This is a genomic window from Psychrobacillus sp. NEAU-3TGS, from assembly GCF_029955155.1.
Lineage (GTDB): Bacteria > Bacillota > Bacilli > Bacillales_A > Planococcaceae > Psychrobacillus.
Genome location: NZ_JAPNOZ010000005.1, coordinates 143,548 through 201,218 on the forward strand (window position 1 = coordinate 143,548; position 57,671 = coordinate 201,218).

Genomic DNA, 57,671 nt, shown 5'->3' on the forward strand with positions numbered 1-57,671 from the left:
CCCCACGGAAAGCGTCCGCCTGGAGCGGAAATCATGGCGGACATCTTAGTATCTTACCGTGCAGTTTATCTATACTGCCACCTCATAGCAATATAATATCTTACTGCATAAAGCAAAAACATCCATTCACGTTTTAACGTAAATGGATGTCCTTTGTTTTATTTTAACGTACGTTTTAAGAACTCTCTCGTGCGTTCTTGAATTGGATTATTGAAAATTTGCTCTGGGCTACCTTCTTCTGCAATAACCCCTTTATCCATAAATACAACACGGTCTGAAACTTCTTTTGCAAACTCCATTTCGTGTGTAACGATTAACATCGTAAGGCCTGACTCCGCAAGCTCCTTCATGACCTTCAGAACCTCTCCAACCATCTCAGGATCTAGAGCCGATGTTGGTTCATCAAATAACATTACGTCTGGTTCCATTGAAAGCGCACGAGCGATTGCCACGCGTTGCTTTTGTCCGCCGGATAATTGTTTTGCATTTGCGTTCACATATTGATCCATCCCAACGACTTTTAAATACTTCATTGCTATTTTTTCTGCTTCTTCTTTAGAACGCTTTAACACTTTTATTTGTCCAACTACACAGTTGTTCAACACATTGTGATTATTAAATAAGTTAAACTGTTGGAAAACCATTCCTAGCTTTGTACGATAAGCATGGATATCGTGTTTATCATCTAAAATATTTTCACCGTTATAAATAATTTGACCGCCACTTGGTTTTTCTAAAAGATTAATACAACGAAGCAGCGTGGATTTACCGGATCCAGAAGAACCGATTATACTGACCACTTCACCTTTTTTAACAGAGAAATCAATGTCTTTTAGTACTTCACGTGCTCCAAAGGATTTGCTTAAATGTTGTATATCAACTACTTTTTCCATTATTGCTCCTCCTCCATCTTAGCTTTCTTTCGTATTCGTTAAAGTTACTTGCGCTGGTTGACCAATCATGCTGTAGTTTTCAGGACCATCTAGTTTTCTTTCAAAATAACGTAGGATTAGTGTTACTGTATATGTCATAACAAAGTACAACACACACGCGACGAAAAATGATTCAAAATAACGGAAGTTGTTTCCTGCAATCGATTTTGTTTGGAAAAATAACTCCGATACACTAATGACGTTTAGTACGGATGTATCTTTAATATTAATGATAAATTGGTTACCTGTTGCCGGTAATATATTACGAATTACTTGTGGTAAAACCACATGTAGCATTGTTTGAATATGATTCATCCCGATTGCTTGGGCAGCTTCAAATTGTCCTTTTTCAATAGAAATGACTCCACCCCGAACAATTTCTGCCATATAGGCTCCTGTATTGATCGATACAATGAAAACAGCTGCCACTAGAGCATTCATATCAATATTAAAAGCTAGCATAGATCCATAATAAATAACCATTGCCTGTACAATCATTGGCGTTCCACGGAAAAATTCTATATATACAGAAAGAATTATATTTACTACCTTTAGTATTATTCGTTTTGCTGCTCTTTCAGGCACCGGAATTGTCCGTATAACTCCTGCTAATAAACCGATAACCGAACCGACTACTGTACCGATAATAGAAATTAATAAAGTAATTCCTGCTCCCCGAAGGAACATCGGCCAGTTATCGGAAACGATTGATACTATCCACTCGAAACTCATCATATTCCTCCTTTTAAGCGTAAAAAACGACTGCAATAAAATTGCAGCCGATATGTTCTGTCATTATTCTGCAGCTGGTTGATTTTTTATTGCATTATCCATAATTTCTTGACGTTCTTCTTCTGATATCTTCGCTAAAATCTCATTAATTTTTTCTGTTAGTTCACTATCTTTCTTAAGACCCACTGCAACTGCCGTTTCTTCTTCTGATGCTTTGAATCCATCTGTAAATTCAACCATAACGAAGTTTTCATTGGCAGAGGAAGCACTAATTCCTTCTGGACGTTCGGATACATAACCATCGATTTTACCTGATTCTAAAGCAACCCGCATTGCTGGGAAATTATCCATAGCTGTTTGTTTTTTTACACCTTCAATTTGATCGATCACTCCGTAATGGGATGTGTTTAGCTGACCAGTCACTTTTGCCCCTTTTAAATCTTGGATGGACTTAGCACCTTCATAAGGTCCGCCTTTTTTTACGACCATTACAAAATTGGAAGTATAATAGTTGTCAGAGAAGTCAATTGTTTCTTTACGTTCTTTTGTTGGAGACATCCCCGCCATTATTGCATCAATTTTACCTGATGTTAGAGCCGGAACTAAACCATCCCATTCTGTTTTAACAATGACTAATTCTTTTCCTAAACCTTCCGCAATTTTCTTAGCCATTTCTACATCGTATCCACCTGCGTACTCTGCGTTGCCTTTAAGTTTCACTCCACCGTTGGAATCGTCCATTTGTGTCCAGTTAAATGGTGGATATCCAGCTTCTAAACCGATTGTAAATGTATCGCTTTCTTGTGTGGCCGAACCTGAACCTGTTTTTTCTGTGTTATCCGTTCCACATGCCGCTAAAAGTAACAAGATTGATGCGAACATCATTAGTAATAGAAATTTATTTTTCACTTGTATTTCTCTCCTTTTATTTTTAGTTTATGTTGGAAAACAATAAAAAAGGACAACCTATAAAAAAGAACTGAGATGAACTCAGGTCGCAATTTTTATAGTTGCCCTAAATCCTCTACTTTACCCAAATGAGATAGCACACCACTATTAACCGGGACGTTTATAGTGGACAGTCCTGCAATTATTCACTGCAGACCCAGCATGTAATACGGAGAAATATTTACAAACTTCGGCGACATTTCCTTCTCCTTAGCATCATTGCTTCTCAAACTCCGCTAAAGACTAATAAATATCGCGCCTCTACCCCACTTATCAAGTGAGGTCATATTTAATTAATTTATGTTTCATAGTCTACAACAACATCAGATATGTGTCAACCGGTCTATTCAAAACGACTTTTTAAACTTCCAGAAAAATCATTTTTCGTATGTCCTTAAAAACACGACATTTGATAAAACCTTGATTTTATTGATATAATGGAAAATGGATGAATTGGTGAACGAATTTATATATAAAAAATGGGAATTATATTTTCATAAATTTATTCAAAAGGGAGTTGATATTATGGGATCTGTCCAAGTCGCAGATCACAAAGTGTCAGAAGAAATGAAAGATGATTATTCACTAGACAGAGTGCCACGAGATAAGAGAAAAATGGGTTGGTTTAGCATTACTAACATCACATTTGGTATCGCAACGGCAATTTTTTATTTTCAAATGGGAAGCGTTATGGCACTCCAATTCGGAGCCATCAATGCCATCATATCCTCCATATATGCGATAATCGTTGCTGGTATACTCGGAACATTCATTGCTTATCTTTCAGCAAAATCCGGTATGAATGTCAATTTATTATCTAGGGGTGGAGGTTTTGGTTACATAGGTGCATCGTTAACCTCATTCATTTATGCAACAAACTTCATCATGTATTGTGCATTTGAAGGACTAATTTTAGTTTCCGCTATTCACACCTTCTTCCCCGTCCTACCAGAATGGGCGCTAATCATTTTCTTCGGATCAATCGTAATTCCACTAAATTGGTTTGGAATCAAACAGCTTGATAAATTACAAAAGTGGTCATTACCGATTTTCGGTATTTTTTTAATAGCAGCCATTGTTATGTCATTCTACAAGCCCTCCGTTTATGAAGGAGCTTTTTGGACGTATATGCCAGAAGGAGTCCAAATGGGTGGACAAGCCTTACTACTTTGTATCGGGATGCATCACGGAATAATGGGGCTTACAGCCTTACTATCATCGGACTATGCACGTTTTCTTAAACCCAAAGATATTAAAGTAGGTTCTTTCGCTATTGGATTTATTCCTCAAATTTTCTGTTTTGGTGTCATGGGCGGCCTTGGTATATGGTTTGGTGTTCGTTTAGGTGAGCCAAATCCAGGAGTTTACATTGTTCTGCTCTTAGGTATAGGCGGCGCATTATTTACAATGCTAACGCAACTGCGTATAAATGTTACAAATATATACAGTAGTTCTTTGTCACTCGCTAACTTCTTTGAGAACATTTTTAAATTTACACCAGGTAGACGCTTTTGGGTAGTTGTATCAGGAGTAGTTGCTATAGGCTTAATGCTAGGTGGTATTGTCGACCATCTAGACACTGCAATGACATTCCAAGGAGTCTTTTTACTCGCTTGGGCAGCTATATTAGTTACGGATGCAATGATTGTGAAAAAGCTATTGAAAATTGGACCTGGTTATTATGAAGCTCGACACGAGTATTTATATAAATGGAATCCTGTTGGGGTCGTTTCTCTATTAATCTCCAGTGCATTAGGAACGATAGCTGCATTAGGATATATGGGATCATTTTTGCAAAGTACTGCAGCGTTTTTCGCAGCGATCTTAGCAGCTATACTTACAATAATTTTAGCTATTTCTACTAAAGGAAAGTATTATAGCAAAGGAACTCCTACCGACATTCCTAAAGATGATTACATTGCTTAATAGATAGAAATTAATTGCCTCTTTAATAGCATTTAACCAATCGATCAGCCCACCATTCATTTTATCTACTGATTTCCATGTTGCCTTTTTAAGGTATTTGATTCGTTACACACTATATGCACGCTTCTTTTTTCGAGGTTGTGTTTATAGTATGCTGATCATTTGATTGGTTTTCCATTATTTAGTTCCTCTATTAGAACAGCCCTCAAACTTGTGTATAACCTCTTTACGCTAAAAAGGTGTAGCATACGCTCTATTTCTTATCAGAGCATTTGCTACACCTTTTACCTTCTTCTCGTTTATCTTAATCCGGGTCTTTTGCCTTCAGAGATATAATTATTAATACGATCTATTAACTTAGGAAGTTCACTCATTGTTTCTATCGTAAAGTCTGCTCCATTTTCTCTAAAAGAGGTTGCTGTTTTATCAATAGCCACTTCTTTTTCAGATTCTGATAAAGCATTATATTCATCCAAGCTTAATCCCATTTCAGAGCTTCCCACAATGACACCAACAGACCAAACGCAGGCATTAACACCTTCTTTAATATCTGAAATAGTGTCGCCTACTTTAACTACCTTCCATGATGCCGATAATTTTAGTTGCTCCATGTTTCGATAGATCATGTACGGATATGGTCTTCCTATAGATTTTGTATCGTCAGGTGTGACATAAAAATCGGGATTGTAGCCTTTTTGGGAAGCACTCGATACAACGAAGTCCATCATGTTATTTGTATATCCAGTTGTTGATCCAATTTTTAATCCTTGATTCTTTAATAATTCCATGGCGGGTACTACGCCAGGAATTGGAGATGTATACTCTGACAATGAAGCCATTAATGCAGGTTCAAATTCTGCATATAAGTTTTCTACGTCTTGTTCATTAAATGATCTTCCGTATTTTTCTTCCCATAACTTAGTTACTCTAGACATAGATAACATCGCTCGAATATGATCTATTTTCAGCATTCCCATTGGTTCTCTTGCTTCTTCCATTGTCACTTCAATACCAGCATTTTTAAATATATCGATAAATACATTTACCGGTGCAAAGCATCCGAAATCTACCGCTGTTCCAGCCCAATCTAATATTACTCCTTCAATTTTGCTCATATCGCCACCTCTTTCATATATTCTTCTATAATATTACATAACTCTTGTATATCTTCATCAAAGATTACTCCGAAATTTCCGATACGGAATGTATCTACATTCCGTAATTTACCTGGATAAATGACATAGCCTCTCTCTTTTATATAAGAATAGAATTTAATTTTGAAGAACTAAATATATTCAATTTTATGCTGGCCTAAAAAACAAAAACAAGTACTTACTTTTACAAGTTAGTGCTTGTTTTTATTTTTGGGTGCTATCAGGCTGTTAGTTATGAACAAAAAAGCAATGACATATGGTTAAAAGAATGACTAATGCGGAGATGAGGGGTTTTTATATTTATTTATGTAGTTAAAACGGGCGATTCTTTATTTTCCATTGCGAACAAGTACCAAGTTTTAATGGACAGTATTCGCGCCATTAACGATTTAGCAACAGACGGTCTAGTAGTTGGCCAGGATTTACTTATTCCGACTAACATCTACATTGTGCAGCCTGGAGATTCATTGTATACAATTTCTCGGATGAGCTTCATTTCTATGGAAAAAATACGCCTTTACAATGGATTACATTCGGATGTGTTAATGATAGGAACTCAATTATATTTACCTCCGAGAACAAAGTACAGCGCAGAAAATTTAAGTTACATTACACCTTCAACGCCCGATAGAAATACGAGCCTTATAGAAAGATATGCCCCTATTAATACTTTTTTAGGCATTTTTGAATATCATGTTTTAGAAGACGGAAGCTTAAGTATATTAGACGATCAGCAAATGATACAAACTGCAAGAGAAAATAGGGTAGCCCCTCTAGCCGTTATTACGAATCTAACTTCTACTGGATTTAGCCCAGAGCTTACTAGACAAATATTAGGTTCAACGGAAATAAGAAATCGGGCTATCAATAATATATACCAGTTAGTTAAGAACAAGAACTTTGCAGGTGTAAATATCGATTTTGAACAAGTACCTGAAGAACTAAGGGATCTATATACCGGCTTTTTGCATACATTAAGGGCTAGATTAAGTCCTGAAGGATATTACACAACTGTTGCTGTTCCACCTAAGACGACTGATAATATCCCTTGGTTAAGAGGATATGATTACGGTGGGATCGGTGCATCAGTAGATTTTGTTTTTATCATGGCTTACGACTTTCACGAAGCAAGTAGCCCACCTGGTCCTGTTGCCCCAATAACTGAAGTAAGAAAAACAATTCAATTTGCCCTTCAACATATGAACAGAAATAAAATTATTCTCGGTGTTCCCCGCTATGGCTATGATTGGACAATGGACAACGGAAACGCAGTAAGTGCTAGGGCAGTTTCTGTTGCTGAAGCGGTTGAAACTGCTATGATATCGCAAGTTCCCATTTCCTATTCCACCGAGTATCAGCAACCCTTTTATCAATATTTGAATATAAATGGGCAAAGACATATCGTGTGGTACGAGGATTCCAGAGCTCGTGCTGAAAAACTAGAACTAGTAGTGGAGTATCGTTTGAAAGGGGCAGGAGCTTGGCAATTGGGATTGCAATTTGCCCAGTCTGCTGTCTTGGTTGAAGAGTTTTTTAACACGAAGAAGGTTCTATAAGAGCAGTGAGATTCCTCCATGTAAAGTGGGATCTTAAAGCGTCTATACGAGGGGGAACGTAGTGAAAAAAACATGGCTACTAGGGGTTGGGTTTTTTAGTATTAGCTTAGGATGGGCATTATACAATGGATTTGTCCCATATTTTCTAAATGATTATCTTTCAAGTACTGCCCTTATTGGCTTTCTAATGACAATTGATAATTATTTCGCTCTTTTTTTACAACCTTATATCGGAAACCGAAGTGATCGGACGAATACCCGATTTGGACGCCGCATGCCTTATTTACTCATCGGCATTCCTTTTGCCGCAATCTTTTACGGTCTTATCCCTTTTCATACAAGTTTGCTTACGTTAATCCTATTCATGGTTTGCATGAATGTATCCATGGCTATTTTTCGGTCACCAACTATTGCATTAATGCCGGATATAACGCCTGAAGAGAAACGTACAAAAGCAAATGGTATCATTAACTTCATGGGTGGTTGCGGTGGTATTTTAGCGTTCAGTATAGGCTCATATCTTTTTGGTATCGAAGAGTCTTTACCGTTTTTAGCAGTATCCGCTACCTTAATCATAGCGCTGGTTGTCGTTTTTAAAAATATCCAAGAAAAAGAAGACTCTATCCCTTTCATTGCACCAGTGAAGCCAAAAATAAACTACAAAGCAGAATTAAATAATCCAACTGTTTTTCTTTTAGCTGCGATCTTTTTTTGGTTTATGGCCATACAAGGAATGGAAGCATTATTTACACTATACGGAGTAAATGAGCTCGGATTATCCAAAAGTGCCTCTGCCTTTTCTTTAGCCTTTTTTTCGTTAAGTTTTGTCCTTTCAGCTATTCCAAGTGGCATCTTAGGTGCAAAGTTTGGAAAGAAGAGGATTATCCTTTTTGGCATAGTCGGATTATTTTTCGTGTTCTTATTATTAAACTGGGTCCAATCAGTCTTCTCTTTACGAAGTCTGCTTTCAGTAGGAGGTATGTTTTGGGCATGCATCAATATCAACTCTTACCCCTATATCGTTTCCCTTGGAGATGAACATAGCTTTGGAACTCGAACAGGCTTATATTACTTCGTTTCCTCTTTAGCAGCCATCATTTCTCCACCTACTTTAGGATTGCTAATTGATATATTTGGTTTTGGTATTTTATTTAATGCAACAGCAGGTAGTATGCTTTTCGCGTTAATCTGCATGTGGAGAGTCAGAAACGTTCCCAGCCCAAAGACATAACAAAAACCGACCTCCAAATGGATAGCCGGTTTTGTACACACATATTCTTACGCTAGTTCTTCCATAGAAGCAACGTATTTTTCTTCTTTTTCTTTATCAAATCTACCTTCCCATTTAGCCATAACAACTGTTGCTAATGCATTACCTACGACATTTACAACTGTACGTGCCATATCTAAAAGTCGGTCGATTCCTGCGATAAATGCTAATCCTTCTAAAGGAATTCCTACTGTTCCAAGCGTAGCTAGTAGCACAACAAATGATACACCAGGTACACCAGCGATTCCTTTTGAAGTAACCATTAACACAAGTACTAATGTGACTTGTTGCATAATACTTAGATCAATACCATACATTTGTGCAATAAAAATCGCCGCAATTGCTTGATATAATGTAGAACCATCTAGATTAAATGAATACCCAGTCGGTACAACAAACGATACAATATCTTTTGGTGAACCAAACTTCTCCATTTTCTCCATTACTTTTGGCAGAACGGTTTCCGAACTAGAAGTAGAGTAGGCAAGAAGTAACTCGTCCTTCAATACTTTAAGAAGGTGGAAAATATTCACACCAACGAGCTTGGCAATTCCACCGAGTACAACAAGGATAAAGAAAATCATTGTCGCATAGACCAAGATCATTAACTTACCAAGTGGCAGTAATGACTCTAAACCGAATTTAGAGACGGTTACCCCGATTAGAGCGAATACACCAAATGGAGCAAATTTCATAATAAAGTTTGTCACCCAGAACATTGCATCCGCAGTTCCTTGGAAAAATGCTAATACTGGCTTTCCTCTATCTCCAATAGCTGCAATCCCTAAACCAAATAACACTGAAAAGAAAATAATTGCAAGCATATCTCCGCTTGCCATAGACTGAACAATATTACTTGGAACAATTCCTACAATTACATCCATGAAACCATGGTCTTGTACTTGTTCCGTTGTTTGAACGTATTGATCGATGTTTCCTTTTGAAAGTGTAGACATGTCTATACCTTCACCTGGCTTGAAAATATTCGCCGCTAATAACCCAACGATAATGGCAATCGTCGTCACAACTTCAAAGTAAATTAATGTTTTACCACCTAATTTACCTAATTGCTTAATATCCCCAGTTCCAGCTACACCTAAAATAAGTGTAGAAACAATGATCGGAACAACAATCATTTTGATCATATTAATAAAAATTGTACCTATAGGCTGCAAGTAAGTTTCTACAGCAGGGTTACCAAAAAAGATAGCACCCACGATAATACCTAAGACAAGCCCGACTAAAATTTGATATGCCAATGTAAATTTAAATTTTTTCTTCAACCGTAAGTCCCCCCTTAATAAAAATGAAAACGCTTTCCTACCTTAAGAGTAAGCTTAAGGATAATTTTAAAGGAAACTTACGAAATCCGACGAAATCCGACAAAAAATTATAGAGTTATCTTTTTGTTTGAATCTCATTGTATTTTTCTTGCACTTCCATATAAAGAACTTGGAGAAATTTTTTAATGTTTACTTTCATTTTTGCAAAGTTTTTTCTTCCTTCTTGCATGTGAATCATTTGACTTCTAATTTCTTGAAAATCGAAATAGCGAGGAGCGTAGTATTCGAAGTCAGGATTCGTGTAATCGATGGCGCCTAAAGAAGCTATATTATTCATCGCATTTAATATTGTTCGACGTAAGCGTTGTTCTATTGCCTTACTTTCCTTTTGTAAATGGGTGAAAGGAATACCTGATTTTGTAGCAACAGCTTCGTATAATTCTTTTAATGGAGGCAGTTGAATCATTGAATCCTTTTGGTCGAAGAGAAACTCTACCATCGCAACAATATCGTCACTTCCTACCTCTCCAAGAATACCCATATCACTTAATATAGAATGAACAATTTCTTTTACACTTTGTTTTTTATAGATTGGTTTAATGGACGTAATATTAGCCAAAGACTCTTTAATCGCAAGAAGGGAATCCTTCAGTCGAATTTGTTCTGCCGTTTTCCGTAAAATAGTTAGAACTTCAATTCGATTTATCGGCTTATGTATAAAGAATTCAACCCCTTTTTCATAAGCTTCACCGACCATTTCTTTATTAATAATTTGAGAAATCATGATAAACTGCCCTTGGTATCCCTTTTTTCTTAACTGTTCAATTGTTTCAATGCCGTCCAATTCCGGCATTAAAAAATCGATTAAAACAACGTCTGGCTGCATTGTAGCGATTGGAGATAAGGAACTGATACCACTATTAGCTTCACCAATTACTAGTCCAATATCCCCTTCTGTTATTATCTTTTTTAGCATATTTCTACTTGCTGGATCATCATCAACTATAAAATAGCGCAGGTTGGTTCACTCACTTTCTTAAATTGTTCGTCGGGATTTGGATTTGAAAAGCAGTTCCTTCTTTCCTCGTTTCCACTCGAATGTCGCCAGTCATTGTTTGGATAATTTCTTTCACATGTGAAAGACCAATCCCCGTTGCGGCAACTCCTTTATCGTTATACTTCGTTGTATATCCAGGCTCAAAAATGATCGGTATATCTTCTTTTGGGATTCCTTTTCCTGTGTCCTTTATCAAAAAATATGTATAGCTAGATTTCTCAAAAAGGCTTATATGTATTTCTCCTTTATCCCCTATTGCTTCTACGGCATTGGCTACAATATTGTTTAGCAAAGCAAGTAAAGGGATTTGTTGGTCTGTTTCAAAATCTAATTCTGTCAAAACGGAAAAATGAACCTGTTTCCTTAACAACTCACTATATTTTTCATTTGCATGGATAACTAGCTGAATTACTTCAGACAAATAGATAGGGTCATCTTTTTTCCCTTCTGTTACGTTCTTTAATCCTGCTAAAATTCGTTGGGAGTCTTTTTTCACTTCATGGATTTCCTGCGCAATATGTAATGCTTGTACACTTAATGCTTGCATATTATGGTGCTTTAATTTTCGGTACAGGTCATGACTAGAAACAGTGATTTGTTCAATATGATTCATCGATTTTTGCAAATAAAGTGTTTCTGCATACAGCCCTGAATTTACGTTGAGCATTTCTTCCATCCGTTTCTTTTGCTCCGACATCGCGATGGAACTAAACAACCCAACGACAAAATAGCTACGAAGAACCGCCACTCCTAATAGTAATGCCCATTCTTCAAAACCTAAATTCTCCTCATGCATAAACCAGTTTCGCACCAGATGCTCTGTGCCATTGGCGATAAATTCAAAACCAACTCCGAGAGCTCCTAAAAGGAATGGATTAGTCTTATATTTTTCCATATTTATCATTCGTAATCCTAATGCGAACAAAAAATAATATAAAAAAGCAGGTGCATGTTCAACAAAACTTAAAAAGAAGGAATCTCCATGGAATAATGCATCTCTTACCGTTCGAGCAATCACAACAGAAAGTCCTGTTATGGATCCCGTTAAAAGGAGAGAAGCTGGAGGTCGGATAAGGATAAGTAGAAAAAATGTAATGCTCCCTAAACCAAAACGAAAGGCTTCTCCGCTAAATGGAATTACCTTAAACTCACTTGCCAACACTGTCAACAATACAGTCAGAATGATTGCATACTTACTATCTCGTAAAACCATAAAACTCTCCTAGTAAAGCTTATTTAATAATTCGAGTATAACATTGAACACTATAGAAGAAAAAAAAGACGAAACATAAAGTTACATGCTTCGCCTTTTCACTATTTTATGCTTTTTTTACAAATTCGGATTTTAACTTCATCGCACCAAAACCATCAATCTTACAATCAATATTATGATCGCCCTCGACTAAACGAATACTTTTAACTTTAGTACCTATTTTTAAAGTAGAGGAGCTGCCTTTTACTTTTAGGTCTTTAATGACAGTTACAGAATCACCGTCACTTAAAATATTCCCGTTCGCATCTCGCACTATTTGCGTATCTTCGTTTTCCTCTGCTCCTCCTATAGTCCACTCATGCGCACATTCTGGGCAAACGAAAAGATTTCCATCTTCATATGTATATGCTGAATTACACTTTGGGCAATTAGGTAAATTAACCATACTTTCATATCCTCCATTCTAAAACAGTTCCTATTATGCCTCTATACTACCATGTCTAGTTATTTTGACAACTCCTTCACAGAAAAAGCATAAGTGGCGTTGCTTTGAAATTGGTGGTCTTAGCAAAGGGTTTTGGTGCCAGGAAATGGTTTAGGGCAACCAATCAGTCATTGAAAGCAATCAATTCTATCAGGAAAGCAACTTAATCTGCATAAGAGCAACCATATTACTGGGGAAAGCAACCAGTTCTAAAAATAATAAGTTTTCTTGGCTTGAGATGAAGATATTATGGGGAGTTACTCCAATAACTGCGGTCGCCAAATTGGCAACAAAGCACGAAAAAAATCGTCAGTCCATTAATGGATCGACTTTTTTTATACATGCTTTTATTAAACTTTTTCTAACTCCTGTGTCTCTTCCTCTGAAGAATGGCCTTCGTTCGGCATATCTTCATCTAAACCAAGTACCTTCGCAGTTGAAGCATGAAGTTCGCGGAAAAGCTCTGGATTTTCTACTAGAGATACACCATAGGAAGGAACCATTTCTTTAATCTTCGGTTCCCACTCTTTTGCATGTTGTGGGAAGCATTTATTGATTATTTCAAGCATAACGTGAACTGCAGTAGATGCACCTGGAGAAGCACCTAGTAATGCAGCAACAGAACCATCAGCTCCTGTGACAACTTCCGTACCAAATTGAAGCGTGCCTTTACCGCCGGCTTCGGTATCTTTAATCACCTGCACACGTTGTCCTGCTACTACGATATCCCAGTCTTCACTTTTAGCATTCGGAACAAATTCTCGTAATTCTTCAATGCGTTGTTCTTTTGATAGCATCAATTGTTGAACTAAGTATTTTGTTAATCCCATGTTTTTTGCTCCTGCCGATAACATAGTTAACACGTTATTTGGCTTTACAGAGCCTAATAAATCCATATTAGAACCGGTTTTTAAAAATTTTGGCGAGAAGCCGGCAAACGGTCCAAATAGTAATGATTTTTTATTGTCAATATATCGAGTATCAAGATGTGGTACCGACATTGGAGGTGCACCAACGGCAGCTTTACCATAAACCTTTGCGTGGTGTTGCTCTACAATCTCCGGATTTTTACATACTAAGAAGAGCCCACTTACCGGGAATCCACCAACATGCTTACTTTCCGGAATACCTGTTTTTTGCAGTAAAGGTAAGCTTCCACCTCCACCCCCGATAAAGACAAATTTCGCATTAAGATATTCGAGTTTACCGCTATCGCTTTGCACTTTTACTTCCCATAAGCCATCTGGCGTGCGTTTAAGATCATTCACTTGATGATTGTATTTAATATCAACATTTTTACTCGCTAAGTGGTCAATTAACATGCGCGTTAAAGCACCAAAGTTCACATCAGTTCCGGAATCAATTTTTGTTGCCGCTATAGGTTTATCTAAAGTTCGTTCTTTTAACATTAACGGAATCCATTCCTTCAGTTTTTCGGGATTATCGGAAAACTCCATCCCTTCAAACAACGGATTAGTTGAAAGCGCTTCAAAACGATTTTTTAAAAACTGTACATTTTTTTCTCCCTGTACGTAACTTATATGTGGCAATGGCATGATAAAGTCTTGTGGATTGCTAATTAGATTACTTTCTACAAGATAAGACCAAAACTGTCTAGAAAGTTGAAACTGCTCGTTAATTTTTATCGCTTTACTGATATCTACTGTTCCATCTGGTTTTTCAGTCGTGTAGTTTAGCTCGCATAGTGCAGAATGCCCTGTTCCCGCATTATTCCACTCATTAGAGCTTTCTTCTCCTGGTTTATCCAGTTTTTCGAATACTGTAATTTTCCAGTCTGGTGCTAATTCTTTCAGCAGTGTTCCCAAAGTTGCACTCATGACTCCGGCACCAATTAAGATAACATCTGTATTTGTTTGTCCGTTACTCATTTTTACCATATCCTTATATGTTAAGTTTTGCAGAAAGGATGTAAACGCTCCTTCTTTGGCGTCATAATAAGACAAGACGCAACCTGGGAACACATCTTTTCTATATCAATATCCTTTTATTAGTTTATCATAGTTATTTTAATAATAAAACATCTCTATCTCAAACTATGTCGCATATTGTAGTTTTAAGTCATGGAAGCTAAGAGAAATCATGGGAAAATTCCAGGAGAGATATGTTAGAGCCTTTCCTTTATAAATGGTTGTTTTCATCAACTATTAAGGAAATAATGACAGAAATTTTCTTATTGCAAAGGAATGATATGCATCTTTTTTCGTTACAATGCCTATTTTCCAGAGAAGTGCTGGATCATCCAATGGTATTGTTTTAATTACTGGATTGTTTTGTTTTATAAAAATGGTTTTCGGTAATATGGTAACCCCTAATTTGGAAGCCACTAACTCTACTATTAAATCCCACTGCGAGCTCTCGTATGAAATAGATGGAGTAAAACCTGCTTCTTTACATGTTTGAATGACAAATTCATGCAAAGCAAAGTCTTTGGTGAAAACAATAAATTGTTCATCTTTTAAATCCGTTAATGCGACAGATGTATATTGGGCTAGTCGATGTTCTTCGTGAATAAACAGTACAAATTCATCCTCAATAAAGGGATGAACATTAAATACCGATTCATCAGCCGGCAGAACTATTAACCCCACATCGATATTCTCTTCTTCTACAAGCTGCTCTATCAATTTAGCACCTAGTTCGACGAGTACAAGCTTCACATTTGGAAATTGACCGTTAAATATACGAGCAATATAAGGGAAAAACAGAGTGCCGATAAGAGGCGGAATTCCTATCTTAATTTCTCCTATTTTCGCATCCGTTAATTCTTTCAGCAAATTAGGTAGCTCATTCAACATATTAAACGCCTGTTGTCCTTGTCTATAAACAATTTTTCCAGCATCAGTCAAGTAGAGATGTCTCGTGGAACGGTCGAAAAGACTAACGTGGAATTCTTCTTCCAACTTTTTTACTGCCTTGCTTAACGACGGCTGAGATAGGTATGAGTGCTCTGCTGCTTTTGTAAAGCTCCCGTGTTCAGCCACTTCCATAAACGATTTTAAATCACGTAATTCCATTTTTAGACAACCTCGTTTTATTCCATTTTTGAATAAATACTATTCTATTTATGAATTTTACATATATTCTGACAGCTTGTAAACTCTTTCTTATGAGGAAGAAAAAGGGGGAATTATTATTAAGAGAATAGTAAATTTAAGAAACTTTAGATTTCAGAAATTTTAGATCAATAAATATTATCGCAGGAGGATAAAACCTTGAAAGTAATGATTTCATTATCAAACAGATTAATGCAACGATACATGCCTGACCCATATGTACTTGTAGTTATTCTTACTTTTCTTGTGGGCGGACTTGCTCTATTACTAACCCCTAGTACACCTGTTCAATTATTGAGTTTTTGGGGAGATGGTTTTTGGAGCCTATTAACATTTTCTATGCAAATGGTTTTTATTGTAGTTACAGGACATGTTATGGCGAGTAGTCCATTTTTTAAGAAGCTATTAGGAAACTTAGCAAGTGTACCAAAATCACCTGGACATGCGATCATCCTTGTTACCCTTGTAGCATTAGTCGCTTGCTGGATTAACTGGGGATTTGGTTTAATCATCGGGGCATTACTAGCAAGAGAAATTGCTAAAAAAGTAGACGGGGTTGACTATCGACTGTTAGTTGCAAGCGCATATAGTGGGTTTATCATATGGAGTGGTGGTCTTTCGTCATCTGTGGCGTTAACTATTGCCACACCTGGTCATTTTACCGAAAACCTTATAGGCGTAGTGCCAACTAGTCAAACTCTTTTTTCACCACTTAATTTAATCATTGTTGTTGGACTAATCATTCTAGTACCCATTATTAATAGAATAATGACACCAACGAAAGATCAAGCATTTATCATCGATCGTAGTCTCCTAGAGGATTCAAATGCTATGCCTGCAGCTACAGTGGACAATGTGGAGATGACACCAGCTGATCGTTTAGAAAATAGTAAAATACTTTCATTATTAATTGGTTTAACTGGTCTTGCTTTTTTAGGATATTATATTGCTACTAACGGTTTTGCTATCAATCTAAATATCATTAATTTTCTATTTCTTATTGTAGGGATACTATTACACAAAACACCAAAGCTATTTTTAGAAGCTGTTACAAACTCGGTTAAAAGTGCAACCGGTATTATTATTCAATTTCCATTTTATGCAGGATTAATGGGTATTGTAACTGCTTCAGGACTTGCAAGTGTATTATCAGATGCATTTATATCTATTTCCAATGAGCATACATTCCATATGCTTACACTATGGAGTGCAGGTCTTGTAAACTTCTTCGTCCCTTCCGGCGGGGGACAGTGGGCTGTACAAGCTCCTGTGATGCTAGAAGCTGCACAAAGTCTAGGCGTTTCTTTACCTAAAACAGCAATGGCTGTTGCTTGGGGAGACGCATGGACAAATATGATTCAACCATTCTACGCATTACCTGCTTTGGCAATTGCAGGGTTAAAAGCAAAGGATATTATGGGTTATGGATTAATAATCATGCTTATTACAGGAATCTTTATTTCGGCTGCTTTTTTGTTTATATGATGAATTTAGACCTCACCAGTAATGTTGAGGTCTTTTTTAATTAACTTTTTCTATATACTATTATATATTTAAACTAGGTGATGAGATGAATACAAAAATATACGTAAACAACGAAAAATTCATAGCAGGTATGAGCTTGAAAGATAGTCGGGAATCCGAACAAAACAATATGGCATTGCATGTATGTGAAAATGTTAGTAATGTATTAGAAAATCGTAAGAAACTTGCTGCATCTTTAAATTGCGGATTGGAGACTTTTGTTTGTGCCAATCAAACACATAGCGCTAATTTCCACCGAGTAACGCTCGACGACAAAGGCCGCGGCGCTGATACAACAGAGAACGCTATATTGGATACAGACGCCTTGTATACATATGAGCCGGATTTGTTATTATGTAGCTTCACCGCTGATTGTGTTCCCGTTATTTTCTTCAATGAGCACACTGGCCTCATTGGTGTCATTCATTCTGGATGGCAAGGTACTGTCAAAGAAATTACTTGGAAGCTTTTTGAACATTTAAAGCAAGTAGAGCAATGTAATATGCATGATATACACGTCCAACTTGGTCCAGCCCTTAGTCAGGAGAAATTTGAAGTAGACGAAGATGTATATGTTCAATTTAAAGAGCTTGGTTATACAGATGATTTTATTTATTACAAGGACGAAACACGCAAGTATCATATTGATAACCAGTTAACCGTGAAAAGGCAGTGTGAGTTAGCAGGAATCCCTTATCAGCAAATTACGATAGACCGTACTTGTACGTTTTTGAGTCCAGATGGATTCTCTTACCGACAAGACAAAAAAAGTGGAAGACATATGAGTTTTATTATGAAAAAGGGCAGTTTCGATAGAGCTTAACATTTAAAAGAGTTAATTACACTTGAATGCTAATTTCTATGTGGATAAAGATTAAAAAGGACCTACGGTATAGGTCCTTTTTAATCTTTAACAGCTCTTATTTTTGTATAAACATTTGTGTCCAGTAATTACCGTCTTTCACATATCCTACTCCAATATGCGTGAAGTTTTTATTGAGAATGTTTGCTCTATGCCCTTCGCTATTCATCCATGCTTTTACTACATCAGATGCAGACTGTTGACCTTTTGCAATGTTTTCTCCGGCTGCTTTATATGTAACACCATAGGCTTTCATCATATCAAACGGTGAACCATAGGTTGGGCTTGTATGATCGAAATAATTCTTATCATGCATATCTTGAGACTTCGCTTCTGCTACTCTTGCAAGCTCCCAATCGTCTTTCAGTGCTGGAAGCCCAGCATTTGCTCGTTCTATATTTATAAGCTTAATCACTTCTTGCTCTACACTAGCTTGTTCTTTTGTTGGAACATTTATCTTTTGACCAGCGTAGATAAGATTTGGATTCGCAAGCTGTGGATTTGCCTCAATTAGTTCCTGAACTCCTGTTTGAGTCTTCAACGCAATTTTCCAAAGGGTGTCTCCCCCTTCAACTGAATATGAACTATCCGCCGCCATTGCGCTCATCGGTACTAATAAAGATATAGATAAAACAGAAGCAATCGTAGCTTTCCCAAATTTTTTAAGCATTCTATCAATCCTTCCAATTCGTTATATATTCATAGTAAGTAGTTTCATAGAGTTATTCACTACTTAATATTTGGAAGGATTTTTACAATTTCATTACATATGTAATAAACAATTTGTTCTTTATGGTGAAGTAACGTTTTTTACTAAAGAGGTTGGTAATATAATTGAAACATATCCTGAATAGGAAAAAGTTACCTCTAAGTAATGTCGCTATTTAAATTAGTTATCCCATACTTCTTTTAATGTTTCTCTAAACAAAACATCTAGTTTTTCTGTAGGATCTTCTATTTTAACTGTTAATGTTTGAATATAAGCTTCCAGTCGTGCCATTTCACTTTCTAAAAATTCATTGATCACTTCAATTCGCGGCTCCATGTCTAATTCATCGCCTTTTATCTTTCTTTCTAGAAGATGATCGATCTCGTTTTTTAATCTGTCATTTAAAACCATTGCTTGTAGTAATTCATGAAAGTCAATTGGTGGTACCGTTTTATACTCTTCAATCCATTTGCAGGCCAAGACAGGTCGAAGCACATAAAAGTACTTCTTTATTTTTACTTCAGAGCCTTGTAGATATTCTCGATAATTGTTTTTCGCCATGTTTAAGTAGTGGTACAAGCTTGCATTTGGGTAAAAAACTTCCGATTCTAACCCGCGTAATTTATCGATAAATGAGTACTTTTGAAAATAAATAATATTACTTCGCATCCACTCCAAAAGAGGTGGATTACTCTTTCTAAACAAACGCAAAGCTTTTGTAATATCCCAACCGCTTATATCTAATAAATCATTGATCGGTACTTCAATTACATCTCTCTTCGTACCAATTCCTTGCGGATCAATCGATAGATACCAATCTGGTTGATGCACATAAATAAATCGTACGTCGTAATCACTATCTTTAGAAGGAAATCCCCAAGCGCGGCTACCAGATTCGACAGCAAAGAGAACCTTTACTTGATATTTTTCTTCAATTTCTAGCAATTTTTTTAGAATAATTTCATTCATTAAAAAACCTCCCTAAACTTATATTTGCGTTTTATTGACATTAACTTTGTTCTTTATGTTTTTTAGTAACTAGGAATGCTTTCCATGTGTGCTGATCTTCCACTTATCTATGATATAATAACCTGGTTGTTTTGAGTACCAAGGAGGTATTATATTGAAACTAAATAAAGGTATTCTGTTTATATTATTGGGAGCTTCATTTTTTGGTTTTACACCAATATTTGCGAAGCTTGGATTTGGTTACGGCTACTCCCTCGGCCAAATCAATATCGTTCAAATGTCAATTTCCTTTATACTTTTATGGTCTTTTACTTTAATGAAACGCTCCAGTTTCAAGGGGCTTACTAAGAAGAACGTTCTTCAAGTCATGGTGACCGGTTGTTTTATAGGTTTAACAAGTATCTTCTATTACGGTTCAATGCAATATTTACCCGCTTCATTGGCTATCATTTTAATGTTCCAATTTGTTTGGATAGGGATTATTTTAGAATGGGTTTTCAGCAAAATTAAACCTGCTCCTACGACAATAATCTCCATTATTTTAATCCTAATTGGAGTCTTTTTTGCCTCAAATGTTTTAGATGGAGACATACAAGGTCTGCCAATTAAAGGTTTCATTTTTGGAATTTTATCCGCCTTTACGTATGCGGGATTTATATTTTTCAGCGGAAAGGTTGCTGTAGAAGTGGATGCGTGGACACGGAGCTCTTTAATGGTAACAGGATCAACCATTTTGGTATTTATCCTGTTCATCCGGGATATTCCATCTGTACTGCCGTTAGAGCAAAATTTACTAACTACCGCGGTCGGAGTTTCATTGTTTGGAGCTGTACTTCCTCCATTATTTTTTGCAGTAGGTGCACCATTAGTTTCTGGAGGATTTGCCAATATATTAACCTCCATTGAGTTACCTATTGCCATACTATCTGCTAGCATTATTTTATCCGAAACAGTAACGCCTCTTCAGTGGTTAGGTACAGTTATTATTTTATTAGCTATTGCATTTAATGAAGTTGGAAGTAATATTTTTAAAGTTAAGAAGCATAAAAAGCAGGGACTCCATTCATGATTCCCTGCTTTTTTATGATTTTATTTCATTCTTTAAGAGAAACATTACATCGTTGCTGCCGAGGAAGCTGCTGCTTGATCAGCCTTGACGCAATCGATAGCGACAACGATTGCTATGATGACGCCCTCCATCTCTTCATCCAGAATTTGAACTTGGTAGCTATCGCCCCATGTAAACCATTCCTTGCTCACTTTACCGACGACTTTTCCATGCTGTAACACTTGGAAATCCATATCCCACCAGTTACCATGTACTTCCACACCTGCTGCATCAATCGTATAGCGGGCCTTAAAAAAGGAAAACTCTTTCTTTATCGTTAATACTTCTCGACCATTTACTTCCACAAAAAACTGAGGTAAAAAACTGAATACCTTTTTTGTGATGAGTGCTATTTCCTCTCTTGTTGTATCCATAATGGAGAAAGTCTTTGGAATTTGCATAAAACTGCCCTCCACAAAGTAAACATCTCTCTCCTGCTGATCCTTTACCGTAAATTTGCCACCTAGACTGAATACCTTTTGTTTTATATAAAGTTGCTTCATACGACGGCCTCCCCCTGTAATATACTACTAAAAGTATAACATTGAACGGATTTTGATACTAAAAACCCTACCTATTTGAAAACCAGTCTTTGGTTGGAACTAAAAGTGTATATATCTTTGTTAAATTCATCTGTATATGTTACTCCGAAGACAAGCATAAATAGGATTAGGTCTACATTATAATTCAAGCGAAAAATACTAAAGTAGTCCTTATTACATTCTTCTAAAAATTATAATATACTCAAAATGAGGATAAATTAGAGAATGGAGTTACTCAGATGGAGCGTATAAAGCAACAAACACTATTATCAAATGCACAAACATCCTTTGATGAATTACTTGCTTTAATTGAGAGTATTCCCTTACGAAATAGGAAAAATCACTACAACTGGGCAATTAAAAAATGTGAAATAATAGCGGAAGAAATTAAAAGTAACAAAACCACCTAAGACGTTATAGAATCAAGGTTTTAGGTGGTATTTTTGATTGTATTTACTAGTGTTATTCCGCATTAATCGAAAATTGAACTACTAAAGCATTTTACCTGTATAGAAAGAACTAGCTAATTGATCAAAATCATAATCTTTCAATTCCTCTAGAGTTATATTTGCATGCGAACCTTCATGTACCATTAAATTACTGTTTGGACCAAGATGGATTAAAATAACAGGCTTGTCAGTGGCATAAGCATAACCAAGTTCCCACGCTGTTCCACTGTCCGAATAGTTACCATGATAGATACCTACGACGATTTCTGCCCACTTAATATGTTTTATATCATTCATAAATGTTTCAATGGACCATTGACGTGAACCCACCTCAACACGTTCATCAATTGGATTTCTAAGCGGAGAGAATACTTTCAAACCTTTTTCCGCCAAAATTGCTTCCACCTGTTCTAAGCATTCAATCTCCTTCTCGTTAAAAAATGGGCTGGCTAAATATACTCTCTTCATTGGTTTAATCTCCTTCAATTTTTGATAATTACTTACAACGGTTGAACATTTTATCATTTACCAGCCAATTGTATCTCAAACGGTCTTCCATTCAAATACCCCGAGTAAATACTAAAATTTATTATAGAAATTAGCTGCCCATCAGTAATCTGTTTGGCAATCATTTATGATAAGGTTCATTTTTTATAATCCGAAAAGCACGATAGATCTGCTCCACCAACACCAACTTCATTAACTGATGAGGCAAAGTCATTTTACTAAAAGATAACTTTTCATCCGAACGCTTCATCACATCCTCATGCAAACCAAGAGATCCGCCAATAACAAAAGCGATTTTGCTTCGTCCATATGTCATTAACGACTCTAAATCACTGGCAAGCTGCTCAGATGACTTCATCTTTCCATCAATTGCAAGCGCAATTACATAAGTGTCAGCTCCAATTTTGGAGAGAATGCGTTCACCTTCTTTTTTCTTCACGATTTCCATATCGGCTTCACTTAAATTTTCCGATGCTTTTTCGTCCGGTACTTCCACCAAATCAATTTTCGCATAGCTACTTAATCGCTTCGAGTATTCCTCTATCCCCAATTTTAAGTATTTTTCTTTTAACTTCCCTACCGAAACAATTTGTATATTCACAAGTTATCCACCTTTACATTCTGTTTACAAACAAGTTATACACATAACTTATACACATATCCACAATGCTTATCTACATATTGTGTTTTATTTTTCATTTTCTACAATATATATTGCAGCGACATTACAGTATGCGCATTTTGTGGATAACTTTTCGTTCTCATTTATTTTTTCAAGCATTGGGAAGGTTTTTTGTTCTGCAACGAACATGTCCAAAGCTTGATTTATATGAGTTTCACAACTGAATATTCTCAATTTTATACTTCCTTTCGTTTTCCGAATAATTTAATAAGTTATGCACAAAACATTCGTGCTTATCCACAATCTATTTTATCAAATGAAAAACGAGTAGGAAAGAACAGCATTTCTTTTCCTACTCGTTGTGTAAATCTTTTATTTACAATTCATAGTTATCCACATGTTTATAATGTATCTGTTTCTTTTAATACAATCGTTAGTTCCACTAATTTTCCTTGGCGATATACTTTTACTTTCAGCTCATCACCAATTTCTTTTTCATTGTATAAATGCTTTCTTAGCTCAATCGTGTTTTCTATTTTTTGACCATCCATTTCTACAATAACATCATAAGGTTTCATCCCTGCTAAAGCTGCTGGAGTATTTTCTATTACTTGATCTACTACAACTCCTGTTGTCACTTCAACTGGTAATTTTAACGTATCACGTTGATGAATCGCAGGTACATTTGTTACATCGACCAACGTAATTCCCATAGATGGACGATTTACTTTTCCGTTAGCCTCTAGGTCTTCTATAATTGGAATAGCGGAATTAACTGGTATTGCAAGTCCCATACCTTCTACGGTAGACTCTGAAATTTTCATCGAATTTATTCCTATTAATTGTCCTGCTAAATTGATCAATGCTCCACCGCTATTCCCTGGGTTAATCGCTGCGTCTGTTTGTAAAACCTCCGCTTGCCAATCTTCTACACCATCTCCGTTTATATCTGTAGGTATAGCACGATCTTTACCAGATACAACACCAGTTGTGACAGAACCGTAGAAATCAAGTCCTAGTGGGTTTCCAATCGCAATGACAGATTCTCCTTGCTTTAATGCATCTGAATCTCCAAACTCTATGACTGTATCCACGCCCTTATCGTCAATTTCTAAAACTGCTAAGTCTGTCCATACATCACTACCAACTAATTTAGCTTCCACTTTTGCACCATCTGCTAAAGTTACTTCTACCGCCTTTGCACCTTCGATTACGTGATGATTCGTAATGACATATGCTTTACCATTTTCTTTTTTATAAATTACTCCGGAACCTGTTCCAGCTTCCTGTTCTGATTGGGATTGACTCCAAAAATTCGTTACTGATTGGATATTTGAAACTCCAACAACAGCTCCCGACGCTTTTTCTACGGCGCTTGTCACGTCTGTAGTTATATCCACGGAGAGCTGTTCTGTTTTTGCATTAGTATTAGTTGTTTTAGTAGCATTGTCGGCGGGTAAATTTGTCACGACAGAAGGTACTAAAAACCATACAAGTAAAGCTCCAACTAATACACCCGCTAATCCACTAAAAAAATAACCAGCTACACCTCGTTTTTTTTCCCTCTTTACTTCTCGTTTTTTTACTACAGGTTCTTCTATTTTCGATTCTTCTTGTGGTCCGTATGGATTATTTGGTTCCATGTTTTATCTTCCTCTCTTTTTTATGTAACTGTTTGTACAGTTACTTTACCCAACTCACATTAAAATAAGATGAAAATTGGTTGAAAGATAAATAAAAAAGTTCCAAAGCCTGAACTTTGGAACTTTTACTATTTAAACGGAAACTAATTCGGTTGGAACATTCGCATCTGTATCGTGAAGATGTACATATTCTCCTGCAATAACTCCACAAGATTCTAACGTTTGTGCAACGCTCATTCGTGCAAGATCTTTCATATTATTATCTTTACTTAAATGCGATAAATAAATATGCGTGTTTTTAATATCCACCACTTCACTCATTGCAACTGCAGCATCTTCGTTGGATACATGTCCTACGTCACTTAATATCCTTCTTTTAATAGACCATGGATAGCGTCCCATTTGAAGCATACTCACATCGTGGTTGCTTTCAAAAACAAATGAATCCGCTCCTTTTATATGCCCTTTCATTCTGTCGCTAACATACCCAGTATCCGTAATTAAGACAAGTTTACGACCATTTTCATGAAAGATATAAAACATTGGGTCTGCCGCATCATGTGATACTGCAAATGACTGAATATCAATACTACCAAATGTTTTCACAGCTTCCATATCAAATTGGAATCGTTGTTCAACCGGCACATTCCCAATAAGAGAATCCATTGCTAGCCATGTTTTTTCATTTGCATAAATAGGAATCCCATGTTTTCTTGCAACGACACCTAGTCCTTTAATATGATCACTATGCTCATGAGTAATAAAAATACCCGACAATTTTTTTATATCGCGATCTATCTCGCTAAAAAGCTGCTCCATCTTCTTACCACTTAAGCCTACGTCTACTAAAAAAGAATGCTCCTCATTTTCCACATAAATAGCATTCCCACTACTCCCACTTGCTAAAACACTAAACTTCATTGTTAAAACTCCTTACTTTACTTCTGGTTGTTCGGTCTTTTTAGGAATTTCACTAATTGTTCCCTCTACAGCATTGACAAAATACTCTTCCATCTTTCCATCTGAAAGTTCAACTGGTACATACCAAGTTGGTGCAAATACAAATACCTGGGTTTCCGTTAGTGTAGCTAACGTGGAATATCCAAGTTTAAGATCTTTTACAGTCGAATCCGCTTTTAATAATGAGCTAGAGTACAAAGCTCGAAATACAAACATAGGCGACACTAATTTTTTCGATTCATCATACTCTTCTAGATTATCCAATACGGTTTGTTCGTACCGAATAAGCTCTTTCTCATCGTTCCAATATACGATTAGTTGTGCATTTTGATTGTGGTAAACTAGCCGATCATTTACTTTTTGAAAAAACGTTGCAGATTTTTTCTCTTCATCTATTTTCCATAATCCGTATGAGTTACCACGGATAATATTTTCTTTTACTAGCTTTTCTAAAGAATTTTCTGTTGTGATTGGCAGTGGCTCTTTGAATGTACCAATTAATGCATAACCGTCTTCAACTTCTAAGTTCTGGTTTTTTAATTGATTGAGCTCTTCTTCACTAAATTGATGTGCGTTCCCCGAAATATACGATGCCTCTTGGATTAATGATTCTGTTTTCGGTACTTTAATATTGTCCAGCAATAGTCGTTCCTCAATAGGAGTATCGATGCGCTCCTTTACATTCAATGCCTCATTGTATCTATTGGAATAAAGCCAAAATAAAAATACATTTAAAATAGAAAATACAATGATAAATATCGTTTTCGTTTTATTCCAATCCAAATTTGCCGCCTCCTAAAAGTTCGGGAGTGATTCTAGTCCAAGAACCATTCGACAAATAATACCATGAAGGTTCTAGGTCCACTATTCGCTGCTGACCGTTTCGTGACAAGTTATATCCTATTGCAATGTCATCTATGGAAAGCACTTTATTCTCATGAAGGGCATGGATCAAGTCGTATATATCTTGTCCAGACCGCAACTGAATATCTCTTTGTCTACGAGTATCAGCTATCGAAACATACGGTCTATTATAACGATAAACACGATTGGTCCCCCAATGTACGTTAATCTCGGTTTCTGGATCTTTGCTGAAAACTGGCATTCCATGAAAATGGAGCTGGTAACTTACTTGTTTTGTAGAACTATTTATCTTACTATATCGATAGTCATCTGTCCATCCACTATGCTCATTAATGAAGTGCAAGCTTTGCTGAATAAGCTCATCTGGTTTACCAACTTTGTCACTTTCAGAAGCCGGATGCACATAACTTAATCTTTTAAGTAAATAGTCGACATTCATAAGTGCACTATCATCAGAATACTCCCGTCCAGTTGTACCTAATGGATTACTACGAACGAGACTTGGATTCGTGAATAAGGCATTTTTAAACTTCTCCGGTGCAATTTCTTCTTCAATATACGTATAGCTAGAAATAGTTTTGGGACTAGCAGAAACATATAGCGAAAGTCGCTTTTCTCTTACTATCTCATTATACACGGGTAAATCCATCGTTTCATTTTTTAAGTGGCTAATAAAATCTTCCTGATTAGCCTGTCCGACATTAGCCATATATACTTTTTTAGTGATTGTACTAATGAAATATAAATTCAATTGACCTCTAGTATCTTTACTCCATTCAACGATTAACCGATCGAAAGAAGCATTTGGTAGATTATAATCACTAAAGGTTAAGATATTGTTATATATATTAAACGGAACTTCCGCTGGAAAAAAGAAGGTAAGAGCATTCGGCGTTTTAATGTAGTCATTAATTTGCTGATCACTTGCTTGATTATTTAAAAGCTTTACCGTTTGTATTTCCCATTTGGTCATCGAATCTAATACATCTTCGATTATTTGCGTACTATCGGAACCTTTTAATGATGCTTCCTGACTGAGCAATAAGCGATAAGGTTTCACCACATCTTCCAGTTTCTTTTTCTCGGCAATTGCAATATCTACTACTGGTGTGCCACTGAGATCATAGGAAGGTGAATACGTCCATATCGAAAAAGTAAGTGTTAAGCTAAGAAGGATGAGTAAGAGTAAAATAAATGATTTCACCTGTTCAATGTACTTCAATCCCACTCACCTTCCTCATCCATTTCAACTTTTAGAGTAAAGAATACAGTCGTACCATACCCTTCTTCACTTTCTGCCCAAATCCTGCCACCATGCGCTTCTATCATTTCCCGGGCAATAGCAAGTCCAAGACCGGTTCCACCCATCGACCTTGCTCTTGCACGATCCACTCGATAAAAACGATCAAAAATTCGATTAACATTTTCAGAAGGTATACCCATACCTTCATCAGAGATCATTACCGTTAATACATGGTCTTGCTCAGCAACTCCAAATCGGATATTTCCTCCGTCTGGTGAGTATTTCATAGCATTTGAAATGATATTATCCAATACTTGTGTCAATTTATCTGTATCAATATCCACATAATATGCCTTATCGGACAGCATCCGATGAAAAGTAACATGCTGAGATTTAGAAAGTTCAAATCGGTCTATAATTCGATTGAAAAATTGGTTGAAATTCACAATCTCACTGTTCAAATCATAATCCCTACTATCCATTTTAGATAGTTGCAGCAAATCATTCACAAGACGAATCATCCGCTGTGTTTCGGTTTGTGTTACTTGTAAAAAAGCAGGTGCAATTTCATCATCTTTCCATGCACCATCTGCAAGTGCTTCTAAATAACTGCTCATTGTTGTTAATGGAGTTCGCAATTCATGAGAAACATTTGCAACAAATTCTCTTCTTTCCATATCTATTTTTTCTTGTTCCGTGTTATCGTGTAGCACCGCAATCAATCCATTAACAAAACCTGTTTCTTTTTGAATAACGGAAAAGTTCGTACGTAATATAAATGGACGTTCCTGTGTACTTAAATCTAAATTCATCGATTCTTTTAAATGAATTAAGTCTTCAAATGAATAGGAAGAATCAATTCCAAGAACCGATATAATCGGACGATTTAAAACCATTTCTCTTGGGATACGCAATAATCTAATGGCCGGGTCATTAATAAGGATAACTCTTCCTTTACGATCCGTTGCAATAACTCCGTCCGTCATATTAGCCAGTACCGATGCAAGTTTTCTACGCTCTGCCTCTGTTGTGGATTGCGCTTCTTGTAAACGATTTGTCATATGGTTAAAAGCAATTGCTAATTGGCCGATTTCATCATTCCCGTATACACGTACTTTACGAGAGAAATTCCCTTTTGCCATAGCTTGCGCTTGCTTTCTCATATCGGATATTGGTCTAGTTATCGTTTGTGCGATTAATATACCAAGAATTATAGTAATTCCAAGTGCAAAGGCTGTACCTCCAGCAAGAATTTGATTGATCTCATTCATCTGTCCGAAAACATTTTCAATATTTGATTCGATATATAAAGAACCCTTTACTTCTCCCTGATAGATGATTGGCGTTGCAAAAACCCAAATTCGATCACGAGTGTCCCGATCGACGAATATATTATCCTCTGGAGTTGCTGCCGTTATAGATAGCTTCACTAATTCATCCATGGATCTTTGTCCAACGATGGATTGATTGTTTACGTCCGAAGTTGCAAGAATTTGATAGTTTGCATCAATGACACGCACTTCTTTAATATCATCTGAATCTATACCAGATAAAATCGAACGCAGACTTTGTTGTACTGTTGAATCTTCTTCATTTCTTATTTTTATCATTTCTTCTCTAGCACTATACTCCAGTAAACCGACACGATCTAATATAGAGGTTTGAAAATTCCCTTTTAACGTTTGCTCTAACTCTCGAACAAAATATAAACCAATAATTTGCATCGCAATAATTATTAGTAATATATAGATGAAAACAATCTTCATATGAATTGATTTAAAATAACCAACCTTTTGCATATGTTTACTCCTGTTCAGGATTTCGTAAGTAGTAACCGACGCCTCTTCTAGTTACAATCCAAGTAGGATGACTAGGGTTATCCTCAATCTTCTCACGCAGACGACGAATAGTTACGTCTACTGTTCGAACATCTCCAAAATAATCATATCCCCATACCGTTTGTAATAAATGCTCACGAGTCATCACTTGTCCAACATGCTTTGCTAAATAGTGCAATAGCTCAAATTCACGATGGGTCAGTTCGATTGTTATATCTCTTTTTAATGCTAAATATGCATCTGGCTGTATCGTAAGTGGTCCAATTACAATATCATTCGTTGTAGTTTCAGCATCGCCAGTTATTGTTTGATGTCTACGCATATTAGCTTTCACCCTTGCTATTAACTCTCTTGTGCTAAATGGTTTTGTCACATAGTCATCCGCACCTAACTCTAGACCAAGCACTTTATCGATCTCTGAATCCTTTGCAGTTAGCATAATGATAGGGAAATCATATTTTTTCCTTACTTCCCGACAAACCTCCATACCATCCCTATTTGGAAGCATGATATCTAATAACATTAAATCCGGTTGTAGCTCCTCTACCTTTTTCATCGCATCATCGCCATCGTAGGCACAAAATACTTGGTAACCCTCTTTTTTTAGATTAAATTGCAATATATCTGCAATCGGTTTCTCGTCATCTACTACTAATATTTTTTTACTCATTTATAGAACCCCTTTCGTTCTTTTCTCTGTATTTTATAGAAATGAATTATTTTTCTCTTCATATATTTACTCTATCATGCTTTTAGACTCTTCGCATCCTTAAAGGAAGTAGTTGGTAACAAGATAAGAAAAGTCAATGTTTGTCGAATTATTTCCCAGGAAATTATCAAATTCGACATCTAACAAAAAGTAATTCGCCATGATAAAGTAAAAAGATTATCCTAATAAAGATTGCATCCTTGTAGCAATGGCTTACTTGTGTGTTTAGAAAGCTTTCCTTTTGACGCAACGTTTTTAGCAAAAGTTCCTCGAGTGTTCAGCGGGATCTACAAACTCTTGTCGAATAAAGGAAAAATTAAAAAAGAGACAGCCAAACTAGTGACCGTCTCTACCTTTTTTAGTTTAACACAGATAATGGATCAATCGTTACACCATTTTTCTTCACTTCGAAATGTAAGTGCGTACCTGTTGAACGACCAGTACTTCCCATTATACCTAACTTGGAACCTTGAGGCACAACATCCCCTACACTAACGCTTATAGAAGAAAGATGAGCATAGGTCGTTTTATAACCGTTTTGGTGATTGACAATTATTCGGTTACCATATGTTCCATCCCATCCTGCTGCTTCCACGACACCATTGTCCGAAGCTTTTATGGTGAAACCATTAGGACGTGCAATGTCTATTCCCTCATGCTGGCGGCCCCAGCGATAACCCATTTTGCTGGATATATATCCACCTTCAGCTGGCCAAGCAAATTGACCAGAACCACGAGAAGGTATCACTTTAGTCCCTTTTAGGACGATATGCTCCTTAGGTTCTTCAAGGATTGTCTCTTCCATGACTGATTGGCCTACTTCAATACCATTTTCTTTACGTACTACATAAGTAGCTATTTTCTTTCCATCAGAACCTTCTTGTTTTACTTTAGTATCACCTTTATACATTTCATCTGACTCTATTACTTTTTTCGTATGTTTGATGACTTCCTCAGCTTTTTTTTCATATAAAACTTCTACATTAATAAGCGGTTTTAAGACAGTTACATTTAACTCTTGCCCTATTTGCAATAAGGTAGATTCTGTAATCCCCGAATTTAATGCAATAAGCTCAGCGGAAGTTAAATTATGCTTGTTAGCTATAGTACCTAATACGTCACCTGTAGCTACTTTATACGTTTCTTTTTCTAAAGTTCCTTCTAAAAGAAGTTTAACTGCTTCATCTGGCGAAACAACTTTTTCTGGATTAATATTTACAGTAACACCTGATACTTTTTCTTTTATGATTAAATCCATTATACGTGTTTCATTTTCTTTTAATTGGGGTAAAGTTTCATTAGAATCTTTTTGTGCTTCAATTGTTTGTAGCTCTTCTTCCGAAACAAAATGTAATTTTAATTTATGTACGGCTTCTTGGTAAGCATCTAAGTCTTTGACGTAGACCGCCATCTCGTCATTAACGGATAATGCAAAAGCCTTTGCCTCTACTTCTATTAAATCATCTAGTTTTTGAAGTGTTGCTTCGTCATTTGTAGAAGCTGTAAAAACTTGTTCTGGTACAATGGATAAGTTAGAGCCAGCTTTTAAAGAAAAATCCTTGTACTCAGAATGCAAATCTTGAACTTTTTGTTCCATCATTGCTTTCATCTCTGATTGATCAGATATAGCTCCTATGTATTGTCCATTAGAATATATATGGTAAATTTCTTTCAACAGATGACTGTCATCTTCATTAGCAAAAGCGATATTAAAGGATAGACTAGAAATGAGCAAAATTGATACGGTTGCTTTTTTCAATATACTTGACTTTCTGTTTGCCAGAACAGTTTCTTGAAATTCCTGTTCCTTCTTCTTTCTTTTCAAAAACATGGTAAAGCCCCTTCCAAACTATTTACAATCTACTCTACTTTTCACACTACTTTAATTTAACATATTTGAAATGAGGAAGTGAACAAATTACGCCAGTTGTAAAGAAACTGTAGTATTGGTTCCAATATATTCTATTAGATTCCAAAAAAGGTGAATTACTAATCTATTTTCTATTTTTTTATTCTTTTATATGCCTGATTGCTAAATAATAGTCTATTATACAAGAATTTACTCTCTTCTTTGTTATATTTGTCATATTAGAAGTTTTAAAATGCTAATTTTCCTGTAACTTTTGAACGAAACGACAAAAAGCTGTCAAGAAGTCTACACTTCTCGACAGCTTTTACTTTTTTCCTATCTCCAAACGCTCGAAATAATATTAGTTTGTGTACGATCTGGCCCCACTGAAAAGATGGATATTTGTACACCGGTAAGTTGTGCGATACGCTCTAGATAATGACGTGCATTTGCCGGTAACTCATCAAGCGTTTTACATTTCGTAATATCTTCGTTCCAACCTGGTAACTCTTCATATACAGGTTCACATTCCGCAAGCATACGAAGATTCGCTGGATATTCCGTGATTAATTCATCTTTGTATTTATAAGCAGTACAAATTTTTACCGTATCTAAACCAGTTAACACATCAATGGAGTTAACTGTTAGATCCGTTAAACCACTTACACGTACTGCGTGTCTAATCACAACGGTGTCAAACCAACCAATTCGGCGTGGTCTACCAGTAGTTGTCCCATACTCTTTTCCAACTTCTCGAATTTGACTTCCTACATCATCAAATAACTCTGTCGGAAATGGTCCATCACCTACACGAGAAGTATAGGCTTTACAAACACCTACAACATGAGAAATTTTTGTTGGTCCAACACCTGCACCAATCGTTACCCCTCCAGCTACTGGATTGGAGGAAGTTACAAATGGATACGTTCCTTGGTCAATATCCAACATGACACCTTGCGCTCCTTCAAAAAGTACTCGACGACCTTCGTCTAATGCATCGTTTAATACTTTTGAAGTATCTGTGACATACTTCTCAATTTCTTTTCCATAACCATAAAACTCTTCTAAAATTTCCTCTACTGTAAAACCTTCTGTTTCATAAAACTTCTCAAACATTCTATTTTTTTCAGCTAAATTATGTTCTAACTTTTCCTTAAATACCTCATAATCGAGAAGATCTGCAATACGTATACCAACTCGTGCTGCTTTATCCATGTAAGCTGGTCCAATCCCTTTGCCTGTAGTACCAATTTTATTTGCGCCTCTACGCGCTTCTTCTACTTCATCTTGTTTAATATGGTACGGAAGGATGACGTGTGCCCGGTTAGAAATACGTAAGTTATCCGTTTTTACGTCTCGATCATGTAGTCCTTTTATTTCTTTTACTAGTGCCCTTGGATCTACGACCATACCGTTTCCAATGACAGAGATTTTATCTTTGTAAAAAATACCGGAAGGAATGAGATGAAGCTTATACGTTTCGCCTCCGAAAATGATTGTATGTCCTGCATTATTTCCACCTTGATATCGTGCGATTACTTCTGCATTTTCCGAAAGAAAGTCTGTAATTTTTCCTTTTCCTTCGTCTCCCCATTGTGTTCCAACAACTACTACTGATGGCATTGCCGACACCTCCGTCGGACATTCATATGTCCTAAATAAAATCAGTGTTATTGTACCAATCATCTAAATCTCCGTCAACTAATTTCATTAAAAAACACGAACGATTAATGAGTGAAACATTAATACGTTCGTGTTGTTAATTAGGCTGGTGGAGCTTGATGCTGACTCCAATCAATATTAACGAATTTGTTAAATTCTTTCACAAAAGCAAGCGTTACCGTGCCAGTAGGGCCATTACGCTGTTTTGCAATAATAATTTCAATCATATTTTGGTTTTCGGTTTCTTTATCGTAGTAGTCCTCACGATATAAGAAAGATACAATATCCGCATCCTGCTCAATTGATCCAGATTCTCGTAAATCGGACATCATCGGTCGTTTATCTTGTCGTTGTTCTACCCCTCGAGATAGCTGTGAAAGTGCGATGACTGGAACTTTTAATTCACGAGCTAACCCTTTCAGAGAACGAGAAATTTCAGAAACCTCTTGTTGACGATTTGCTTGACTCCCACCGCTTCCTTGAATAAGTTGTAAGTAATCAATTAAGATCATTCCAAGACCAGATTCCTGTTTTAAACGTCGACATTTAGCACGTATTTCATTTACACGAATACCAGGCGTATCGTCGATATAAATACCAGCATTTGATAAGCTTCCCATCGCCATCGTAAGCTTACGCCAGTCTTCCGTTGTAAGTGTACCAGTACGAAGCACTTGAGCATCTATATTTCCCTCTGCACAAAGAATACGCATTACTAACTGTTCTGCCCCCATCTCCAAGCTAAAGATGGCTACGTTTTCATCGGTCTTTGTTGCTACATTTTGGGCTACATTAAGCGCAAATGCCGTTTTCCCAACAGAAGGACGTGCAGCTACGATGATTAAGTCGTTTCGTTGGAAACCTGCGGTAATACGATCTAAATCACGAAATCCTGTAGGTATACCCGTAACTTCCCCTTTTTGTGAATGAAGCTTTTCAATGTTATCATACGTTTCTACTAATACATCTTTTATATGCTTAAAGTCACCAGCGTTTTTTCGGTTGGCAACTTCCATCATTTTTCTTTCTGCTTCTGATAGCAAGGCTTCTACTTCGTCTTCTCTAGTAAATCCGTCCTCTACGATTGTAGTAGCCACACGAATAAGTCTACGTAAAATAGACTTTTCTTCTACTATCTTTGCATAGTGGCCAATATTAGCAGCAGTAGGAACACTATTTGCAATCTCACTAATGTATGAAATACCTCCGACATCTTCCAATTCTTTTTTAGCTGAAAGTTCTTCAGTTACAGTAATGACGTCTATTGCTTTTCCTTGATCACTTAACCGTAGCATCGTTTGAAATATCTTTTGATGTGCGACCCGGTAAAAGTCCTCTGGCATTACAATTTCTGCTGCAGTTATTAATGCTTGTGGTTCTAAAAATATTGCTCCAATGACAGACTGTTCAGCTTCTTGGTTATGCGGCGGTACACGGTCCAACAATGGATCGCTCATTCTTCTCTCTCCTTACGCTTCTTCTGTAACATGGACTTTTAATGTTGCTACTACCTCGTGGTGTAGTTTAACTGGAACATTTGTATATCCTAATGCACGAATAGCATCGTCTAATTCCATTTTGCGCTTATCTAATTTGATACCGTGAGATTTCTCTAATTGTGCTGCAATTTGTTTAGTTGTTACTGAACCAAATAAACGACCATCGCTACCTGATTTTGCTTTCAGTTCAACTGTAAGTTGCTCTAATACTTCTTTTAATTTTTTTGCTTCTGCTAACTCTTCGGCAGCTTCTTTTTCAGACTTTTTCTTTTGACCTTCTAATGCACTGATTGCAGCTGTATTTGCTTCAACTGCAAGTTTGTTTTTCAATAAAAAGTTATGTGCATAGCCGTCTGCTACGTTTTTGATTTCCCCTTTTTTCCCTTTTCCTTTTACGTCTTTTAAGAATACGACTTTCATTCTGTAATTCCTCCTTTAGTAGTTTCCGTAATAGCATCTTTTAATAATGCTATGGCCTCATCTATTGTTATATTTTCTAATTGGCATGCTGCATTCGTTAAATGGCCTCCGCCATTCAGGCTTTCCATTATTAACTGTACATTTACATCTCCGAGGGATCTTGCACTTATACCTATTTTAGAATCACTTTTACGCCCAACAACAAACGAAGCAGTAATATTATTCATCGTCAATAAAATATCGGCTGTTTGCGCTAGCAATACCTGACTATAAGTAATATTATCTTCACCATGTGCAACGGCAATGCCTTCACCGAAAAATTCAACCGTTTGCACGATTTTAGAACGCTCAATATACGTATCAATATCTTCTTTCAGTAAACGTTGTACAAGTACCGTATCTGCTCCATTCGTACGTAAATAGGACGCTGCTTCAAACGTTCTAGCTCCCGTACGAAGGGTAAAGCTTTTCGTGTCAACTATTATTCCTGCAAGCATCGACGTGGCTTCTAAGCTTGTTACCTTTTGGTGTTTAGGCTGATATTCGATTAATTCTGTAACAAGTTCAGAAGTAGAAGATGCGTATGGCTCCATATAAACGAGCATCGTATTAGATATAAATTCTTCTCCTCGTCGGTGATGGTCAATGACGACTATTTTTTCTGCTCTTTGAAGCAATTTCTCATCAATAACCAAGCTTGGTTTATGTGTATCTACTACAACTAGAAGCGTTTTATCTGTCATTTTACTCATTGCTTCATCCGGGCTGATAAAACGATCATAAAGCTCAGGCTTTTCTTTTATTTCATCCATTAATCGGGTCACACTGTTATCTAGTTCATTAAAGTCGATCACGACAAAGCCCTCTACTTTGTTCATTTCGGCCATTTTTCTAACTCCAACAGCAGATCCAATCGCATCCATATCGGGCATACGATGTCCCATCACAAACACTTGATCACTGTCTTGGATTAAGTCACGAAGCGCATGCGAGATAACCCTTGCCCTAACACGCGTTCTCTTCTCTACTGGATTTGTTTTACCACCGTAAAATTTCACTTTTCCACTTGGATGTTTGATGGCTACCTGATCACCACCACGACCTAATACTAAGTCCAAGCTCGATTGTGCTAATTCCCCAAGTTCTACAAGCGAAATAGATCCTGCACCAACACCAACACTTAACGTTAAAGAAAATCCAAACTTAGCTGTAGTCTCTCTAATATCGTCTAAAATCGAGAATTTATTTTTCTCAAGTTCTACTAAGATGGATTCATTAAAGACCGCTAAAAAACGATCTGATGAAATTCTTTTCACGTAAATTCCATACTTGGCACCCCAGTCATTGACACAGGAGGTAACAATACTATTTAATTGTCCTCGGGTTTGATCATCCATCCCTTGGGCAATTTCATCATAGTTATCGATATACAGAACACCAATAACTGTTCGATCTCCATAATATAAGGATTCCATTTCTACTTGTTCCGTAATATCGAAGAAGTATAATAACTTTTCTTCTGCTTTATACAACACCTTATAGTCATTGTCATCCAATGATATAACCATTTCTTTTAAATCTTCTTGCTTCAAAAGCTGTTTAAAATCTTTGGATATAGAAAATAACTCTTCACCTATAATTGTATCGAACGGTAACTTTTGCATCATATATGGATTTGCCCATTCAATGACATATTGATCATTTATCAATAAAATACCAATAGGCATCTCTAATAGTGCTTCTTCTCCTACCTTTTTCATACGATAAGAGAGTGTTTCTATATGTTTTTCTGTCTCTTCATATACACGCTGTTCTAAAATCCATGCGTAAATAGATACCCCTATTACTAATAAAGTAAATAACAATCCGACTAATAAATTGTTAGATAACAGTATATAAGCTGCCACTCCACCGAGTAACATGAACAAAACGAGTGGATATCGAATTGGCCGTTTCCTAAAAAAAGATGCCACTTGATCAGCTCCTTATTTTTTGTACCTGTCTTTTAAATACGCTCGCAAATTAAATCCTAAATCTAAAACCCCTAATATAATTGTGAACGTAAAAAGTGGTACGGCAAGAATGCTTGCTAAAACCATCGACCATTTCGGCCACCCTTGCACATAAAAATAGTAGTGAATGAGCGAAACACCTTGTAAAAACAAAAGTACTCTTAAAATGAGTGCCGCATTCACAAATAGTAAATACCCAAAAGTGCCCATTTCAAATTCCATAAATAAAGAGAAAATGGATACGATTAAATAATACCACAACACCACTCTAGGTAGTCTAAAATCCATGAACTTTGAAAACTTTGGAACATCTAGCTTTAACTTTTTCAGTAGCGATAGATTAATCACTAGGTAAAGAAAAGCAGTTATGAAAATGCCTCCAATAAAGTAGGAAGGCATAATTGCTTGAATAAGCAGTATGCTTTGTTTCACCATTTCATCATAGTCTTTTGGTAATTGTCCAACAGAGGCCATAATATTCCCTATTTGTTCATAGTATATTTCAATACCTTCTAATAGTTGTTCTAAAATATTTATATTTAATACTAAAATAGAAATTATGTATTGTACTGCTGCCATGAATAATAGAAAAATCCCTGATGCCATCAGCATATACAACTTAGATCTTTTATTTCGAATAGAGTCACCTATTATAAATCCTAATGGGCTGACTAATAATCCAAATACAAAGCCAAAAAATCCACCGATTATAAAAGATATGATAATAGCAATAAACATCACAAAAACCGCTTGCTTCCTTACGAACTTTGCACTATACCAAGCAATAGGTAATGGAACAATAAACGACGTGAAAAAACCTACAAATGGCACATATACAGACATTGCCAAGAGGATAGCAAATAGGGCAATCATCATAGATCCATACGTTAAATAGTTTGTCTCATTTTTTTGCATGAAGTACCTTCCTTTTTTTAATCATCTATTTATTGTAACAGATTTACTACGACAACTAAAACCCCATACACTGCAGGCGCACCTTTTTCAAATTTGGGAATAAAAAAAAGACCGGTTTCCCGGTCTTTTGAATTATAAACTTATCTCTCTTCAGAAGAGAATGGAAGTAAAGCCATGATACGAGATACTTTAATAGCTCGTGTTAACTTACGTTGGTACTTCGCGCTAGTTCCTGTCACACGACGTGGAAGAATTTTTCCACGTTCTGACACGAATTTTTTCAACAAATCTACATCTTTGTAATCGATGTGAGTGATGTTGTTAGCTGTGAAGTAACAAACTTTACGGCGTCTTTTGCCTCCGCGACGTGGTGCCATAATAGATTGCCTCCTTTTCGGTTAAAGTAACATGTGTGTTGTCCTATTAAAATGGTAGATCGTCATCCGAAACTTCGATTGGTCCACTACTATTTGCAAAAGGATCATCATCTACACGTGTATAATTTTGCTGATTCATTGGTTGGTTTTGCTGATATGTTGGATATGGATTTTGCTGTTGTTGCTGTTGTCCGCCACCAAATGGTTGTCCCGATTGGCCACGGTCTCCAGAACTACTACGTGGTTCTAAAAACTGAACACTGTCTGCGACAACATCCGTCGTATAAACACGTTTTCCATCTTGTCCTTCATAACTGCCTGTTTGAATACGCCCTTCGACACCAGCTAAACTTCCTTTTTTCAAAAAGTTAGCTGTGTTTTCCGCTTGTTTTCTCCAAACGACACAGTTGATAAAATCAGCTTCTCTTTCACCTTGTTGGTTGGAAAATGTTCGATTGACAGCTAGTGTAAATCTTGCCATTGCCACACCACTTGGTGTATAGCGAAGTTCCGGATCTTTTGTTAGTCTTCCAACTAAAACGACACGGTTAATCATCAGTGTACAACCTCCCTCATTCAGCTTTTGTTAGTCGATTTTATTATTTATCGTCGATACGAACAGCAATGTGACGGATAATGTCCTCATTGATGTTTGCTAGACGAATGTATTCATCGATTGCTTGAGAATCAGCGTTTGCTTTAACGATTTGGTAGAAACCTTCACGTAAGTCATTGATTTCGTAAGCTAAGCGGCGTTTACCCCAGTCTTTTGCTTCGATGATTTCAGCACCGTTTGAAGTTAGGATTTCGTTAAAACGCTCAACTAAAGCTTTTTTAGCATCCTCTTCGATTGCTGGTTGAATAATGTACATTAATTCGTACTTTCTCATCTATTTACACCTCCCTATGGTCTTTGGCCGATTGTTACCAATCGACAAGGAGCAAGTAATTCTATTACTCACATCAATGAATTGTACCATAAGGAGTTAATTATTTCAAGAATGATTGTCATTACTTTTTCAATTCATGTATATTTATTAATTGGAGGGATCGTTCATGGAAAATAGAGAGCATTATTTATCCATAATTGAAATTGATTTGAAAAAGGTAGCCTGGTCTAGTTTATTTATGACCGTTATTATTTCCATTGTTGGACTGATTGTCTATACCTTTTTACATGGCGACATACAACTAACTTTAACATTTTTGGGCTTTTTCTTATTTTGTATTGGGTATATACTTCTTATTGTTTTACATGAATTTTTTCATTTGATCGGTTTTTATCTTTTCGGGAAAGTTCCATGGAGTAGCATGGATTACGGTGTTAACTTGAAAATGGGGATTGCTTACGCAACAACTACCGTTCCTTTACCTAATCACGCAATGAAAAAAGCACTGTTGCTGCCATTTTGGATGACCGGCGTTCTTCCAATGCTCGTCGGATATATAATAGAAATGCCAGTACTTGTTCTGTTGGGAGCATGGCTAATAGCAGGTGCAGCTGGAGACTTTGCAATGTATAAAGAGTTAAGAAGATATCCAAAAGCTGTTCTAATAAAAGATGATCCTATAAAACCAAAACTATATATATTAAAAAAAGATTAGCGAGAGATTTCGCTAATCTTTTTTATTAAACGTTAAAACGGAACAGCATTACGTCGCCATCTTGTACAACGTATTCTTTTCCTTCAAGACGAACTTTTCCTGCCTCTTTTGCAGCTGCCATTGATCCAGTGCCAACTAAATCATCGTAAGCAACTGTTTCTGCGCGGATAAATCCTTTTTCAAAGTCAGAGTGAATGACTCCTGCACATTGTGGAGCTTTCATCCCTTTGCGGAATGTCCATGCACGTACTTCTTGTACACCTGCAGTAAAGTAGGTTGCAAGTCCAAGTAATGAATAAGACGCTTTAATTAATTGGTCTAATCCTGATTCTTCAATTCCTAGTTCTTCTAGGAACATTTGCTTTTCATCGTCTTCTAGAGCTGCCATTTCCTCTTCGATTTTTGCACAAACTACAATTACTTGTGCTCCTTCTTCAGCTGCAAATGCGCGTACTCTTTGTACATATTCGTTTTCTTCGTCTGCCATAATATCGTCTTCTGATACATTTGCAACGTACAACATCGGTTTAATAGTTAATAAGTGCAGACCTTTTACTACTCGAAGTTCCTCTTCCGTAAAGTCAACCGAACGACCAGACTTGCCGGCTTCAAAAGCTTCTTTTAAGCGTGAAAGAATCGGTTCTTCTATCATTGCATCTTTATCTTTTTGTTTCGCCATTTTCGCAACACGTGCCAAACGTTTATCTACACTTTCTAAATCCGCTAATATTAACTCCAGATTAATTACTTCTATGTCGGAGATTGGATCTACTTTACCGGAAACATGTGTAATATTTTCATCATTAAAGCAACGTACTACTTGGCAAATTGCATCTACTTCGCGAATATGAGCTAGGAACTTGTTTCCAAGACCTTCACCTTTACTAGCGCCTTCTACAATTCCTGCAATGTCTGTAAACTCAAATGCCGTTGGAACTGTTTTCTTAGGTGTTACTAACTCTGTTAATTTATCTAAACGTGCATCTGGAACTTCTACAATACCTACGTTCGGATCGATCGTAGCGAATGGATAGTTAGCTGCAAGTGCCCCCGCTTTTGTTATTGCATTAAACAATGTGGATTTTCCTACGTTTGGTAATCCTACGATTCCTGCCGTCAGTGCCATATATGTCACAACCCTTCTCTATATTAACTTACACTTTTTTTAATTATAACCTGTTCATTATATTGATTTTAATGCTAAAAGTCTATCTTTACTCAGTATCTGCTTGTTTTAATAGTCGCTTCATTTTTTTTTCAAATTCTTTTCTCGGAATGAGCACACTATGCTGGCAACCTTCACATTTGATCCGAATATCTGCTCCCATTCGGATAATTTTCCATGCGTTTGTCCCACAAGGATGTTGCTTTTTCATCTCTACAATATCATTTAATTGAAATTGCTTACTTTCCATTTCAATCACCTTCTTTTACTAGGATTAATATCGCTATTTAATTATGAAATTTGAATACCTTTATGCTCCAGGAACTCTCTCAAATCTCTACGTACCTTTCTAGCAACCCCCGCTTGTTTTGTCGGTATTGTTTCAGCGGTAATACGGACAACTATCTCCGTTGCACTAAAGCTTTGTACTCCTAAAAAACTTGGTGGTTTAACAAGATCCTCGTATTTGCTCGGTAAACCTTTCAGAAATTCTTGTATATTCTTCTCTAATGTTAAAAGATCTGTTTCAGAAGCCACACTAAAATCTATCAAAGCTAATGAATTAAATATAGAATAATTAACCACATTCGTAATACTTCCATTTGGAATAATATGAAGTTCCCCTGTATAACTTTTCATCTTCGTTGTACGTAAACCAATTTCCTGCACAATTCCATTAGCTGTACCAATTTGTACTTGATCACCCACAGCAAACTGGTCTTCAAATATTATAAAAAATCCTGTAATTATATCTTTTACTAAGCTTTGCGCACCAAAACCAACTGCAAGTCCCACAATTCCGGCTCCGGCAAGTAGTCCTACCACTTTTATACCAAAAGTGCTTAAAATTGCTATGATCGCAGTAAAATACACTACATTAGCTAAAATATTTTGTAATAACTTTTCCAAAGTGTTTTGTCTGCGTTCTGAATATCCTAAAGGACTTTTTTGTCTCACAAAAAATAATTTTTTGATAATACGTTTACCGACTCTCACTACAACAGTTGTTAGCAATAAAATAACAATTATTTTTATACTTATTATTCCAAGCTGTATCCATGTGTCCTCTGTAAATAAATAATCCCGTATTTTCTGAATAGTTCTTTCCATAAAGTCGTTTATCACCTCTACTTGAATAAATAATCTTCTAGATGCATATACTATGCTAAAAAGAAAGCGAGTAAAACTCATGAATTCTGAAGCGACAGTTACTCAACATCCCTCTACTATCTATTATAAAGAAACAGGAGTAGTTTGGCGATTAAGCAACTACTTTTTAGAACATATTCCTTTTGATCACCAAAACCTAGTTTTTTGCTGTATAGGAACGGATCGCTCTACAGGCGATGCGCTTGGACCAATGACTGGCTCCTTTTTAACGCAACTCGTTTCTTTTCCATTTCAAGTTGTCGGAACCTTAGATAATCCTTTACACGCTTTGAATCTAGAAGAAATAACAGAGGAATTAAAAAGGGCACCTGATTCGCCTTATATTATTGCTATTGATGCTTGTTTAGGGAATGCAAACAATATTGGACAGATTATTGTACATCGTGGTCCGTTATTCCCTGGAAAGGCAGTAAAAAAAGAATTACCCCCAATCGGAGAAGTCTCCATTAAAGCTGTTGTTAATATTGGAGGTTTTATGGAATATAATGTTTTGCAAAGTACCCGACTCAATCTCACCTTTGAAATGGGAAGAGTGATTTCACGCTCTCTTCTTTTAGCGTGGCATCGTTATAATCTAAAAGATATAAATAATAGCAACCGCAATGCCAACAACCACTAAACTTGGTAAGAGATTCGCCACCCTAATATTGGTTAAGCCAAGTAAATTTAAACCAATTGCTATAATCATTATGCCGCCAGTAGCTGTCATTTCTTGGAGAAATAACTCGAGCGCAGCTTCTGGTATAATTTTTGTAATTTGTGTTGCAAATAAAGCAATTACTCCCTGGTAAATTGCTACTGGAATTGCTGATAACAATACTCCTATACCTAGAGTTGCTGATAAGATAATAGAAGTGAAGCCATCTATAATTCCTTTACTTATGAGTAATTCATGATCATTTTGAAGTCCACTATTTAATGCTCCTAATACACCCATAGCGCCAATAACGAATATAAGAGTACTCGTAACAAAGCCTTGTGCGATACTTCCTCCTTGAGAAGCTTTTGAACCAAACTTTTTCTCTAAAAGTTGACCTAGTTTATTTAACCATTTATCTATATCAATCCATTCACCTATAACTGCTCCAAACACTATACAAATAATGATTAATACAAAATTACTACTTTCTAAGCCCATTTGAATACCTAAAACAGTCACCACTATTCCAATTGCACCTATAACTGTTTGCTTCATATTCTCAGGAATTCCTTTTAACAACCGTCCAGCAATAGCCCCTATAATTATTAATAGAGCATTTACTAAAGTCCCCAACAATACCATCCGTAATCCTCATCTCGTCTCTAAAAATACAACCTATTCCTAGGTTGCCCTAGAAATAGGCTGAATCAATTCTCTAATAGTTCTAATATTCTTTCTAAATCATCTTCTGAATAAAATTCAATTTCAATTTTTCCTTTTTCTTTACCTTTTGTTATCGAAACAGATGTACCAAATAGATCTCTTAATTCGGATTCTTTTTCTTTCGTAAAAATATCTTTTTCTTCTTTTTTTGTTTCACGTGGAACATTTTCATTTAACCTTTGTACTAATGCTTCTAATTGACGTACATTTAAGTTTTCTTTAACCGTTTTTTGCATGATTATTGGAATGTTTTTTTTCTTTTTTAAACCTAGTAAAGCCTTCCCATGTCCCATTGTTAGAATACCATCAGAAATAGCATTTCTTACGACTTCAGGTAATGTTAGTAATCGTACATGGTTAGCAATATGTGGTCTACTTTTTCCTAATCTAAATGCAAGTTGTTCTTGCGTTAACTTTAAATGTTCCATTAAATTTTGATAAGCTTCTGCTTCTTCTATTGGTGTTAAATCCTCACGCTGTAAATTTTCTAGTATAGCGAGCTCCATCATCTGTTGATCCGTCAGCTCTCGAATTACAGCAGGTATTATATCTAAACTAGCAAGCTGAGAAGCTCTGAACCTTCGCTCTCCAACAACTATTTCATATTTTGAACCTTTTTTACGAAGAATAATTGGTTGTAATACACCATGTTCTTTAATAGACTCAGTAAGCTCTTTCATCGCTTCTTGATCAAATACTTTTCGAGGTTGATAAGGATTAGGCTTAATATCTGTTAAACTAATTTGCTCAACTCTCTCTGTTTTTAATTGATCTTCCCCCGGAAAGAGTGCGTTAATACCTTTTCCTAAAGCTTTAGCCATTACGAATCACTTCCTTCGCTAGTTCTAAGTATACTTCTGCTCCTCTAGACTTCGGATCGTAAATAATAATTGGTTCTCCATGACTGGGTGCTTCACTCAAGCGTACGTTTCTAGGAATTATCGTTTTATATACTTTCTCTTGAAAGTATTTTTTTACTTCTTCAATGACTTGGATACCTAGATTAGTTCTGGCATCAAACATAGTTAATAAAACACCGTCAATCTCTAGATTTTTGTTTAAATGCTTTTGTACAAGTCGTATAGTACTTAACAATTGACTTAAACCTTCCAAGGCATAAAACTCACATTGAACCGGTATAATAATAGCATCTGAAGCAGTCAACGAATTTATAGTCAATAATCCAAGAGACGGTGGACAATCAATAACAATGTAATCATATTGACTTTCTACTTCTTGTAATGCTTTTTTTAATCGAACCTCTCGAGAAATTGTTGAAACTAATTCTATTTCTGCTCCTGCTAAAGAAATAGTAGCGGGAACAATATACAGATTCTCCACTTTTGTTTCTTGAATTGTTTCTAAAACACTTACATCATCTATTAAAACATCGTAAATACATTGACTTATATCACCTTTATTTACACCTACGCCACTAGAAGCGTTTCCTTGTGGATCAATATCTACAAGTAGAACTTTCTTTCCTAAGTAGGCAAGGCAGGCACTTAAGTTAACAGATGTAGTAGTCTTTCCCACACCACCTTTTTGATTGGCTATTGCAATAATTCTTCCCACTCTTGCACCTACTTTCGTCGTAATTTTTTGACTCTATTCCATTCTATCAAATTTCTCAAGAAAATTGGATATTATTCTTGTAACAAAAGAAAAACTCTTGCAAAAATGCCAGAGTTTGAATTTGATAATATATTATGATTTCTTTTTAGGTATTCTCACAGTAATTTGATAAAATTCTTCCATATCTTCTTCTTCTGTTTTAATATTAATACCACTCTTGGTAACCATAGATAAGGACTGTTTTATCGTATTTAAAGCAATTCGTACGTCTTTGCTGACAGCTTTTCTTTTTGATTTTGTTGCTTTTTTATCCTCTTTCACCGGAGGATTTATAATTTCTTCTACTTTTTGTTCCAATTGTTTTACATTCCAATGATGTTCTATTGTCATGTTCATCAATTGTATTTGGATTTCTTTGTCTTTAATTTGCATTAATGCTCTTGCATGTCTTTCTGATAACTCTTTTTTCAGAATTGCTTCTTGCACTTCTTCCGGGAGTTTTAGCAGTCTTAGTTTGTTAGCCACAGTAGATTGCCCTTTTCCAAGACGTTGTGCTAATGCTTCTTGGGTAAGCTCATGCAGTTTTAGCAACTTTTGATAAGCGACTGCTTCTTCGATTGCAGTTAATTCTTCCCGTTGTAAGTTTTCTATTAAAGCAATAGAAGCAGTTTCTTTGTCGCTTAAATTACGAATAATTGCTGGTACTTCTGCCCACTGCAATTTCGACATTGCTCGAAAACGTCGCTCCCCAGCAATAATTTCATACTTTTCATCATCCATTTTGCGGATGACTATTGGTTGAATTACACCATGCGTATGAATAGTTCGAGCAAGTTCCTCTATTTTTGCTTCATCAAAAACAGTTCTCGGTTGATATCTATTGGGTATGATTTTTTCAATTGCTATATTCACTACTTCTTCTAAATGATGTTTTGTGGGTTCCACAACTACATCTTGTCCTTGTTTTTCAGAGCTTCCGAAAAAACGAGAAAAAGGACTTTTCATCTAACAAGCACCACCTTTTAGAAACTCTATACACTTAATATTCACGAAAAAATTACACTACTATAAATGTTTCACGTGGAACGTTCCTCAATTTAATGCACCTTAACATACTTGCTTCTTATCTCTATTTCTAAAGAAAATAACTTTGTATATTAATGAATTGTAGATAGAAACAAGCTGTTTAGTAAGGTTAAATAATAGGCGTTTTGTTTGGAATACCTGGCTTTCGAGGGTATCTTTTCGGTGTGCTTTTTGTTTTAGAAAAGACATATAACGTTCTCTCACTATTTTCTATAGGTAAAAGAAATGAATACTCTCCACTTTTCTCAGCACCTAGCACATCTAGTGCTTTTTTCGCATCTTTTAACTCATCGGAAGCACTAGCAGCCTTCATTGCAATAAACCTGCCCCCTACCTTTACTAGAGGGACACATAATTCAGATAAGACAGAGAGCCTTGCTACAGCTCTTGCAGTTACAATGTCATATTTTTCTCTATATTCACTGTTTTGTCCAAATTCTTCTGCTCGAGCATGCACAAATTGAACATTGGATAAGTTTAATTCTTTACTTAAATTAGTTAAAAATTGAATTCTTTTATTCAATGAATCAACTATAGTTACTTTTATATGTGGAAAACAAATTTTTATAGGAATGCTTGGAAATCCAGCCCCTGCTCCTACATCGCAAACAGAGAAAGGGCCATTAAAATCTTCATAAAAAGAAGCACTAATAGAATCAAAAAAATGTTTTAAATAGACAGAAGGTTCATCTGTGATAGCTGTTAAATTCATTTTTTCATTCCACTCAACTAGTAGTTCATAATATTTTTTAAACTGTTCTAGTTGAACATCACTTAGTGAAATTCCTTTTTCATGAAGGGCTTGTTTAAATTGGTCTTCGTTCATGTAGTTCTCCTTATCATTTAAGACTATCCAGATATTTTAGCGATTTTTCCTTGTTCGATATAGATAAGCAAGATAGAAATGTCCGCTGGATTTACTCCTGATATACGAGATGCTTGTGCAATAGATAATGGACGGACTTGCTTTAATTTTTGTTTAGCTTCCGTAGCAATTCCAGAGATTGCATCATAATCAATTTGGTCAGGAATTTTTTTGTCTTCCATTTTTTTAAGTTTTTCTACTTGTTGAAGAGATTTTTCAATATATCCTTCATATTTTACTTGAATTTCAACTTGTTCTTTTTCTTCTAATGTTAATTCTACTTCTGACGGAACCAATTCGGCAACTAAATCATAGTGCATTTCTGTTCGCTTCAGTAGATCAGCAGCACGTATACCATCTTTTAGTTCACTACCATCTACACTACGTATTAACGCCTGTGTCGTTTCATTTGGCTTAATGATTAGTGTGCGAAGACGATCTAATTCATCTTCTATTCGTTTCTTTTTAGCTAAAAATTGTTCAAATCTCTCTTGAGGGACCAAACCGATTTCATAGCCTATTTCAAGAAGTCTTAAATCAGCATTATCATGACGTAACAACAAACGATATTCTGCACGTGAAGTAAGTAAACGATATGGTTCATTTGTTCCTTTTGTTACTAAATCGTCGATCAATACTCCGATGTATGCATCTGATCTGCTTAACACTTTTTCTTCCTTGTTTAGTACTCGCAGTGCCGCATTTATACCAGCCATTAATCCTTGACCTGCTGCTTCTTCGTATCCAGAAGTTCCATTAATTTGACCTGCAGTATATAAGTTTTTAATCTTTTTCGTTTCAAGTGTTGGCCATAATTGAGTTGGTACCATTGCATCGTATTCAATTGCATAGCCAGCACGCATCATTTCTGCATTTTCAAGTCCAGGAACTGAGGCTATTAGTTGTCGTTGAACATGCTCAGGTAGACTAGTCGATAATCCTTGAACATATACTTCTTTTGTATTTCTTCCCTCTGGCTCTAAGAAAATCTGATGGCGCGGTTTATCATTAAATCGAACTACCTTGTCTTCAATAGACGGACAATACCTAGGTCCAGTTCCTTTAATCATACCAGAATACATAGGAGATAAATGTAAATTCTCATTAATAATTTGATGTGTTTTTTCACTTGTATATGTTAACCAACATGGTAATTGATCCATGATAAATTCAGTTGTTTCAAAACTAAATGCTCTAGGAACGTCATCGCCAGGTTGAATTTCTGTTTTACTATAGTCTACTGTTTTACTATTTACACGTGGTGGAGTACCTGTTTTAAATCGAACCAAATCAAAGCCCAAATTTCGGATACTATCCGCTAATTTAATAGAAGGTTGCTGATTGTTTGGTCCACTTGAATATTTTAAGTCTCCAATGATTATTTCTCCGCGTAAAAATGTACCCGTAGTAATGACCACTGTTTCTGCTCGGTAAATAGCCCCTACTTGTGTTACTAATCCAATGATTTTCTCATCTTCTACAAGTAATTCTTCTACAACTGCTTGGTGAATCGTTAAATTATCTTGTTCTTCAAGTAGTCGTTTCATTTCATGTTGATATAACACTTTATCCGCTTGCGCACGCAGTGCTCGAACAGCTGGACCCTTCCCAGTGTTCAGCATTCTCATTTGAATATGTGTCTTATCTATTACTTTTCCCATGGCTCCGCCTAATGCGTCAATTTCACGCACAACAATTCCTTTCGCTGGCCCTCCGATGGATGGATTACATGGCATAAATGCAATCATATCAAGATTTATTGTCAAAACAAGCGTTTTTGCACCCATTTTAGCAGCTGCTCGTGCTGCTTCCACGCCTGCATGTCCTGCTCCAACAACAATCACATCGAACTTGCCTGCTTCAAAGTTTGGCATGTTCGTTACTTCCTCTCAATTTTTTATTTTCCTAAACAAAACTGTGCAAATAACTGGTCAATTAGACTTTCTTCCACTGTATCTCCAACTATCTCGCCTAGTATTTCCCAAGTTCTTGTCACATCTATTTGAATCATATCCACTGGCACGTCATTATGTGCAGCTTCAATTGCGTCTGTTACAGTTGCTTTTGCTAAATGTAATAAGGATATATGACGAGCATTCGACACGTATGTTAGATCCGATGCTTCAATAGATCCTTCGAAAAATAGAGTAGCTATTGCTTCTTCTAATTCATCGACCCCTTCTTCCTGAAGTAAGGAAGTCGTGACTACTCGTTTATCGCCTGCCAACTGCTTCACTTCGTCCATATTTATTTCGGACGGTAAATCTGTTTTATTAATGATGATAATGCAATCCATACCTTCAACCGCTTCAAATAGTCGACGGTCCTCTTCGGTTAGTTGCTCTGCATTGTTTAGCACAAGTAAAAGAAGATCTGCTTCTTTTAATACTTGTCGTGATTTTTCTACACCAATTCTTTCAACGATATCTTCTGTTTCTCGGATTCCAGCAGTATCTACTAATTTTAACGGAACTCCGCGTACATTAACATACTCTTCTATAATATCTCTTGTAGTTCCCGCTATATCCGTAACAATAGCCTTATTTTCTTGTATTAAACTATTTAGTAAAGAAGATTTTCCAACGTTCGGTCTTCCAATAATTGCAGTTGAAAGTCCTTCACGAAGTATTTTTCCTTGAGATGAAGTAATTAATAGTTTATCAATTTCTTCTTTCACCCAAGTACATTTATCTATCATCAGTGGAAGTGTCATTTCTTCCACATCATCGTATTCTGGATAATCAATATTTACTTCTACCTGTGCCAAAGTCTCAAGAAGAGCTTGTCTTAATGTGTTAATAAGTCTAGATAATCGTCCGTCCATTTGCCCTAAAGCAACATTCATCGCTTTATCTGTTTTTGCTCTTATTAAATCCATGACAGCTTCTGCTTGCGATAAGTCGATTCTTCCATTTAAAAATGCACGTTTCGTAAACTCACCTGGCTCTGCGAGTCGTGCACCATTTATTAAAATGAGTTGTAAGACACGATTGACCGATACAAGTCCTCCATGACAATTTATCTCTATTACATCTTCTCTTGTAAATGTTTTTGGTCCTTTCATTAAGGATAGCATTACCTCTTCTACTACCTCATTCGTTTTAGGATCAACTAAATGTCCATAATGTATCGTATGAGATGCTTGTTTTAGTAAATCTTTTTCGTTTGGTGAACGAAAAATTTTATTTGCTATAGCTACTGCATTAGACCCACTGATTCTTACTATTGCTATAGCCCCTTCACCAAGCGGTGTAGAAATAGCTGCTATTGTATCAAATTCCACTAGTGTCTACCTCCTTACAGTTTAACACTTATCCACATGTGAATAAGTAAACGAACACGACTATCTAACATATAACGATACCACAAAATACCCAAAATCAGAAGCATAGATACTTTTATTCGTGTGAACAAAATGTACCAATTTAACCATATCGATTATCTTCGTATAAATCCGACTTGGCCTGGCTGACATTATTCTCATACTTCCTTCACAATCTGCGGGATTTGCTAATAAAGTGAAACTTCAATCAGTGGGGGGGTTCTTTATCCCCCACTGATTGTTAGTTGAACCAATCGGGGCAGTTGATCTCCCACTTATCTTTTCTTTTCTTCAATCTTGAAGTGGGAGTCTTACTGCCCGTTAATGCGGGATAAAATTTAAAAAATGGATTTCAGCTATTGAGAGCTAAAACCCATTTCTTTTTACTTTATTGGTTCTATAACTAAATAACGATTTGGATCTGTCCCCATTGAATAGGTTTCTATATCTACACGAACAGATAGTGCATGATGAATTATTTTTCTTTCAAAAGAAGACATCGGCTCAAATTCTACTTTTTTACCTGTTCGAACAGCTTTGTCTGCCATTCTTTCTGCAAGCTGCTCGAGTGACTCTCTTCTACGCTCTCGGTAATTTCCAACATCTAATTTAATAATAATGAAGGAATTAGAAAACTTATTTGCGACAAGCTGGGATAAATTTTCAAGCGCATTCAGTGTTTGTCCACGCTTTCCTATTAATAACGCCGCTTTATCGCTATTTAGATGAAGATGAACAAACTTTCCATCTCTTTTTTCAGTTATTACTAAATCATCTATTTTCATCTCTTTAGCGATTTTCTCTATATATCGTGTTGTTTCCTCTATTGCCAATTCATTCGTTTGTTGCTTTACAGGTGTTTCTTCTTTCTCACTTAGTACACTTACTTCTGTGTTATGAAGCTGGACCTGTTGAGGTTGTTCTATTTCAATTTTTTCTGTTTTAGGAACTTCTTCTACTATTTCTTTTTTTAAAACAGTTACTTGTACAACTGCAGGTTTTACTCCAAATCCTAGAAAACCTTTTTTACCCTCTTCCACTACTGTAATCGACACATCTTGCATGGGTACTCCTAGCTTTTCTAGTGCAATAGTTATAGCTTCTTCTTTTGTAGGCGCAGTTTGTGTAATCTGATTCATTTTTTAGCCCCTCCCGATTTAACAGGTTCTTTTGCTTTCTTGTTCCAAGGTTTATAAATGAATAAATTTTGAATAATAGAGATGATGTTTCCGATAACCCAATATAATGTTAATGCAGCCGGTAATACGATACCAAATCCGATAATCATAAATGGCATGATATACATCATAATTTTCATTTGCGGATTATCCATTGCCGGACCAGTACGTAAAACGATCAATTGCATAATACCAGCTAGAACTGCAAGTATTATACTAGGCTCTGCTAACGCAAATCCTAAAAAGTCACCTAGATTGATTTCAGGTGTATTATTCATGCGGCTAATTGCATGATAAAAACCTATTAGTATTGGCATTTGGATAAACACCGGTAAACACCCAGCAGCTGGATTGATTCCTCTTTCTTTAAAAAGAGCCATCATTTCTTGCTGATACTTTTGCTGAGTTACCGCATCTTTAGAACTGTATTTTTCTTTTAATTTTTGTAATTCAGGTTGTACTTCTTGCATGTTCTTCGAGCTTTTTGTCTGTTTAATCATTAAAGGTAAGATTATTAATCGAATAATAATTGTTACCGTAATAATTCCTAAACCATAAGTGCCTAGTAAATCTTTAAAGTAAGTAATAGCTGAAACTAACGGCCAAACGATGTAATGATTCCAAAATCCTTCTGAATCAGAATAGATCGGCTCATTAAATTCAGAACAACCAGCAAGTAGTGCAGTTACTACTACTAGTAATAGTACTAATGATAATCTTTTTTTCAACCTTCTTTCCCCCTAATTATATATCTTCATTTCATCTTACCATTTCTAAGAAAGTCTACACTAGCTTTTCTTTTTGATTGCCTTTGCAATTTTTAAAACATGTTCCAAACTTTTTTTGGTTTCATGAAAATCTAGCTTGGCCGCCGGATTTCTGGCGATAATTATATAATCCATTTTCGAATACACTTGATCATGTATTTCTAAAAAGGTTTGTCTAATATATCTCTTTATACGATTTCGGACTACTGCATTTCCTACTTTTTTACTTACCGACAATCCAACACGGTAATAATCCTCTTCTTTTGCTAAGCAATAGACAACGAATTGTCTATTGGCAAATGACTTTCCTTTTTTAAAGATCTCTTGAAACTCTGCATTTCTTTTTATTCGTTGTCTTTTATTCATCGTTTCACCTGCTCCGACTAATCGTTATAAAAGAAAAAAAAGACCACTGAATGGTCAGTGGACTTATGCTGATAATACTTTTCTTCCTTTTGCACGGCGTGCTGCTAATACGCGGCGACCGTTTTTAGTACTCATACGTGCGCGGAAACCGTGGTTTTTGCTACGTTTACGGCTATTTGGTTGGAATGTACGTTTCATCTATATGACACCTCCTGAGTGATCATCTTACAAATTTCTTTAGACAGTCTCCGATATTATATATAACTACTGTGATTATGTCAATCGTTTTTCAAATACTTATAGTCCTTGTTTAAAAGATAGTTTATCCACAATTATTATTACTCCTCTTTTTGCTTGTGTATAAAAAAATAAACAGAAAAAAATATCCACAAGACTTATGAACATGTTCTGAACATAATCATACCTTGTGGACAACCTGGAATGTTAATAATTTGATAATTGTGGATAACTCTTAAATCTCTTGTAATTACAATGTTTTTTTGTTACGATATTTGTGTTTTACTTTTTCAATTAAATTTTACCAATTTTTCTTATCCACAGTTGTTAATAATCTGTGGATAAGTTTTTCCACGTACGTTTACAATATTTATCCACAGGAAGTGGATTTGTGTATATGTCTTTAATCTATACATATTAATTATTTTTGCAAGTTGTAAATATGAACGTTTTACTACTCTAAAAAAGGAGACTAGATTATTGGAACATTTAGAAGAACTTTGGGCAAAGGTTCTCTCTGAAGTAGAAAAGAAAACATCGAAACCTAGTTTTGAAACTTGGTTAAAGTCGACGAAGCTACTTTCATATAAAGGAGAGACTGTTACAATAGCTGCGCCGAATTCCTTCGCAAGAGACTGGCTTGAAAACCATTATGTCCATTTAATTGCTGGAATTTTGACAGAAGTAACTGGTAACGAACTTCTTATTTCTTTTGTTGTACCAAAGAACCAAGACGTAGAAGAGTTTGATATACCAAAACCGAAAATCCCTAACACTAATGGAGAACAATCTGAGTTTTCCCCTGGAATTTTAAATTCTAAATACACGTTTGATACTTTTGTTATTGGATCAGGAAACCGTTTCGCTCATGCTGCTTCTTTAGCCGTAGCAGAGGCACCTGCAAAAGCATATAATCCTCTATTTATATATGGAGGAGTTGGACTCGGAAAAACCCACTTAATGCATGCGATTGGTCATTATGTACAAGAACACGATCCCAATGCAAAAGTGGTTTATTTATCTTCTGAAAAATTTACGAATGAATTCATTAACTCTATTCGTGACAATAAAACCATTGAGTTTCGCAATAAATACCGGAACATAGATGTCCTGTTAATAGATGATATTCAATTCCTTGCCGGAAAAGAATCAACTCAAGAAGAATTTTTCCATACTTTCAACGCATTACATGAAGAATCCAAACAAATTGTCATTTCAAGTGATAGACCGCCAAAAGAAATTCCTACACTGGAAGATAGACTCCGTTCCCGCTTTGAATGGGGCTTAATAACAGATATAGCGCCACCAGATTTAGAAACAAGAATTGCTATCTTGCGTAAAAAGGCAAGAGCTGACGGACTAGATATTTCGGATGAAGTAATGGCCTATATAGCAAATCAAATCGATTCGAATATTCGGGAGTTAGAAGGGGCATTAATACGCGTGGTTGCTTATTCTTCTCTTGTAAATAAAGATATAAACCCGGAACTTGCAACAGAAGCACTAAAAGATATTATGCCTAATGCACGTCCAAGAATTATTACCATTTTAGACATCCAAAAAGTAGTTGGGGAGCATTTTCACATTAGGTTGGAAGATTTCGCGGCTAAAAAACGAACTAAATCTATTGCATTTCCTCGTCAAGTCGCAATGTATCTTTCTAGAGAACTGACAGACTTTTCTCTGCCGAAAATCGGGGAAGAGTTTGGTGGCCGAGATCATACGACTGTTATTCATGCACACGAGAAGATTTCTAAAATGCTTAAAGATGATACAAATTTGCAAGATGACTTAAAACAAATAAAAACTATTTTAGGGAGATAAATCATTGTGGATAAGTTTATTCTTTATCCTTTCACTTAAGAACAACTTATTCACATGTGGATAATCAGGTATATAAAGGTTAAAATACACTTATCAACATATCCACAAGCCCTATTACTATATCTATTATTCTTTTAAATAAATAATAACTATATAAGTGAGGTACAAAAATGAAATTCGAAGTAATGAGAGATAGTTTATTAGAGGGATTAAATGACGTAATGAAAGCAGTAAGTTCAAAAACAACTGTCCCAATTTTAACTGGTCTTAAATTAGAAGTTTCACAAAAAGGACTTTATATTACGGGCAGTGATTCCGATATCACTATTCAAACGTATATTCCAACAGAAAAAAATGGAGAACAAATTATTAAAGTGACAGAAGCAGGAACAATAGTTTTACAAGCTCGCGTGTTCAACGAGATTGTACGAAAACTTCCTACTAACGAAGTAGAAATCGAAGTAACCAATCAATTTCAAACACATATTCGTTCAGGTAAATCAGAGTTTAACTTAATTGGTTTAGATGCATCTGAGTATCCATTGCTTCCACAAATTGAGGAGGATCGTCAATTCTTTATTCCTTCTGATTTACTAAAATCAATTATTAGAGAAACGGTATTTGCTGTATCTACTTCAGAGAGTCGTCCAGTCCTCACTGGAGTTAATTGGTCAGTAAAAGAGGGAGAGCTTCACTGTGTAGCAACAGACAGCCATCGTTTAGCTAAAAGAAAAACAGCACTAAAAGATTTACCTCAAGAAGAATATAGTGTTGTTATTCCAGGGAAAAGCTTAAATGAATTAAACAAAATATTAGAAGAAACATCCTCTGAAGTAGCAATCGTTATGACACAACAACAAATACTGTTTAAAACGGGAGATGTGTTGTTCTATTCAAGGTTGTTAGAAGGAAACTATCCTGATACGTCAAGATTGATTCCAAATGAATACAAAACAACCATTTTAGTTAACGGAAAATCATTGCTCCAAGCAATTGATCGAGCTTCTTTACTCGCAAGAGAAGAAAGAAATAATGTTGTTCGTTTTTCAACTATTGGTGATGGTTTTGTTGAAGTGTCCTCTAATTCTCCTGAAATAGGAAATGTAGAAGAACAGATTCAAGCAGAATCCATAGACGGGGAAGATTTGAAACTTTCTTTTAGTGCAAAATATATGATGGATGCTTTAAAAGCAATCGATGGTCAAGATGTAAAAATCTTGTTCTCTGGAGCAATGAGACCTTTTGTACTGAAATCTGTTCACGATGATTCTATTTTGCAGCTTATATTGCCGGTAAGAACTTATTAATTTGAAAAAAATTTAAAAAATTGGGGATAGTCACTATCGTGGCTATCTTTTTTACGCTGGAGAAAATTATCAACAATGTGGATAACTATGCAGTTAACCAAACGGTATATCTATACAGTTTAGTTTTAGTAAAAAGTATTGAAAGTGGAATAGAGGAAATAGTTCACTAAACTAAGAGGTTACTTGTCGTAAGATTAAAATGACTGTTACGTATAAAACTTCGAAAACAAGCTACATTGCAAACCATTTACGCTTTTTTTTACTTATTCGGTTATTTGGAGTAAAATGAAGGGATAATGAAAATGAGAAGAGGTTGAATTATTGTTGGAAGAGATTCGTTTTGACTCAGAATTTATTACACTTGGTCAACTATTGAAAATGACAGATGCAATAGATTCAGGTGGAATGGCCAAATGGTTTTTAAGTGAACATGCCGTTTATGTGAATGGTGAAGTAGAAGATCGAAGAGGCCGTAAGCTGCGTCACAAAGACGTTGTAAATATTCCAGGGGTAGGAAGATTCCAGATGATTGGACCAGAGAACGGGGATTAACATGTATATTGAACGGTTAGAGTTAAAAGATTTCCGTAATTATGAATCAATTGAGTTGGACTTTTCCTCCAAAATAAATGTCTTTATCGGAGAAAATGCACAAGGGAAAACAAACTTGATGGAATCCCTTTATGTATTGTCGATGGCAAAATCACACAGAACTTCCAATGACAAAGAATTGATACGTTGGGAAGCAGACTATGGTAAAATAAGAGGGGCTATTCAAAAAAAGTATGGTCATTTGCCTTTAGAATTAACATTGTCAAAAAAAGGTAAGAAAGCGAAAGTTAATCACTTAGAACAAAAAAAATTAAGTAATTATATCGGGCAGCTAAATGTCGTCATGTTTGCTCCGGAAGATTTATACTTAGTAAAAG

The 57,671-nt window shown here is 36.0% G+C and carries 58 protein-coding genes, 1 pseudogene and 1 riboswitch (1 of these 60 running past the window's edge); of the genes and pseudogenes, 13 read left to right on the forward strand and 46 right to left on the reverse strand.

Features of this window, described 5'->3' with window-relative positions; translation table 11 throughout:
- Positions 1-158: 158 nt before the first annotated feature.
- From OR571_RS04450 to OR571_RS04460, 3 genes are all read right to left on the reverse strand, one after another.
- Entirely contained in the window at positions 159-893 is a 735-nt protein-coding gene (locus tag OR571_RS04450) for an amino acid ABC transporter ATP-binding protein (protein ID WP_282241645.1), read from the reverse strand.
- A gap of 18 nt (positions 894-911) precedes the next feature.
- A complete protein-coding gene (locus OR571_RS04455) occupies positions 912-1,664 on the reverse strand; it encodes an amino acid ABC transporter permease (RefSeq protein WP_282241647.1) in 753 nt (250 codons plus the stop codon).
- A gap of 63 nt (positions 1,665-1,727) precedes the next feature.
- A complete protein-coding gene (locus tag OR571_RS04460; RefSeq protein WP_282241648.1) occupies positions 1,728-2,573 on the reverse strand; it encodes a transporter substrate-binding domain-containing protein in 846 nt (281 codons plus the stop codon).
- Positions 2,574-2,699: 126 nt separating this feature from the next.
- Positions 2,700-2,884, reverse strand: a riboswitch (Lysine riboswitch).
- A 253-nt stretch (positions 2,885-3,137) separates the two neighbouring features.
- On the opposite strand from OR571_RS04460, the gene OR571_RS04465 reads away from it, so the two are divergent.
- Entirely contained in the window at positions 3,138-4,538 is a 1,401-nt protein-coding gene (locus tag OR571_RS04465; RefSeq protein ID WP_282241649.1) for a purine-cytosine permease family protein, read from the forward strand.
- Between the two features lie 299 nt (positions 4,539-4,837).
- On the opposite strand, the gene phnX is transcribed toward OR571_RS04465, so the two are convergent.
- Positions 4,838-5,653 carry a phosphonoacetaldehyde hydrolase gene (gene phnX, locus OR571_RS04470; protein ID WP_282241650.1) on the reverse strand — a complete coding sequence of 272 codons (816 nt, stop codon included), beginning with the start codon at positions 5,651-5,653 and terminating at the stop codon, positions 4,838-4,840.
- Positions 5,650-5,808: pseudogene (locus OR571_RS04475) on the reverse strand (2-aminoethylphosphonate--pyruvate transaminase); the annotation flags it as partial. The pseudogene OR571_RS04475 and the gene phnX, both read right to left, overlap by 4 nt.
- A gap of 246 nt (positions 5,809-6,054) precedes the next feature.
- On the opposite strand from OR571_RS04475, the gene OR571_RS04480 reads away from it, so the two are divergent.
- Positions 6,055-7,248 carry a glycoside hydrolase family 18 protein gene (locus tag OR571_RS04480; RefSeq protein WP_481900360.1) on the forward strand — a complete coding sequence of 398 codons (1,194 nt, stop codon included), beginning with the start codon at positions 6,055-6,057 and terminating at the stop codon, positions 7,246-7,248.
- 61 nt (positions 7,249-7,309) lie between these two features.
- Positions 7,310-8,479, forward strand: coding sequence for an SLC45 family MFS transporter (locus tag OR571_RS04485; RefSeq protein WP_282241651.1), 1,170 nt, complete (start codon positions 7,310-7,312; stop codon positions 8,477-8,479).
- A 47-nt stretch (positions 8,480-8,526) separates the two neighbouring features.
- Here the strand turns inward: OR571_RS04485 and OR571_RS04490 are convergent, their stop codons facing one another.
- From OR571_RS04490 to OR571_RS04515, 6 genes are all read right to left on the reverse strand, one after another.
- Positions 8,527-9,801, reverse strand: a complete 1,275-nt coding sequence (locus tag OR571_RS04490) for a cation:dicarboxylate symporter family transporter (RefSeq protein WP_282241652.1) — start codon at positions 9,799-9,801, stop codon at positions 8,527-8,529.
- A 115-nt stretch (positions 9,802-9,916) separates the two neighbouring features.
- The gene (locus tag OR571_RS04495; RefSeq protein ID WP_282241704.1) at positions 9,917-10,819 is read right to left on the reverse strand and encodes a response regulator; all 903 of its coding nucleotides are present in this window, start codon (positions 10,817-10,819) and stop codon (positions 9,917-9,919) included.
- A gap of 10 nt (positions 10,820-10,829) precedes the next feature.
- Positions 10,830-12,071 carry an ATP-binding protein gene (locus tag OR571_RS04500; protein WP_282241653.1) on the reverse strand — a complete coding sequence of 414 codons (1,242 nt, stop codon included), beginning with the start codon at positions 12,069-12,071 and terminating at the stop codon, positions 10,830-10,832.
- Positions 12,072-12,177: 106 nt separating this feature from the next.
- A complete protein-coding gene (locus OR571_RS04505) occupies positions 12,178-12,516 on the reverse strand; it encodes a zinc ribbon domain-containing protein YjdM (protein ID WP_282241654.1) in 339 nt (112 codons plus the stop codon).
- Positions 12,517-12,905: 389 nt separating this feature from the next.
- Complete coding sequence (locus OR571_RS04510) at positions 12,906-14,477, reverse strand: malate:quinone oxidoreductase (protein WP_282241705.1); 1,572 nt, start codon at positions 14,475-14,477, stop codon at positions 12,906-12,908.
- 243 nt (positions 14,478-14,720) lie between these two features.
- Positions 14,721-15,590, reverse strand: coding sequence for a LysR family transcriptional regulator (locus tag OR571_RS04515; RefSeq protein ID WP_282241655.1), 870 nt, complete (start codon positions 15,588-15,590; stop codon positions 14,721-14,723).
- Between the two features lie 198 nt (positions 15,591-15,788).
- Here OR571_RS04515 and OR571_RS04520 point away from each other — a divergent pair, with 198 nt between their 5' ends.
- Positions 15,789-17,114 carry a short-chain fatty acid transporter gene (locus OR571_RS04520; RefSeq protein ID WP_481900361.1) on the forward strand — a complete coding sequence of 442 codons (1,326 nt, stop codon included), beginning with the start codon at positions 15,789-15,791 and terminating at the stop codon, positions 17,112-17,114.
- 85 nt (positions 17,115-17,199) lie between these two features.
- Positions 17,200-17,976: a peptidoglycan editing factor PgeF gene (gene pgeF / locus OR571_RS04525; RefSeq protein WP_282241656.1), complete on the forward strand. Its 777-nt coding sequence runs from the start codon at positions 17,200-17,202 to the stop codon at positions 17,974-17,976.
- 97 nt (positions 17,977-18,073) lie between these two features.
- Here pgeF and safA read toward each other — a convergent pair whose 3' ends face one another.
- Together safA and OR571_RS04535 are read right to left on the reverse strand one after the other, a co-directional pair.
- Positions 18,074-18,685 (reverse strand): SafA/ExsA family spore coat assembly protein, encoded by a 612-nt coding sequence (gene safA / locus OR571_RS04530; protein WP_282241657.1) that lies wholly within the window; start codon positions 18,683-18,685, stop codon positions 18,074-18,076.
- Between the two features lie 219 nt (positions 18,686-18,904).
- Positions 18,905-19,693: a nucleotidyltransferase domain-containing protein gene (locus OR571_RS04535; protein ID WP_282241658.1), complete on the reverse strand. Its 789-nt coding sequence runs from the start codon at positions 19,691-19,693 to the stop codon at positions 18,905-18,907.
- 154 nt (positions 19,694-19,847) lie between these two features.
- Between OR571_RS04535 and OR571_RS04540 the strand changes: the two genes are divergently transcribed.
- Positions 19,848-20,762 (forward strand): EamA family transporter, encoded by a 915-nt coding sequence (locus tag OR571_RS04540; RefSeq protein ID WP_282241659.1) that lies wholly within the window; start codon positions 19,848-19,850, stop codon positions 20,760-20,762.
- A 44-nt stretch (positions 20,763-20,806) separates the two neighbouring features.
- Here the strand turns inward: OR571_RS04540 and OR571_RS04545 are convergent, their stop codons facing one another.
- Positions 20,807-21,304: an LURP-one-related/scramblase family protein gene (locus OR571_RS04545; protein WP_282241660.1), complete on the reverse strand. Its 498-nt coding sequence runs from the start codon at positions 21,302-21,304 to the stop codon at positions 20,807-20,809.
- Between the two features lie 278 nt (positions 21,305-21,582).
- On the opposite strand from OR571_RS04545, the gene OR571_RS04550 reads away from it, so the two are divergent.
- Positions 21,583-21,753, forward strand: a complete 171-nt coding sequence (locus tag OR571_RS04550; RefSeq protein ID WP_282241661.1) for a hypothetical protein — start codon at positions 21,583-21,585, stop codon at positions 21,751-21,753.
- A gap of 81 nt (positions 21,754-21,834) precedes the next feature.
- On the opposite strand, the gene OR571_RS04555 is transcribed toward OR571_RS04550, so the two are convergent.
- The 18 genes from OR571_RS04555 to rpsF form a co-directional block, all read right to left on the reverse strand.
- Positions 21,835-22,260 (reverse strand): nucleoside 2-deoxyribosyltransferase, encoded by a 426-nt coding sequence (locus OR571_RS04555; RefSeq protein WP_142540788.1) that lies wholly within the window; start codon positions 22,258-22,260, stop codon positions 21,835-21,837.
- Between the two features lie 160 nt (positions 22,261-22,420).
- A complete protein-coding gene (rlmH, locus tag OR571_RS04560; RefSeq protein WP_282241662.1) occupies positions 22,421-22,900 on the reverse strand; it encodes a 23S rRNA (pseudouridine(1915)-N(3))-methyltransferase RlmH in 480 nt (159 codons plus the stop codon).
- A gap of 87 nt (positions 22,901-22,987) precedes the next feature.
- A complete protein-coding gene (locus OR571_RS04565; RefSeq protein ID WP_282241663.1) occupies positions 22,988-23,155 on the reverse strand; it encodes a CxxH/CxxC protein in 168 nt (55 codons plus the stop codon).
- A gap of 167 nt (positions 23,156-23,322) precedes the next feature.
- Positions 23,323-24,564 carry a S1C family serine protease gene (locus tag OR571_RS04570; protein WP_282241664.1) on the reverse strand — a complete coding sequence of 414 codons (1,242 nt, stop codon included), beginning with the start codon at positions 24,562-24,564 and terminating at the stop codon, positions 23,323-23,325.
- Between the two features lie 132 nt (positions 24,565-24,696).
- Positions 24,697-25,485, reverse strand: coding sequence for an MBL fold metallo-hydrolase (locus tag OR571_RS04575; protein WP_282241665.1), 789 nt, complete (start codon positions 25,483-25,485; stop codon positions 24,697-24,699).
- A 12-nt stretch (positions 25,486-25,497) separates the two neighbouring features.
- Positions 25,498-26,307 carry a two-component system regulatory protein YycI gene (locus OR571_RS04580; protein WP_282241666.1) on the reverse strand — a complete coding sequence of 270 codons (810 nt, stop codon included), beginning with the start codon at positions 26,305-26,307 and terminating at the stop codon, positions 25,498-25,500.
- Positions 26,294-27,616, reverse strand: coding sequence for a YycH family regulatory protein (locus OR571_RS04585; RefSeq protein ID WP_282241667.1), 1,323 nt, complete (start codon positions 27,614-27,616; stop codon positions 26,294-26,296). Before OR571_RS04585 ends, OR571_RS04580 begins: the two co-directional genes overlap by 14 nt.
- Positions 27,607-29,430 (reverse strand): cell wall metabolism sensor histidine kinase WalK, encoded by a 1,824-nt coding sequence (walK, locus tag OR571_RS04590; protein ID WP_282241668.1) that lies wholly within the window; start codon positions 29,428-29,430, stop codon positions 27,607-27,609. The genes OR571_RS04585 and walK overlap by 10 nt, the downstream gene beginning before the upstream one ends.
- A gap of 4 nt (positions 29,431-29,434) precedes the next feature.
- A complete protein-coding gene (gene yycF, locus OR571_RS04595) occupies positions 29,435-30,139 on the reverse strand; it encodes a response regulator YycF (RefSeq protein ID WP_282241669.1) in 705 nt (234 codons plus the stop codon).
- A 397-nt stretch (positions 30,140-30,536) separates the two neighbouring features.
- Complete coding sequence (locus OR571_RS04600) at positions 30,537-32,009, reverse strand: M23 family metallopeptidase (protein ID WP_282241670.1); 1,473 nt, start codon at positions 32,007-32,009, stop codon at positions 30,537-30,539.
- 354 nt (positions 32,010-32,363) lie between these two features.
- Complete coding sequence (locus OR571_RS04605) at positions 32,364-33,650, reverse strand: adenylosuccinate synthase (RefSeq protein WP_282241671.1); 1,287 nt, start codon at positions 33,648-33,650, stop codon at positions 32,364-32,366.
- Positions 33,651-33,790: 140 nt separating this feature from the next.
- A complete protein-coding gene (gene dnaB, locus OR571_RS04610) occupies positions 33,791-35,146 on the reverse strand; it encodes a replicative DNA helicase (RefSeq protein WP_142540802.1) in 1,356 nt (451 codons plus the stop codon).
- Positions 35,147-35,158: 12 nt separating this feature from the next.
- Positions 35,159-35,608 (reverse strand): 50S ribosomal protein L9, encoded by a 450-nt coding sequence (gene rplI, locus OR571_RS04615; protein WP_282241672.1) that lies wholly within the window; start codon positions 35,606-35,608, stop codon positions 35,159-35,161.
- On the reverse strand, positions 35,605-37,581 hold the full coding sequence (locus OR571_RS04620) for a DHH family phosphoesterase (protein ID WP_282241673.1): 1,977 nt from the start codon (positions 37,579-37,581) through the stop codon (positions 35,605-35,607). The genes rplI and OR571_RS04620 overlap by 4 nt, the downstream gene beginning before the upstream one ends.
- Before the next feature lie 12 nt (positions 37,582-37,593).
- The gene (locus tag OR571_RS04625) at positions 37,594-38,535 is read right to left on the reverse strand and encodes a YybS family protein (RefSeq protein ID WP_282241674.1); all 942 of its coding nucleotides are present in this window, start codon (positions 38,533-38,535) and stop codon (positions 37,594-37,596) included.
- Between the two features lie 140 nt (positions 38,536-38,675).
- Positions 38,676-38,912, reverse strand: coding sequence for a 30S ribosomal protein S18 (gene rpsR, locus OR571_RS04630; RefSeq protein ID WP_142540806.1), 237 nt, complete (start codon positions 38,910-38,912; stop codon positions 38,676-38,678).
- A gap of 46 nt (positions 38,913-38,958) precedes the next feature.
- The gene (gene ssb, locus OR571_RS04635) at positions 38,959-39,468 is read right to left on the reverse strand and encodes a single-stranded DNA-binding protein (RefSeq protein ID WP_282241675.1); all 510 of its coding nucleotides are present in this window, start codon (positions 39,466-39,468) and stop codon (positions 38,959-38,961) included.
- A gap of 43 nt (positions 39,469-39,511) precedes the next feature.
- The gene (gene rpsF / locus OR571_RS04640; RefSeq protein WP_282241676.1) at positions 39,512-39,802 is read right to left on the reverse strand and encodes a 30S ribosomal protein S6; all 291 of its coding nucleotides are present in this window, start codon (positions 39,800-39,802) and stop codon (positions 39,512-39,514) included.
- Between the two features lie 166 nt (positions 39,803-39,968).
- Here rpsF and OR571_RS04645 point away from each other — a divergent pair, with 166 nt between their 5' ends.
- On the forward strand, positions 39,969-40,517 hold the full coding sequence (locus tag OR571_RS04645) for a DUF3267 domain-containing protein (RefSeq protein WP_282241677.1): 549 nt from the start codon (positions 39,969-39,971) through the stop codon (positions 40,515-40,517).
- A gap of 25 nt (positions 40,518-40,542) precedes the next feature.
- On the opposite strand, the gene ychF is transcribed toward OR571_RS04645, so the two are convergent.
- From ychF to OR571_RS04660, 3 genes are all read right to left on the reverse strand, one after another.
- Positions 40,543-41,643, reverse strand: coding sequence for a redox-regulated ATPase YchF (ychF, locus tag OR571_RS04650; protein WP_142540810.1), 1,101 nt, complete (start codon positions 41,641-41,643; stop codon positions 40,543-40,545).
- 88 nt (positions 41,644-41,731) lie between these two features.
- Entirely contained in the window at positions 41,732-41,932 is a 201-nt protein-coding gene (locus tag OR571_RS04655) for a DUF951 domain-containing protein (RefSeq protein ID WP_142540811.1), read from the reverse strand.
- Between the two features lie 41 nt (positions 41,933-41,973).
- Positions 41,974-42,792, reverse strand: coding sequence for a mechanosensitive ion channel family protein (locus tag OR571_RS04660; protein ID WP_282241678.1), 819 nt, complete (start codon positions 42,790-42,792; stop codon positions 41,974-41,976).
- A 79-nt stretch (positions 42,793-42,871) separates the two neighbouring features.
- On the opposite strand from OR571_RS04660, the gene yyaC reads away from it, so the two are divergent.
- Positions 42,872-43,471 carry a spore protease YyaC gene (gene yyaC / locus OR571_RS04665; protein ID WP_282241679.1) on the forward strand — a complete coding sequence of 200 codons (600 nt, stop codon included), beginning with the start codon at positions 42,872-42,874 and terminating at the stop codon, positions 43,469-43,471.
- Here yyaC and OR571_RS04670 read toward each other — a convergent pair.
- From OR571_RS04670 to rpmH, 11 genes are all read right to left on the reverse strand, one after another.
- Positions 43,427-44,134 carry a DUF554 domain-containing protein gene (locus tag OR571_RS04670; RefSeq protein WP_282241680.1) on the reverse strand — a complete coding sequence of 236 codons (708 nt, stop codon included), beginning with the start codon at positions 44,132-44,134 and terminating at the stop codon, positions 43,427-43,429. The genes yyaC and OR571_RS04670 overlap by 45 nt on opposite strands.
- Before the next feature lie 65 nt (positions 44,135-44,199).
- Positions 44,200-45,036: a ParB/RepB/Spo0J family partition protein gene (locus OR571_RS04675; protein ID WP_282241681.1), complete on the reverse strand. Its 837-nt coding sequence runs from the start codon at positions 45,034-45,036 to the stop codon at positions 44,200-44,202.
- Complete coding sequence (locus tag OR571_RS04680; RefSeq protein WP_282241682.1) at positions 45,029-45,790, reverse strand: ParA family protein; 762 nt, start codon at positions 45,788-45,790, stop codon at positions 45,029-45,031. The genes OR571_RS04675 and OR571_RS04680 overlap by 8 nt, the downstream gene beginning before the upstream one ends.
- Positions 45,791-45,922: 132 nt before the next feature.
- A complete protein-coding gene (gene noc, locus OR571_RS04685) occupies positions 45,923-46,795 on the reverse strand; it encodes a nucleoid occlusion protein (RefSeq protein ID WP_282241684.1) in 873 nt (290 codons plus the stop codon).
- A gap of 190 nt (positions 46,796-46,985) precedes the next feature.
- Positions 46,986-47,702, reverse strand: coding sequence for a 16S rRNA (guanine(527)-N(7))-methyltransferase RsmG (rsmG, locus tag OR571_RS04690; protein WP_282241685.1), 717 nt, complete (start codon positions 47,700-47,702; stop codon positions 46,986-46,988).
- 23 nt (positions 47,703-47,725) lie between these two features.
- Positions 47,726-49,615 carry a tRNA uridine-5-carboxymethylaminomethyl(34) synthesis enzyme MnmG gene (mnmG, locus tag OR571_RS04695; protein WP_282241686.1) on the reverse strand — a complete coding sequence of 630 codons (1,890 nt, stop codon included), beginning with the start codon at positions 49,613-49,615 and terminating at the stop codon, positions 47,726-47,728.
- 23 nt (positions 49,616-49,638) lie between these two features.
- Positions 49,639-51,024: a tRNA uridine-5-carboxymethylaminomethyl(34) synthesis GTPase MnmE gene (gene mnmE / locus OR571_RS04700; protein ID WP_282241688.1), complete on the reverse strand. Its 1,386-nt coding sequence runs from the start codon at positions 51,022-51,024 to the stop codon at positions 49,639-49,641.
- Between the two features lie 422 nt (positions 51,025-51,446).
- A complete protein-coding gene (gene jag / locus OR571_RS04705) occupies positions 51,447-52,202 on the reverse strand; it encodes an RNA-binding cell elongation regulator Jag/EloR (protein WP_282241689.1) in 756 nt (251 codons plus the stop codon).
- Complete coding sequence (gene yidC, locus OR571_RS04710) at positions 52,199-52,969, reverse strand: membrane protein insertase YidC (protein ID WP_142540822.1); 771 nt, start codon at positions 52,967-52,969, stop codon at positions 52,199-52,201. The genes jag and yidC overlap by 4 nt, the downstream gene beginning before the upstream one ends.
- A gap of 60 nt (positions 52,970-53,029) precedes the next feature.
- On the reverse strand, positions 53,030-53,374 hold the full coding sequence (rnpA, locus tag OR571_RS04715; protein WP_282241690.1) for a ribonuclease P protein component: 345 nt from the start codon (positions 53,372-53,374) through the stop codon (positions 53,030-53,032).
- Between the two features lie 63 nt (positions 53,375-53,437).
- Complete coding sequence (gene rpmH, locus OR571_RS04720) at positions 53,438-53,572, reverse strand: 50S ribosomal protein L34 (protein WP_142540824.1); 135 nt, start codon at positions 53,570-53,572, stop codon at positions 53,438-53,440.
- A 519-nt stretch (positions 53,573-54,091) separates the two neighbouring features.
- On the opposite strand from rpmH, the gene dnaA reads away from it, so the two are divergent.
- The 4 genes from dnaA to recF form a co-directional block, all read left to right on the forward strand.
- Complete coding sequence (dnaA, locus tag OR571_RS04725; RefSeq protein WP_282241691.1) at positions 54,092-55,435, forward strand: chromosomal replication initiator protein DnaA; 1,344 nt, start codon at positions 54,092-54,094, stop codon at positions 55,433-55,435.
- Positions 55,436-55,605: 170 nt separating this feature from the next.
- A complete protein-coding gene (dnaN, locus tag OR571_RS04730; protein ID WP_282241692.1) occupies positions 55,606-56,742 on the forward strand; it encodes a DNA polymerase III subunit beta in 1,137 nt (378 codons plus the stop codon).
- 324 nt (positions 56,743-57,066) lie between these two features.
- Positions 57,067-57,294: a S4 domain-containing protein YaaA gene (gene yaaA / locus OR571_RS04735; protein ID WP_142540836.1), complete on the forward strand. Its 228-nt coding sequence runs from the start codon at positions 57,067-57,069 to the stop codon at positions 57,292-57,294.
- Position 57,295: 1 nt separating this feature from the next.
- Positions 57,296-57,671: the start of a DNA replication/repair protein RecF gene (gene recF, locus OR571_RS04740; protein WP_282241693.1), read on the forward strand. Its footprint extends 737 nt past the window's final position; the window shows 376 of its 1,113 coding nt (coding positions 1-376); its start codon is at positions 57,296-57,298; the stop codon falls past the right edge of the window.

What these genes read in the sequence shown, in the direction of transcription:
- OR571_RS04600 (WP_282241670.1), bottom strand. Translation starts at nt 32,009, where the DNA reads ATGTTTTTGAAAAGAAAGAAGAAGGAACAGGAATTTCAAGAAACTGTT.
- OR571_RS04535 (WP_282241658.1), bottom strand. Translation starts at nt 19,693, where the DNA reads ATGAATGAAATTATTCTAAAAAAATTGCTAGAAATTGAAGAAAAATAT.
- rpsR (WP_142540806.1), bottom strand. Translation starts at nt 38,912, where the DNA reads ATGGCACCACGTCGCGGAGGCAAAAGACGCCGTAAAGTTTGTTACTTC.
- OR571_RS04675 (WP_282241681.1), bottom strand. Translation starts at nt 45,036, where the DNA reads ATGGCTAAAGCTTTAGGAAAAGGTATTAACGCACTCTTTCCGGGGGAA.
- rplI (WP_282241672.1), bottom strand. Translation starts at nt 35,608, where the DNA reads ATGAAAGTCGTATTCTTAAAAGACGTAAAAGGAAAAGGGAAAAAAGGG.
- yycF (WP_282241669.1), bottom strand. Translation starts at nt 30,139, where the DNA reads ATGAGTAAAAAAATATTAGTAGTAGATGACGAGAAACCGATTGCAGAT.
- OR571_RS04450 (WP_282241645.1), bottom strand. Translation starts at nt 893, where the DNA reads ATGGAAAAAGTAGTTGATATACAACATTTAAGCAAATCCTTTGGAGCA.
- rpsF (WP_282241676.1), bottom strand. Translation starts at nt 39,802, where the DNA reads ATGAGAAAGTACGAATTAATGTACATTATTCAACCAGCAATCGAAGAG.
- dnaN (WP_282241692.1), top strand. Translation starts at nt 55,606, where the DNA reads ATGAAATTCGAAGTAATGAGAGATAGTTTATTAGAGGGATTAAATGAC.
- dnaB (WP_142540802.1), bottom strand. Translation starts at nt 35,146, where the DNA reads ATGAGCGATCCATTGTTGGACCGTGTACCGCCGCATAACCAAGAAGCT.
- OR571_RS04455 (WP_282241647.1), bottom strand. Translation starts at nt 1,664, where the DNA reads ATGAGTTTCGAGTGGATAGTATCAATCGTTTCCGATAACTGGCCGATG.
- rpmH (WP_142540824.1), bottom strand. Translation starts at nt 53,572, where the DNA reads ATGAAACGTACATTCCAACCAAATAGCCGTAAACGTAGCAAAAACCAC.
- ssb (WP_282241675.1), bottom strand. Translation starts at nt 39,468, where the DNA reads ATGATTAACCGTGTCGTTTTAGTTGGAAGACTAACAAAAGATCCGGAA.
- OR571_RS04605 (WP_282241671.1), bottom strand. Translation starts at nt 33,650, where the DNA reads ATGCCATCAGTAGTAGTTGTTGGAACACAATGGGGAGACGAAGGAAAA.
- OR571_RS04500 (WP_282241653.1), bottom strand. Translation starts at nt 12,071, where the DNA reads ATGGTTTTACGAGATAGTAAGTATGCAATCATTCTGACTGTATTGTTG.
- OR571_RS04555 (WP_142540788.1), bottom strand. Translation starts at nt 22,260, where the DNA reads ATGAAGAGAGTATATTTAGCCAGCCCATTTTTTAACGAGAAGGAGATT.
- OR571_RS04505 (WP_282241654.1), bottom strand. Translation starts at nt 12,516, where the DNA reads ATGGTTAATTTACCTAATTGCCCAAAGTGTAATTCAGCATATACATAT.
- OR571_RS04670 (WP_282241680.1), bottom strand. Translation starts at nt 44,134, where the DNA reads ATGGTATTGTTGGGGACTTTAGTAAATGCTCTATTAATAATTATAGGG.
- jag (WP_282241689.1), bottom strand. Translation starts at nt 52,202, where the DNA reads ATGAATCAGATTACACAAACTGCGCCTACAAAAGAAGAAGCTATAACT.
- rsmG (WP_282241685.1), bottom strand. Translation starts at nt 47,702, where the DNA reads ATGAACGAAGACCAATTTAAACAAGCCCTTCATGAAAAAGGAATTTCA.
- safA (WP_282241657.1), bottom strand. Translation starts at nt 18,685, where the DNA reads ATGCTTAAAAAATTTGGGAAAGCTACGATTGCTTCTGTTTTATCTATA.
- OR571_RS04575 (WP_282241665.1), bottom strand. Translation starts at nt 25,485, where the DNA reads ATGAAGTTTAGTGTTTTAGCAAGTGGGAGTAGTGGGAATGCTATTTAT.
- OR571_RS04570 (WP_282241664.1), bottom strand. Translation starts at nt 24,564, where the DNA reads ATGGAACCAAATAATCCATACGGACCACAAGAAGAATCGAAAATAGAA.
- OR571_RS04655 (WP_142540811.1), bottom strand. Translation starts at nt 41,932, where the DNA reads ATGGAAAGTAAGCAATTTCAATTAAATGATATTGTAGAGATGAAAAAG.
- OR571_RS04545 (WP_282241660.1), bottom strand. Translation starts at nt 21,304, where the DNA reads ATGAAGCAACTTTATATAAAACAAAAGGTATTCAGTCTAGGTGGCAAA.
- OR571_RS04645 (WP_282241677.1), top strand. Translation starts at nt 39,969, where the DNA reads ATGGAAAATAGAGAGCATTATTTATCCATAATTGAAATTGATTTGAAA.
- OR571_RS04625 (WP_282241674.1), bottom strand. Translation starts at nt 38,535, where the DNA reads ATGCAAAAAAATGAGACAAACTATTTAACGTATGGATCTATGATGATT.
- walK (WP_282241668.1), bottom strand. Translation starts at nt 29,430, where the DNA reads ATGCAAAAGGTTGGTTATTTTAAATCAATTCATATGAAGATTGTTTTC.
- OR571_RS04660 (WP_282241678.1), bottom strand. Translation starts at nt 42,792, where the DNA reads ATGGAAAGAACTATTCAGAAAATACGGGATTATTTATTTACAGAGGAC.
- OR571_RS04550 (WP_282241661.1), top strand. Translation starts at nt 21,583, where the DNA reads ATGGAGCGTATAAAGCAACAAACACTATTATCAAATGCACAAACATCC.
- ychF (WP_142540810.1), bottom strand. Translation starts at nt 41,643, where the DNA reads ATGGCACTGACGGCAGGAATCGTAGGATTACCAAACGTAGGAAAATCC.
- pgeF (WP_282241656.1), top strand. Translation starts at nt 17,200, where the DNA reads ATGAATACAAAAATATACGTAAACAACGAAAAATTCATAGCAGGTATG.
- mnmG (WP_282241686.1), bottom strand. Translation starts at nt 49,615, where the DNA reads ATGCCAAACTTTGAAGCAGGCAAGTTCGATGTGATTGTTGTTGGAGCA.
- OR571_RS04465 (WP_282241649.1), top strand. Translation starts at nt 3,138, where the DNA reads ATGGGATCTGTCCAAGTCGCAGATCACAAAGTGTCAGAAGAAATGAAA.
- OR571_RS04515 (WP_282241655.1), bottom strand. Translation starts at nt 15,590, where the DNA reads ATGGAATTACGTGATTTAAAATCGTTTATGGAAGTGGCTGAACACGGG.
- yyaC (WP_282241679.1), top strand. Translation starts at nt 42,872, where the DNA reads ATGAATTCTGAAGCGACAGTTACTCAACATCCCTCTACTATCTATTAT.
- phnX (WP_282241650.1), bottom strand. Translation starts at nt 5,653, where the DNA reads ATGAGCAAAATTGAAGGAGTAATATTAGATTGGGCTGGAACAGCGGTA.
- noc (WP_282241684.1), bottom strand. Translation starts at nt 46,795, where the DNA reads ATGAAAAGTCCTTTTTCTCGTTTTTTCGGAAGCTCTGAAAAACAAGGA.
- OR571_RS04480 (WP_481900360.1), top strand. Translation starts at nt 6,055, where the DNA reads ATGGACAGTATTCGCGCCATTAACGATTTAGCAACAGACGGTCTAGTA.
- rnpA (WP_282241690.1), bottom strand. Translation starts at nt 53,374, where the DNA reads ATGAATAAAAGACAACGAATAAAAAGAAATGCAGAGTTTCAAGAGATC.